The organism is Flavobacterium sp. LPB0248, assembly GCF_013388355.1.
Classification (GTDB): Bacteria; Bacteroidota; Bacteroidia; order Flavobacteriales; family Flavobacteriaceae; genus Flavobacterium.
Genome location: NZ_CP058246.1, coordinates 2191313 through 2248983, shown reverse-complemented (window position 1 = coordinate 2248983; position 57671 = coordinate 2191313). Strand labels below are relative to the sequence as shown.

The following is a 57671-nucleotide window of genomic DNA, read 5'->3' as shown; positions in this document are numbered from 1 at the left end:
GGTATGATTCGTAGAGATGGTTCTTCAATCTTTGGAGATAACAATCAATGGGGTTATTTCCCATCTGTTCAAGTAGCTTGGAATATTGCTAATGAGAATTTTATTAAAAATAATGTAAGCGCATTAAACTTATTGAAGTTTAGAGGGAGTTGGGGTATTTCAGGAAACAGTAATTTACCAGTAGACGCAAAAGATTTAGCGGTTAGACCTTCTATTCAAGGTGGTTTAGTAGCTTACGGATATAGCCATAATGCTAATCCAGATTTAAAATGGGATCAAAATACTGAAACAAACTTTGGTCTTGACTTCGGATTATTCAATAATAGATTATCTGGATCGGTTGAGTTTTACAGTAAAAAAATTACTGATATGTTGATCGCTAACACGAACGTACCAACTGAAACAAATTTCTCTAATACTACATTTATTAATGGTGGAGAAATGAAAAACTCTGGTATTGAAGCAACTTTAAGTGCTAAGGTAGTTGATAACGGAAAATTCAGTTATAATACTACAGTTGTATATACGCAAAATAAACAAGAAGTTATTGCTTTAGGAAATTCACGTTACAATTATTCATTTATTGATACTGGTTACATTTCTGGACCAGGTCTAGTTGGGGTTCCAACTCAAAGAATGCAAGCTGGTTACAAACTAGGAACTTTCTTCGGTTATGAATATGCTGGAGTATCTAATGGGAAATGGCTTATTAAAGGTAATGACAATCAATTACATTACTTAGAGGATGTAGCAAACTCTGATGAGCATAAAAAAGTTATTGGTAACGCTTTGCCAGATTTTGAAATGGGATGGAGTAACTACTTTAAGTATAAAAATTGGGATTTGAGCATGTCATTTAGAGCAGTAGTTGGAAATGATGTTTATAATGCAACAAACCAAGTATTTGGTAATCCTGATCAAGTAGGAACAAGAAGTGTAAATAATGAAGCTTTAATTTTAAATGATGCTGGAATCCAAGGGGCTTACAGCGCATTGTCATATTATATTGAAGATGCAAGTTTTATAAAATTGGACAACATTAACTTAGGTTATACGTTTGTAAATCCTTCATTTGCATCGGCAATTTCAAAACTTCGTTTTTTTGCTTCTATGAATAATGTATTTACCTTGACTAATTACGGAGGGGCAGATCCTGAAGTTAATTTTTCTGGAGGGAAAGACAATAAAGAAATCTTTTTTGGAATAGATAATTATAACAATTATCCAAAAACTAGAACCTTAACATTTGGTTTAAATCTTTCATTTTAATACATAAATCATGAAACTAAAAAATAAAATAACAGTATTAGGATTGAGCTTACTGGCTTTTTCTTGTACTGATCTAGATACAACAAATAGTGAGTATTTGACTGGAGAACAATATCCAGAAACGACAGAACAAGCTTTAAATTTGGCTACTCCAGTTTTTGCTAAAACTCAAGCGATGCTTGATGGCGGAGGATGGTGGTTTGCGCAAGAATTAACTACAGATGAGGCAGTTTGTCCTACTAGAGGAGCAGATTGGGATGATAGTGGTAAATGGAGAGCTTTATCAAGACATACTTGGGGACCGAAAACTGAAGCAATAGTAAATCTATATAATATGATTTATTCTGCAGTGCCGCAAGCTAACTACGCAATTGAAACATTAACTCCAGCTTCTCAAACAAATGTAAGGGTTGCTAAGGTTTTGGCACAAGTAAAGGTATCAAGAGCTTTCTATTATTATTTGGCTATTGACAACTTTGGAGATGTCGCTTTTCCAACTACTTTCACAGGTGCAGATGAATTTCCATCAAAAACTCCTAGAGCAGAAGTTTTTGCAGCTATTGTAAAAGATATTGAAGACAATGTTGCTTTATTGCCAAAACAAGGGGATGAAGGAGTTGTTAGAAGTGATATTACACAAGGTATGGGGTATACTCTTTTAGCAAAATTATATTTGAATGCTAAAGTATATACAGGAACTGCAATGTGGGAAAAGGCAATCGCAGCTTGCGATAAAGTTTTGGCATTAGGATATTCTTTAGAATCTAATCCATTAACCCCATTTGCAACCCAAAACGAAAATTGTAAAGAGAATATTTATACAATTCCTTTTGATCAGGATACATATAAAGGATTTAACCTTCACATGCGTACTTTGATCGATTTGTCTCAGCAAACTTTTAATATGAGTACTGCTCCATGGAATGGTTTTGCAACTTTAGAAGCGCATTATAATACGTTTCCTGCCGGAGATAAAAGATTGTCAGGTATACTTATTGGCCAACAAAGAACTAAAGCAGGGGATATTATTCAGGATCCTAAATCTGGAAATGCTAATTTAGTTTTTACAGCTAATATTCCAAATCTTCAAATGTCTCTTGGACAAAATACTCAGGAGCAAATTAGAATGGCTGGAGCTAGACCTGTTAAATGGGAAATTGCTCCAGGAGCTAAGGACAATTTAAGCAATGATTTTCCTATTTTCAGATTGGCAGATGTTAAACTTATGAAAGCAGAAGCTTTAGTTTGGTTAAATGGTGCTGGTGCTGGTGATGCTTTGGTTAATGAAATAAAAGGCAGAGCCGGAATTACTCAAACAAGCGGTTATAACTTGAACGATATTTTAGCTGAAAGAGGTAGAGAAATGATGTGGGAAGGACACCGTCGTCAGGATTTAATTCGTAACGGTAAATTTGAAAATGTATGGTGGGAGAAATCAGATACAGATCCTAATCATAGATTGTTTCCTCTTCCTCAAACTGCAATCAATGCAAACCAAAATTTATTGCCACAAAATCCAGGATATTAATAATATAAAAATATAAATCAAAATGAAAAAATTAACTTTTTTATTACTAGGACTACTTGCATTTGCTATAACATCATGTAGTGATGATGATCCAGATATTATCGTAAATGAAAACGAAAAGATTGTAACCGTACCAGTTTTGGAAGCTCTTCCAGCACCTGCTGAATACGCTGTTCAACAAGATGTAAATGAAGATACGGCAGCAGGTACTTTTAAATGGTCTGCAGCAGAATTGCAATATAACGGGCCAGTAAGCTATTACATTCAAATTGCTCCAGCAGGAAGTGATTTTTCTAGCGCTGTAGATGTGTTTCCAACTAGTGTTTCAACTTTATCACAAGCTTTTACTTTTGGAGATTTAAATGCTGCTGTGAATAGACTAAGTACTACATTGGTTTCTAATGGAAAAGCAAAAGTTAAATTTGGTACTTTGGCTGAATTTGATGTTCGTGTTAAAGCTATTGCTGAAAAATCTTTAGTAGTTGGTTACTCTACAACACAATTAATGAAAATTAATGCTTACGAAAAAATTGTATTTACTACTCCAGAATTATTTTTAGTTGGTGCTCCACAGGCTTATTATGGAAAATCTGCTTGGGATGAGAAAAATGGTATTTCGATGAAGTATATTGGGGATTCAAAAACAGGTACTAAAATTTTTGAAGCTTTTGTGAAAGTAAGTGTTGGTGATGGATTTAAATTTACAGGAGACGGAAAAACTTGGGATAACGGTAATTATGGTACAGACGGAGCAGTTGCTGCAATTTCTGGTGGACAAGAATTTAGTTTAAAAAATGATGGAGGAAGTTCAGATCTTAAAGTTGCTGAAGCAGACGGAGTAGGTTTATACTATGTACGTGTAGATATGGATGCAATGAAAGTTAAAGTTGTTAAAATGCAATGGGGTGTAATTGGAGCCGCTACAAATGGTGGATGGGATTCAGAAAGCGCCATGGGATATGATTTTGCTACAAATACGTGGGCTTATGCAGGAACAGATATCACTGCTGGACCAATGAAATTCAGATCTAAAAATACTGGTATTTATATTAATGGAGCTGGTAAAGATTGGACATTCAATGTAGGAGATTTACTTTTTGTTGGAGATGGTGGAACAGGAGAAAACTTTAATGTTACTGCTGGAGCTAAACCAAAATTAACTGTAAATTTTGATGGAACAGCTGTTGTTTCAGGATTATAATAATTAGAATAAATTTTAAAAAAGGCTGTCGAAAGATAGCCTTTTTTTATGCCTTTTTGTGAAATTTAAGTTTATATCAAAAAAAACTTTCCATTTGATTATTTCTCATTTCGAAAAGAATAAAATTAAAATAACTTCAAAAAATTAACCCTTTTTTTATTGTTGTTTCTTTTTATTAACACTATAACGTTATAGTTTGATTTGGGAATACCTTACCGTTAATCGGTAAGGTATTTTTTATATTTTTAAAAAATCAATAGCATTTTACTGCTAGAAAATCCCATTTTATTTGATTTATTAGTCTGATTAGTTTGTAGTTGCAAATGCAAATCAAAAGACTCTTAAATACAGGTTGCGCAACCTAAGACCGAGCCTGAAATTGATGTCACTAAAAGATGATTTTGTAATAACCAAAAAGCGGAAGTCGAAAAGCTAATGAGTAGACATGTAAAATATCAAAATTTATTAAAATGAAAAAAGATGTTTTGAATAGAGTCAAAGGTGCCATTTTATCCAAAGATGAAGCAAAAACTATTTCTGGTGGTTATACTGGAGGTTCGTTTATTGATGGTAGTCCATGCTCTTTTATTATTTGTGGAGCTGTAGAAAACAGAGGCTCAGCAATCGCAACTCCAGCGGGATGCACTCCAAGAAACCTATACATTTATAAACCAAACCCATCTTTATATTGTGTGGTTCTTTAATTAATAAAAAGATTTAAGGGGTTTGAAAAAACCTCTTATTTTTTCGATACTCTAAAATTATGATTGTACAAAGCTTTTGGTCAAAACCATTTTTAAGTGATTCCATTGATCCTAACAGCAGATTTAAAGGTGGATGGCTAAATGAGAAATATTTTTATTTCAGTATGACTTTAAGCTGTTTAAAGTTTAAGGAATTTTATGGAGAAGTAAATTTATATACCGATACAAATGGAGAAACAATATTAAAAGACAAACTTGGAATTCCATATACCAATTACATAAATTGCTTTGATTCTTTAGACAATATAAACGAGAAACTGTGGGCATATCCTAAAATCCATACTTACAGTGTACAGCAAAAACCGTTTATACATGCAGATACCGATGTTTTTATTTGGGAGAAACTGCCAGAAGATCTAGTTTCGTCATCTTTATTTTGTCAGAATATTGAAGAAAATTTCCCTATTTATGGTGAGGCATTAAATGAGATTTTGACCCTTTTTGAATGGGTTCCAACAGAATTAATCAACTCCTTATATAAACATAAAACGGTATTGGCTTACAATGCAGGAATTATTGGCGGAACTGATTTAGACTTTTTTAAAAAGCTATATTCTCGCTCTGATGAATTTATTAACAAAAACAAACTGCTGTTTGATAAAATAGATGTCGGAATTTTTAATATGATTTATGAGCAACAACTCGGATTTGCAATAGCAGAAAAAAAAGGAGTGCAGCCAAAATCAATGTTCCAGAATGTCGATTCTAATTTTACAACATTGGTCAACTTTCACCTTGCTTCTTTTCATTCAAAATATATTCACGCAATTGGATTTGCCAAAAAATCGATTTATGCCTGCGAGCAGATTGAGGCGTTATTGATGTATGAATTTCCCGAGGAATATGAACGAATTAAAAATAACGGAATAAAACATAATTTATGGGAGTCGTTTTATGAAATATCACCCAAAAGAAAAGATTTTTTGTTTTCAGTTTTTAACTATGTAAGAACGAATTCTTTGGATCAGATTGCTTCAATAAAATTTAAATTAAATAAAACAGCTAAAATAATTGAAAATGATACTTTAAATAAAGTCGAATATATTTCGCCCCAAACTTTAGGTCCCGAAATTTTAGAACTTGAAGATTGGGATAATATTCTGCTGTATTTTGAGGAGGCCATTTCAGTAAAAGAATTATGTGCCGAATTACTATTGGATTCAGATATTCAAGTTAAATATTCTAAAGACGCATTGACAGATGTCTTGCTATCTTTTGTATTTGACAAATGCTTGCTACACGAAATTATTTTACCAGAATTCATTTCTAATTGATTATATGATGATTGTAAAAGTGGGGTATTTAATTTCGTATGATTATAACTATTTAAAGTATTCTCTTCCAAAAATTTATGACAATAATAAGGTGCAGGAGATTATTCTGGTTGTCGATAAAGACAGATTAACCTGGTCAGGAAATAAGTTTGAAATCCCGAATGATTTTTTTGAATGGATAAAAGCATTTGATACACAACGCAAAATCAAAATTCTCGAAGATTCTTTTTGCAACACGACGCTTTCACCCATGATAAATGAAACGGTAGAACGCAATTATTTATATTCAAAAATGGGTAAATGCGATTGGTATATTCAACTAGATTGTGATGAATACTTTATCGATTTTAGCTCCTTTATAAATGAATTAGAGAAAATATATCTGGAAAGAAACAGATTACTCAACCAAATTTCAGTTACAGTCAGATTTGCAAATTTGTTTAAAAAAATCGAAAAAGGATTTCTTGTGATTTCTCCTGTAAAAGAAAACTGTTGGGTGGCGACTTCAAATCCAATTTGCTATTATGGAAGAGTCAACGAAGACAATGAAAAAATTGAATCTGAGTCAGTTTTAGTGCATCAATCTTGGGCAAGAGAAGAGACTGAAATTTACCAGAAAATTACCAATTGGGGACATAAAAATGATTTCAATTCAGAGAGTTATTTTAAGTTATGGAAATCATTGGATGATCATAATTACAAATACATTCAAAATTTCCATCCATTAAAAAACAATAACGGAATCTGGAATGAATTAAAGCTTTTAAGTGTTGAAAATATTGATGATTTATTACGATTTAACGAAAATCAAATTAGAAGAGTATTCGATAAACGAAAAATGCTTTAAGCTTTAAAAAGCTTAGTAATTATAAAAACAAATATTAGATGTGATTTATGATCCGATTAATTACAGTTGCAAATGTAAATAAGAGGATTCTAAATAGGAGGTTGCGCAACCTTAAACCAAGTTTGAAATTTAAATCGTAAAGAGGAGATTTCAAAATAACCAAAAGCGGATACCGAAAAGCTAATGAGTAGGTAATTTTTAATTAACAAAAAATGAAAAATAATTTATTAAACAAAATAAAAGGAGCTATTTTATCTTTAGAAGAAGCAAAAACTATTTCAGGAGGTTATGATGTTAGTCCATGTTTCCGCCCATGCTGCCCAGCTGGAACTTCATATACAAATCCTGTTTATAATGCAAATGGTTGCACAGATCCTCGCCCAATATACACGGGTAATGTATATGGTTATTACTGTGTAAAATGCTAGTAAATGAAAATCATTCAAAGTTTTTGGTCAAAACCTTTTTTTAAAGAAAATGACGATTTGAATGCAAGATTTAAAGGAGGTTGGCTCAGTGCCAACTTCTTTTTTTACTCTTGTCTGTTGAGTTGCTTAAAATTTAAGCAAAACTATGGTGAAGTTTTACTTTACACAGATGATTTAGGAAAGGAATTATTAATTGATAAACTTGAGATTCCGTATTCTAAAGCGCTATTAGATTTGAATTCTTTGCAAAATTATCCGTCAGAGTTGTGGGCATTAGGAAAAATATTGGCTTATTCTCTTCAGGAAGCTCCGTTTATTCATGCGGATACAGATGTTTTTGTTTGGGATAAACTTCCGCAACCGCTTTTGGATGCAGATCTGTTAGCTCAGAATTTTGAATTTAATTTTCCAAAGTATAAAGAAGTTTTAGAGACGACTTTTAAAGAATTTCAAAATTTCCCTAAGAGTTTATTCCCAATTTATGAGCAAACTAATGACGTGTTTGCATTTAATGCCGGAATAATAGGAGGAAATAATGTCTCCTTTTTTAAAGAGTTTAAATCAACAGTTTTTCAGATTATAGATGACAATTTAGAGCAGCTAGATAAAATTAATCTTGGCGTTTTTAATATGGTTTATGAGCAAATGTTGGGTTTTGAAATGGCACAAAAAAAACAAATTGAGATTAGTTTTCTTAAACCAAAAATGAATGAAGCATTTACAAACGTAATGAAATTTCATTTGGTCCCAATCAAAGAAAGCTATATTCATACTGTTGGTTATGCCAAGAAATCTATCGAAATGTGCGAACAGTTAAAATACAGATTGAAATATGAATTTCCTTTAGAATATGAAAAACTAAATCGAAATCTGATAAAGAATAACTTAAGTTCAGAATTGGAAATTCTTGATGATGAAAAACGTTTTGAATTTCTGTCTAAAATTTATGCATGGTTAGAAAACACAGATTGGGATGCTATTTTAGAAACACCATTTCAGCTTTCAAAAACGACGCGATTAAATGAAATTTCTGAAGATGAAATAGAACTTTACTATTATTCGCCTCAGCATAAAACAGAAGAAAAATTAGAAATGGAAGATTGGGATTTTTTATTGCTTTTCTTTCGTGAACAAAATACAATTAATCAAATAATACTCGAAATATCAAAAGATGAATTCTTTATGCAAAGTATTTCATTAGAAGATTTAAAAGAAAAAGTCTTCTCTTTTGTAATGGACAGATGCGTTTATCATGAAATTTTATTGCCACTAAATATAGTTTAAACATGAATAATTTTAACTATTTAAAAAGATACTTACGTAAGAATCATTATTATGATTTTGAAGATGAGATATTGACACAATTAGAATCGCATCCTAATTTCCCGAGTTTGTATGCTATTATAGATACTTTTAATTTTCTTGAAATTGAAAATTTAGCGATAAAAGTTGAGAAGGGAGAATTTGAAAACCTTCCGGAATGTTTTATATCTGTAGTAGAATCTGATACTGGAAAAGAAACCGTTTTAACCGAAAAATTGCATCATAAAATAAGAATTGAATTTTCAAACGGCTATAAAAAAATAATTTCGGAGGCAGAGTTTTTTATCATCTGGACAGGAATTGTAGTTGCTATAGAGAAAAATGAAACACAAAGAAAATTCAGTTTATCGGTAAAAAATAATTGGGTTGCCGGCTCCATGTTTATTTTTTCACTGCTTTTGATTTTTATAAATAATGGTGCAAATTTAATTTTTGCAACCTTTTATTATTTGTCTGCAATAATAGGACTTATTACAAGTGTATTTCTTATTAGAGAGGAAATAGGAATTCACAACGAATCTGTTTCTAAAATCTGTAATGTAAACGAGAAAACCAGTTGTAAAGCAGTATTGTCTTCAAAAGGAGCGAAAATTTTTGGTGCTATAAGTTTAAGTGATATTTCTATAATTTATTTTTTGTCAATCTCTTTTTCAACTCTGTATTTAGCTTTTGAAAATAGTTTTGCTATTTATGCAAGTTTAGCACTATTGAGTATTCCAGTTTTAATTTATTCTGTTTATTATCAGTATTTTGTTCTGAAAAAATGGTGTGTTTTATGTCTTGGAATTGTTGGTGTTTTATTGTTTCAGATTATTTTGATTTTAAGTTTTTTGACAAGATATAAGGGTGCTTTTAACGCCATCAATACGATTTCTTATATCCTTATTTTAGGTTTGGTGCTGTTATGTTGGCTTAAATTTAAAACACTTTTTAAAAAGAATATTGAATTAAAAAAAATCGAAATAAAACACAATCAGTTCAAAAGAAAAAATCTGGTTTTTAATGCTTTGTTAAAAGATTCTCAGCAAATAGATACTGAAAGTATTAATAGGCTGAAAGCTGTTTCTATGGGTAAATACGATGCGCCCGTTACAATTTATGCATTACTAAGCGCCTCATGTGGACATTGCCATTCAGCGTTTGAAAACATTATAAAATTGATTGAAAAAAATCCAGATGAAATAAAAGTAAGATTGCTTTTTAATGTCAATATTAAAAATGAAAATAATCCAAATAACCAGATCTATCATCAGGTTGCACATTTTTATTTTAATGACGAAAAAGAGAAAGTTCAAGATGCATTAAAGGATTGGCATATTGAGAAAATGACTTTAGAAAAATGGACATCTAAATGGGGGACTACTAAGGACTTTGTATCTGAAGAGATTATTCAGGAGCAGTATAATTGGTGTTATGAGAATTATCTTTTGTTTGCTCCAGCGATTATCGTAAACGGATATGTTTTGCCTAAAGAATATGAAATTAACGAACTCAGTTATTTTCTTGAAAGTTTAATTAAAACTAAAAAAGCAGTACTTTGAAAATAAGAAATTTCCCTTTCTACAAACAGCCGGATTCTAAAGATTGCGGGCCAACATGCCTTCGTATAATTGCAAAATATTACGGAAAAGCTATCGAATTGCAACAAATTCGTAATCTCGCCGAAACCACCCGTGAAGGCAGCAGTTTACTGGGATTAAGTGATGCGGCAGAAGCCTTAGGCTTTAGAAGTCTTGGAATGAAAATTAGCTTTGAAACACTTCAGACAGAATCGCCATTACCTTGTATTGTTCATTGGAATAATCAGCATTTTGTTGTGGTATATAAAGTGTCTAAAGATAAAGTTTATGTATCAGATCCCAGCCACGGTTTGCTTTCTTATTCACACGATGATTTTATCAAGTTTTGGATTGGAAAAAATGCCCACGAAAAAACCGAAGAGGGAATTGTATTGTTTTTAGATCCAACGCCAGAGTTCCATGAAAACGAATGGGAAACAGAAGATTCCAAACGAGGGTTTAGTTATCTTACAAAATATTTGTTTAAATATAAAGGATTAGTAGTTCAATTAATAATTGGGTTGCTTACAGCAAGTTTATTCTCCTTATTATTTCCTTTTTTAACCCAGAGTATAGTAGATATAGGAATTCAAACTCAGGATTTGAACTTTATTTATTTAATGCTTCTAGCGCAATTAATGTTATTTGCAGGGCAAACATCTATAGAAGTTCTACGTTCCTGGATTATGCTGCATTTAAGTACGCGAATCCAAATTTCGCTCATTTCAGATTTTTTTATTAAACTAATGAGATTGCCCATAAGTTACTTTGATAGCCGAATGACAGGAGATATTATGCAACGTATTGGCGATAATCACAGAATACAGCAATTATTGACAGGAACTTCTCTAAATGTGGTGTTTTCGTTAATGAATTTAGTCGTTTTTAGTTTTGTTCTCGCCTTTTATAGTATGCAGCTTTTTATGGTATTTTTTATCGGAGGAGCATTATATCTTTTTTGGATTTTGTTCTTTTTAAAAAAAAGAAAAGAACTGGACTATAAAAGATTTTCTCAGGTTGCTACAGAACAATCCAAAGTAATGGAGCTTATAAATGGAATGCAGGAAATAAAGATGCATAATGCCGAAAAGCAAAAACGCTGGGGTTGGGAGTTTGTTCAAATTAGACTTTTTAAAGTGAGCATGCAGGCATTAACCTTAGAACAATGGCAATCTGTAGGTTCAAATTTTATCAATCATCTTAAAGATTTACTTATTACTTTTTTTGCTGCAACTTTGGTAGTAAAAGGAGAACTTACACTAGGTATGATGCTTTCTGTTCAGTATATTATTGGACAGTTAAATAGTCCGTTAATGCAAATGGTAGATTTTGTACGCTCATTGCAAGATGCTAAAATAAGTTTAGAAAGATTAGGAGAAATTCATGATAAAGAAAATGAAGAAGATGTTTTAAATCCTAAAATTCAGGACATCGAACACTCTGATATTCATTTGAAAAATCTTTCATTTAGATATAACGGAAATCCAGCTCTTGTTTTGGAAAAACTAGATTTGATCATTCCAAAACAAAAAACAACGGCAATTGTTGGAACAAGCGGAAGTGGAAAAACAACTTTGCTTAAACTTATAATGAAGTTTTATGAGCCAAATGAAGGTGAAATAAGTTTAGGTAAAATGAAGTTTGATACCATTTCTCCTCGTGCCTGGAGATTAAATTGTGGAGTTGTAATGCAAGATGGGTTTATTTTTAATGATACTATAGCAAATAATATTGCCGTTGGTGAAGACTATGTAGACAAAAAAAGACTTCTGCATGCTGTAGAGATTGCTAATATTAAAGACTTTATAGAGAGTCTGCCGCTATCTTATAATACAAAAATTGGAAACGAAGGCACGGGAATTTCTGGCGGACAAAAACAAAGGCTTTTAATTGCCAGAGCAGTATATAAAAACCCTAATTATCTGTTTTTTGATGAAGCAACTTCTTCTCTTGATGCCAATAATGAAAAGGTAATAATGGAGAATCTCAATGAATATTTAGTAGGTAAAACAGCTGTAATTATAGCGCATAGATTGTCTACAGTAAAAAGTGCAGATCAGATTGTAGTTCTTGAGAAAGGAAAAATTGTCGAAATAGGAACACATAAAGAACTGGTTCAAGCTCAAAAAAACTATTACAAGTTAGTTAAAAATCAATTAGAATTAGGGAATTAAAGTTCGGTAAATTAAAAGAAGATGGTACAAAAAAATGTTTTAGAAGATATAGAATTGCGCTCTGAGTCGGTGCAGGAAGTATTGTCCAATCCGCCAGTGTGGATTGTTCGTTATGGGATTTCAATTGTTTTTGTATTAATACTATTGTTCGTTATAGGTTGTTGGTTTATCAAATATCCAGATGTTATTGTGGCCAAAGCAGTGGTGACTTCACATCATCCTCCAGAAAAGCTCGAATCTAAAGTCAATTCTAGAATTGTAAAACTTTGTGTTGCTAATTCTTCAATAGTAAAAAAGGGGACTTTGCTTGCGATTTTAGAGAGTTCTGCCAATTATGAAGCTGTTTTAAAACTGGATAAAATAGTGTCATCAATTCCTTCTGATTATCAGACATTTTATTTCCCTTTTAAAGAAATAAGTAATGTGCAACTTGGCGATATTCAATCTTCATTTAGTCAATTTCATAAGGCATATATTGAGAATGAACTCAATCAGAAGCTTCATCCTTATTCTGAAGAAATAAACGCAGGTAAAAGTTCTCAAACAGAAAACAATAACAGGTTGGCCGCGCTATACGAACAGCAAAAGCTTGAAAAAGTTAAGCTTTCATTAAGTGATATACAATACAAAAGATCTTTGCAGTTGTTTGAAAAAGGCGTTATTTCAAAATACGATCTAGACACTCAAAAAGCAAATAACTTGCAAGCCAAACAAGCTTATGACCAGATAAGTTCTTCGATTTCGCAACAAAAAGAAGCTATAAATCAAGCTAAAAAACAAGTTGTAGCCAGTGAGATTTCTCAAGAAAAAACAAATGTCACTAATTTAACGTCTTTGTTTCAAGCTTTGGATGAGTTGAAAAAAAGTATTCATATTTGGAAGCAAAGTTATTTATTTGAAGCAACATATGATGGCGTTTTTAAATTTCAAAACTCATGGCAGGAAAACCAACTCATAAAAGCAGGAGATTTATTTGCGACTATTTTGCCAGAAGATCAAGGGAAATATGTAAGTAGTCTAAAAGTTCCGTCGCAAAATACAGGCAAAATAAGGCAAAATCAAAAGGTTCTAATCAAATTGGATAATTATCCCTTTCAAGAGTACGGAATGCTGGAAGGGCGCGTGCAGTCTATGTCTACAATAGCAGACAAAGAAGGAAATTATTTTATTGAAGTAGCCATGCCTAAAGGACTTCAAACTAGTTATGGCAGAAATATAAAATTTGATAAAGAGTTGACAGGATCGGCAGATATCATCACTGATGAAATGCGCCTAATTGAACGTGTTTTTTATCAATTTAGAAAATTAGTTCAAAGATAAATAGCTTTTTTCTAAAACTACTTTCTCCATATTTAAGACTTTATTTTCTGTCTGAAAAATTTACGGTTTTTAAATGTTTTCAGGCATTTAGGATAAAGTTTTAAACACTACAACGTTTGCGTTATGCTGTTTCGAAAACGCTGTAGTAAAATGTATTTCTAATAAGATATCTTTAGTCAATTATCTCAATTTCGTTTTAAATTATAATGATCAAATTATGAAAAAAACTTTACTTTTATTTTTCTTTTGGTTGTCATTTGTTGCTAATTCTCAGCAGATTTCAGTATCTCCTGCTGTGTTTCAAGTTAATGAGTCTATTACAATTACGGCCTCATTTACCTCTAGCATTTGTAACACAATGGGAACCAATCCTACAAAAGTATATATGCATGCAGGAATAGGTACAGATGCAAGTCCATGGCAAACCACTAAAGGAAACTGGGGTGCTGATGATGGAGTTGGATTAATGACTAAAAATGCAAACGGAACCTGGAGTATAACGATTACTCCGAGTGTTTATTTCGCCTTAACAACAGCTCAGCAAACCGCAGCAACCAAAATGGGAATTGTGTTTAGAAGCGCCAACGGTTCTCAAACTTTAAAATTGGCTCCGTCGTGTACCGACTTTTTTCTTAATGTTGGGGCTTTTCAGATGACCCTAACTTCGCCTGTCGAAAACAGTAGTACTATTATTGCTTCTGGTTCAAGTTTTAGTATTGCGGCAACAAATACAGGAGGTGCAGGGAGTTATACTTTGAAAGCCAACGGAACAACAATAAATACAAATGCTAGTACTTCGAGCTATTCGTATACACATACTAATATTACTAGCAATCAAAGCTATGAATTGATTGCTACTCAGGGAACTACGACGGTTTCTAAGAAATTTGCGGTGGTCGTAAACCCAAATACAGTTTCTGAAGCTTTGCCAGCAGGTCTTGAGGACGGAATTAATTACAATGCTGCAGATCCTACAAAAGCAACTTTGGTTCTGGATGCTCCATTAAAAGACTTTGTTTATGTTGCAGGAAGCTTCAATAATTGGCAGCCAACATCGGCATATGCAATGAAAAAGGATCCTACTTCGGGTAAGTTTTGGCTGGAATTAACTGGATTAGTTTCTGGTGTCAACAATACCTATCAATATTGGGTTGTAGACACTACGCCAATTGCCAATTCGCCATCAATGGTAAAAATTGCAGATCCATATTCTACATTAGTATTGTCTCCTTATGATGATCCTTCAATTCCTGCTTCAAAATATCCAAATATGCCCGTTTATCCAGCGGGACAAAATTTTGAAGTAACTGTTTTAAAAACAGGACAGACTCCATATAATTGGCAAGTAACCAATTTTGAAAAACCTGAAAAAGAAAAGCTGGTTGTTTACGAAGTTTTGGTTCGTGATTTTGATGCGTCTAGAAGCTATCAAAGTTTAATTGATCGAATAGATTATTTTAAGAATCTAAAAATAAACGCAATCGAGTTAATGCCAGTAATGGAATTTGAAGGCAATGAAAGTTGGGGGTATAATACGTCATTCCATATGGCTTTGGATAAGTTCTACGGAACTTCGGATAAATTAAAAGAGTTTATTGATTTATGTCACCAAAATGGAATTGCAGTAATTCTTGACGTTGCATTAAATCATGCTTTTGGAAGAAATCCGATGGTGAGAATGTGGATGAATGATCCTGATGGAGACGGTTTTGGATCGCCAACTGCCGAGAATCCTTATTTTAATACAGTAGCAAAACATAGTTATAGTGTAGGGGAAGATTTTAATCATCAATCACCAAAAACGCAGTATTATGTAAGTCGAGTGATCAAACAATGGATTCAAGAGTATAAAATTGATGGTTTCCGTTGGGATTTGACAAAAGGTTTTACACAGGCTTGTACAGCTTCAGATCAAACATGTACAAATGCATATCAGCAAGATCGTGTTGATGTTTTGAAAAAATATGCTGACTTTTCTTGGGCAATAGATCCAACACATTATACCATTTTTGAGCATCTAGGAAATGATGATGTTGAAGAACAGCAATGGGCAAATTATAGAGTTGCCGAAACGCCTAGCAAAGGAGTTATGATGTGGGGAAAAATGACAGATCCTTACAACCAATTGTCTATGGGGTATGCTTCTAATAGCAACATTTCAAGGATGTCAAGCGTAAATCATGGTTTTATTGCCAATCGCTTAATGGGTTATGCTGAAAGTCATGATGAAGAACGTCTAATGTATAAAAATGTGCAGTATGGAGCTGTAAATGGTTCTTATAATGTAAAAACGTTAAATACAGCTTTGTCTAGAATGTCGGCAATTGGTGCAGTTTCTCTGTTAGTTCCTGGGCCAAAAATGATCTGGCATTTTGGAGAATTGGGTATGGACGATTCTATATTTAGCTGTAATAACGGAACCGTAAATGATGAAACACCAACTGTTCCTGGCGATTGTAAATTAGATACAAAACCACAACCGCAATGGACAGAAAATTGGTTAGGCGATTCTAATCGTAATAAAATTTATAACGATTGGGCTAAGATGATTACACTTAAAAAAACAGAGCCTGTTTTCTCTGGAATATCAACTATTCCAAATACGAACTCGTTAACAATAAACATTAAAATTACAAACAGCAGTTTGACTTCTGCACAGTTAAAAGATGTTTTGATCTTAGCCAATTTTGATACTACAGCTCAAAACGTAGCAACTGGTTTTCCGTATGCGGGAACTTGGTATAATTTAATGGATAATACTACTATTACAGTAACAGATGTTAATGCTCCTGTAAATCTTCCAGCAGGAGAGTATAGAATTTACGGGAATAAAGTTGCAAATTTAGCGATAGAAGATTTTGAAAAAGGAAATTCTGTTAATCTGTATCCAAATCCAGTATCAGATTATTTTACTTTAAATGCTGGTTTTGTAAAAGTTCAAATTTATTCTGCTTCTGGCCAATTGGTGAAAAGTTTTAATTCAAAAGGAACTCCCGATTCTCAATTTGGCGTTAGCGAATTGCAATCAGGATTGTACATTGTAAAAGCTTCTGACGAAAATAACAAAACTCAGGTGATGAAGTTTATTAAGAGATAAACTTAAAAATAAATCTTAACAGATTAAAAATTTGGTTAGGTTAGTAATGAAAAAGGGCAGTTCTGTGTATTGCAGACAGCCCTTTTCTAATTTTTTAAGATTGGGTTTATTTATTTTTTCTTTTCGTATCGTTGTATTCTCCAATTAAAGAATAATATCCAAATGTTCCTAAACCCATAACAATAAGAGGTGTAAGTATAAATAGAATAATGGCGCCAAACACCAAATCATCTTGCTGGTCCGAAAGCAGTTTAGGCAAACCAAATTCAAAGACACAGAAATAAGCCGCTGCAGCCGCTAAAGCAATCCATAAAGCCCCTAAAACTTGTTTAATCGCATTCATTTTTTAAATTTTAAAGGTGAGTAGTTTTGTTTTTGTTGTCAATATAAATCATTCCAATTACAAAGCAGATTCCTGCAATAATAATAGGATACCATAATCCGTCGAGATAAAAATCGGTTTTGCCAGCTGTTTTGGCGTGAGATACAAAATAAGTAGAAATAGCTGGAAGTAAACCTCCGAAAATTCCGTTTCCAACATGATAAGGCAATGACATAGAAGTGTATCTAATTTTGGTTGGAAACATTTCGACTAAGAAAGCTGCAATAGGGCCATAAACCATTGTTACAAATAGTACTTGAATAAAAATTAAGAAGGTTAATGTCCATTTATCGCTTGAATTAATTGTTACTGAAATGCTAGTTTGAGCATCTTTTTTGTGCATGTACGTTTTTTTCTCTACCACGGATGTTCCGTCTGTATATTTTTTTTCTGTAATTGTGATCGAACTTCCGTCAGCATTGTTTTCAGTTTTTATTCTTGGATTTTCAAGAATCTCTGTTTTCTTGCTTACATCGGTCGTATCGTACATCATCTTGTAAATAGGTCTGTATGATAGTATAGCAATCAACATTCCGAACATCATTATGTATTTACGGCCAATCTTATCGCTAAGCCATCCAAAAACAATAAAAAATGGAGTTCCAATTAAAAGAGCAATTCCTAATAGTTGATCAACTTGCGAAGAATCGACATTCATTACTGTTTTCATAAAGCTCATCGCATAAAATTGTCCAGTATACCAGACAACACCTTGTCCCATTGTAGCTCCAAACAATGCCAAAAGCACAAATTTTAAATTGTATCGGTTTCCAAAACTTTCCTTCAACGGATTTGCACTTGTCGTTCCCTCTTTTTTAGCCTTTGCAAAAACAGGAGATTCATCCATATTTTTTCTAATCAGATATGAGACTCCAACCATAGCAATAGAAACCCAAAAAGGAACACGCCATCCCCAAAGATTAAAAGCTTCAGGAGAAAGTATATTTTTGGTGGCTAGAATAACCATTAGAGAAATAAATAAACCAACCGTAGCAGTAGTCTGAATCCATGAAGTCCAATATCCTTTTTCTCCCGGTGGAGCATGCTCGGCAACATACGTAGCAGCGCCGCCATATTCTCCTCCAAGAGCAAGACCTTGAAGTAAGCGTAAAATCAAAACCAATAAAGGAGCTAGAAAACCAATTGTTTCATAGCTTGGAATACAGCCTATCAAAAAGGTTGAACCACCCATTAATAATAAGGTAGCCATAAAAGTATATTTTCGACCAATAATATCTCCAAGCCTTCCAAAAAATAAAGCTCCAAATGGCCGAACTACAAATCCAGCGGCAAATGTGGCTAAAGTAGATAAAAATGCTGCGGTTGGATTGTCGCTAGGAAAAAATTTTGTTGAAATTACGACAGCCAAACTGCCGAAAATATAGAAATCGTACCATTCAATCATGGTGCCCATTGAAGAGGCCGAAATTACTTTCCAAATGCCTTTAGTAGAAGTTTTGCTCATAAAACTGCTTTTGAGATCTTGTTAATGAATGAAAAATAAAAATACAGTTTTACGAATATAGAAGATATTTTTTTATTCAGTCAATACTTTTTTAACAAAAACCATTAATTTGTTGACTTTTGAATTTAACCGCAAAGGCGCAAAGAAAAAGCGCAAAGGTTCGCAAAGTTTTATTTGAATTGGCTCACAAAAAAAATGAAAAGGGTTTAATCGCAAAGAGCACAAAGAAAAAGCGCAAAGGTTCGCAATGTTTAATTTTTAAAACCTTGCGAACCTATGCGTAAATCCTAGCGCTCTTTGCGGTTTAAAAAAAAACAGAAAAGTATAAAAAACAAAAAACCCGAATATTTCTATCCGGGTTTTGTGGTACCTCCAGGGATCGAACCAGGGACACATGGATTTTCAGTCCATTGCTCTACCATCTGAGCTAAGGTACCGTGCTTGTTGCGGGTGCAAATATATAATCATTTTTGGTTTGTGCAAAACATTTTTTAGAAAAAATCAATTCGTATCTTCGCAAAAGCAAAAAAGGAAATATGATTTTAACGGTTGATGTCGGAAATACTAGAATTAAAGCATCTGTCTTTGAGGGAAATACTACTCTGGAGAATTTTGTTTTTGAAAAAAAAGAACTTGAAAAAAAAATTGAAAAAATTTTAGAAAAATATCCAAAATGCTCCGATTTGGTTGTTGCTTCGGTAGGAAGTATCGAAAAACAATCATTTTTGTCTTTCGAAAATAGACTCAAAGTTCATTTTTTTACCCACGAAGATATTTTTCCTTTCCATAATAAGTATGCAACTCCAAAAACTTTAGGAATAGACCGAATGATTTTGGCTGCAGGAGCAACGCTTCAATTTCCAAAACAAAACCGTTTGGTTATAGATGCTGGAACTTGCATTACCTACGATTTTATCGACGAACAAGACAATTATTTAGGAGGAGCCATTTCTCCAGGTCTTCGTTTACGATACGAATCATTGCATAATTTTACGGCTAGACTACCGTTATTAACCTTAGAAGAGCCCGATTCTTATGTAGGAAACTCTACGGCACAAGCCATACATTCTGGTGTTGTCAACGGTTTCGTCTATGAGATTGACGGTTTTATCGATGAATATCGCAAAGAGTTTTCAAATTTTATCATAATTTTAACGGGAGGCGATGCAGATTTTTTGGCTAAACGATTAAAAAATACCATATTTGCCAATTCAAATTTCCTTTTAGAAAGTTTGAGCCAAACATATCAATATAAAATCGACAATGATTAAAAAAGTAATACTAAGCGCTTGTTTGCTTATATCGTTCGTTTCATTCGCTCAACAAGGTACTGCTTCGCCTTATTCTTTTTTCGGAATAGGAGATGTGAGATTCAAAGGAACTCTTGAGAACAGATCTATGGCAGGAGTTGCAGTAGAGCAGGATACGATTCACTTAAATTTAGAAAATCCGGCAAGTTATGCCAGCTTAATTCAGACAACTTTTACAGTTGGAGGAACATTTGCTACTTCAAATTTAAAAACGGATTCTGCATCAGAAAAAGCACAACGTTCTACTTTTGATTATTTAGCATTAGGAATCCCGATGGGGAAATTTGGTGCTTCATTCGGTTTGATACCGGTAACTTCGGTAGGGTATAAAATTCGTAACGACAATTCTGCAACAGAAGGAGCAACAAGTTCACAGCTTGATGGAAAAGGTGGTGTAAATAAGGTGTATTTTGGTTTGTCATACAAAATAATGAAAGACTGGAATATTGGAGTAGATGCGCAGTATAACTTTGGAAAAATTACTACAACAAGTGTCGAAGCTGTTACAGGAGTTCAAAATGGAACAGCTGAAGTAAATACTTCTGAACTTTCAGGTATGGCATTTAGTTTCGGGACTATGTACCAGAAAAAGATCTATAAAAAGATGAGCATATTCTCTAGTTTGAGTTATTCTTTTGCAAGTAATTTAAATTCAGATAATACACGAGTTATTTCAGTTCAAGGAGATCCAGATCCTTATGTAGTTCCTACAGAATCAACAAAGCTAAAACTTCCAAACAAATTAAGTATTGGAGTAGGAGTTGGTGAAGCTAGAAAATGGCTTGTGGGAGCAAATATGACTTTTCAAGGAGATGGGCAGCTAGGGAATTATTACAATGCCGCAAACAATGTAAGATACGAAAGCTACTCTAAATATGCTGTTGGAGGATATTACCTTCCAAATTATGCTTCTTTTACTAGCTATATGAGCAGAATTACCTATAGAGCTGGTTTGAAATACGAAAAAATTGGTTTGATTGTAAATAACGAGTCAATTAAAGATATCGGAATGTCATTGGGAGCAGGAGTTCCAATTCCAGGATCTTTCTCAAATGTAAATTTCGGAATCGAGTTTGGTAAGCGTGGTACAACAGCTGCAGATTTAGTGCAGGAAAATTATGTGAATTTTAGCGTAAGTTTCTCTTTCAACGATAAATGGTTTGTGAAGAGCAAATTCCAATAATCAAAACATATTATCTTTTCGAAGCTCATTACAATTTACTACATTTGGCAAATGAATTTACCAAAAAGATATAGTCTCATAGCTGTCACAGTTTTTGCTGTGACACTATTTTTTGGATGCGAAAGTAATTTTAAAGAAGTTCAGAAAATTAACTTCTCAGAATTTGTTCCTGCCAGTGATGCTGATACTGTAAATATTAAATATACAGATTCTGGACGCATTACGGGGGTTTTGATAAGTCCAAAAATGTTAGACTATTCAAATCTCGATTTTCCTTTTACAGAATTTCCTAAAGGAATCGATGTTACATTATATGATAAAAAGCAAAAACGTACTTTTATAAGAGGTAATTACGCAGTTTCTTATAAGAATACTGGGATTATTGATTTAATAGGAAAGGTCAAAATCACTTCAGAAGCGGGACAAGTTTTGGAAACAGAACAGTTGTATTTCGATCAGAAAAACGAATGGTTTTATACAGAAAGAAAATTTAAATTGACCGATACAAAAGGAGTTTCCCACGGTCAGGGAATAGATTTTAGCAAAGATTTTAAAGTGATCAATTCGCAGCGAATAAGCGGTGAAATTGAATCGAACGAAGAATTATAATATTATGGGTTATTTAAAATATACACAATACGTTTACATCCTTTTTGCAGTTTTCTTTACTTATGATGGTATTGTAAAACTAAATGAGGGTGATGAAAGCTATCCTTTCTATTTTGTAATTGCAGGGATGGCTATTTTTATGTTTTTCTTCAGAAGAAGATTTCTTAACAGGCACAACGACCGAAACAAAAAACAATAAAAAATGGAAATTAGTATTATAATAATATGTTTAATACTAGCTGCCTTTTTTTCTGGGATGGAAATTGCTTTTACATCCGCCAACAAAATTTATCTTGAAATCGAAAAGAAACAAGATGATTTCCTGTCTCGAATCTTAACCAAGCTAACCGAAAACCCATCCAAATTTATTGCTGCCATGCTTATTGGCAACAATGTAGCTTTGGTGATTTACGGCTTTTTTATGGGCGATCTTATTTTAAGCTGGATGGCTTATTTTGGATTGATTTTTTCTGATTGGTGGAATATACTTATTCAGACACTTCTTGCCACATTTGTGGTTTTGCTTACTTCGGAGTTTTTTCCAAAGGTGTTTTTTCAAATTTATGCCAATTCTTTAATTAAAATCCTGGCGCTTCCAGCTTATCTGTTCTATCGATTATTTTATTACATCTCTACTTTCTTTATTTGGATAGCCGATTTTGTGTTAAGTAAATTCTTTAAAACAGAAGGAAATCAAATTCATTTGTTTAGCCGTATAGAGTTAGGAAATTATATAACAGAACAAATGAGTACTGTTGAAGAAGACGAAGAGGTAGATTCTGAAATTCAGATTTTTCAAAATGCATTAGAATTCTCTGGTGTGAAGGCACGTGATATTATGACGCCTCGAACAGAAATTGTAGATATCGATCTTTTTGATACTGTTGATGATCTTAGAGCTTTGTTTATTGAAACGGGATATTCTAAGATTATCATAAGCCAGAATTCATTAGACGATATTGTTGGATATGTTCATTCGTTTGATTTGTTTAAAAAGCCAGCAACTATAAAATCGGTTTTAATGACAGTCGAATTTGTGCCAGAAACAATTCTGATTAAAGACGTCCTGAATTTATTGATCAAAAAACGAAAAAATATTGCAGTTGTTTTAGATGAATATGGAGGAACTTCTGGAATTATTACAATTGAAGATATTGTGGAAGAGCTTTTTGGAGAGATTGAAGATGAGCACGATTTGGATGAAGAATTAATCGAAGAAGAATTAGGAGAAGGGAAGTATTTGTTTTCTACTAGATTAGATGTTGAGTATTTGAACGAGACCTATAAATTAATGATTCCAGAAGAAGATTCTTATGGCACATTAGGAGGTTTTATTGTAAATCATACTAAAGAAATCCCACAAAAAGGAGACAAAATTGTAATAGATAAGTTTCATTTTTCTATTGAAGAGGCTTCAAATAAGAAAATAGAACTAGTCAAAATGACAATTAAAGAGTGATTTTTTAAATTAATGAAAAAAAATGTTGAAAATAAAACGCTAGTTGTATTGTTATTAACTAGATAATTGTATTTTCGCAAACTGAATATAAAATTAACGATAATAAAATGGCAGTTTTAGCAAAAATTAGACAGCGTTCCGCTTTATTGATAGGAGTTATTGCACTTGCATTATTTGCATTTATAATACAAGATCTATTTACAAGAGGAACATTCGGTCAAAGTTCAAAAGATGTAGGAAGCATCGATGGAAAAGATATTTCATTTGAAGACTTTAGAGTTAAAGTTAGTAATGTTGAAAAAAGTGGACAAGGAATAACTTCCACTGAAGCTGCAAACAGAGTTTGGGATCAAGAAGTTTCAATCGCTTTATTATCATCACAGTTTGATAAATTAGGATTGAGAGTTGGTGAAAAACACATTTTAGAGGTTTTAAAATCAGATCCAAATATTGGTAAAAACCCAATGTTCTTAAACGCAGCAGGAATGTTTGATGTTGTTAAGTTCAAAGATTATTTTAAATCAAACCCAGAAGCGGCGCAATACATTTCTCAAAAAGAGAAAGATGCTGAATTGAATGCAAAATTTCAAATCTATAATACTTTAATTAAATCGGGTCTTTACACAACTGCTAGTGAAGGAAAATTAAAGTATGAAATGGAAGCTAATAAAGTAAGTTTTGCTTTTGCAGCAGCTCCTTATTCTTCTATTAAAGATAGTGAAGTAAAAATCTCTGATGATGAGATCGTAGCTTACATGAAGAAAAACGAGAAAAAATTCAAAGCAGATGCAACTCGCGAAATTCAATACGTTTTAGTTGAAGATAAAGCATCTAAAGAAGATGAGGCTGAAATTAAAGCTAAATTAACTGCGCTATTATCAGGAAGTGTTGTTTACAATGCAAAAACTGGTAAAAACGATACATTGCCAGGGTTTAAAAATGCTACAAACATTGCTGAATTTGTAAACGCAAATTCTGATGTTCCTTACGATTCTACTTATGTTCCTAAAAATGCATTGCCAGCAGTTGATGCTGACAAATTATTCAGCTTACCTGCTGGAGCAATCTACGGACCATACGTTTACGGAAGATACTATGCAATTTCTAAATCTCAAGGATTTAAAGCTGGAGTTAATGCAAAAGCTAGTCATATCTTAATTGGTTACGAAGGATCTCAAACTCCAAACCAAAAAGAAAAAAGAACTAAAGAAGAAGCTAAAGCTAAAGCTGAAGAAATTTTAGCACAAGTTCAAGCTAATCCAGATAGTTTTATGATGTTAGCTTTTACAAGTTCTGATGATTCATCTGCACAGCAAGGTGGTGACTTAGGATATTTTGGGCCAAACCAAATGGTAAAACCTTTCAATGATTTTGTATTCAGCAACGGAATTGGTAAAGTTGGTTTAGTAGAAACTCCTTTTGGATTTCACGTAATCAAAATTACAGACAAACAAGACGGAATTCGTTTAGCTACAATTGCTCAAAAAATTGAACCATCTGAAGCTACTTCTGATAAAGTATTTACATTAGCAACTAAATTTGAAATGGATGCTGCTGATAAAGACTTCAATGCTGCAGCAAAAGAATTAGGATTAAAAGTTGCTCCAGCTGTTAATGCAAAAGCTATGGATGAAGCGTTTGGACCATTAGGAAACCAACGTAACATTGTAAGATGGGCTTTTGATAAAGAAACAAGTAAAGGTGACGTAAAACGTTTCGAAATTGCAAACATCGGACACGTTATCGCACAATATAAAGGTGAAAACAAATCAGGTTTAGTTTCTGTTGATATGGCTAGACCTTATGTAGAGCCAATCTTGAAAAACAAGAAAAAAGCAGAATTGTTAAAAGCTAAAATGCAAGGTTCAAGCCTTGAAGCTATTGCTAAAGCTGCAGGAGTTGCTGTTCAACAAGCTGCAGATGTAACTCTTGATAATCCAGTTTTACCTGGTGGAGTTGGACAAGAGCCAAGAGTAGTAGGTAATGCATTTGCATTAGCAGCAAACAAAATCTCTACTCCAATTGAAGGAAATACTGGTGTTTATGTAGTTAAAAACATTAAGACAGTAAAAGCTCCAGCAATTGCTAATCATGCAGCTTACGTAGAGAAAGTAAAAGCTCAAAGCGCATCTGATGTAAACAGAGTATTGCCAGCGTTAAAAAACAATGCTAAAATTGAAGATAACAGATTACAATTTAATTACTAATTAAAAGTAATTTATCATAACAAGAAACCCGAAACATTAATATGTTTCGGGTTTCTTGTTTTTTATAAAATTAAGAAAATCTACTTTGTGTTAATTTTCTTAAAGTATATAGGGATTATCGAAATTTAATTTAAAAAACTTGTGATTTTCAAATTATTACAGTTAATTTGCTCGATTTTCACTTTAACATATTTTTAGCTTTTGCGAGGAAATAGGGTAAAGAAGAATAATGAGCTAATAAACAAATCGCCTATTTAATGTTTTTTACTTTTAAAATTTTTAAAAAGAAGCCGAGAGTATATACCAAAATAGAGAGCCACATCTATGGTATTATTACAGAGCTTTTAAAAGTGAGCAGCACCGACATCAATGTTGATGAATTGGGTGGAAAATATTATTTGAGTAACGAGGAACAACATTTTAAAGTGACCATTTTAAGTAACGACTATGTGATCAGATTGACGAATACACATGATTCTGTTGCTGAAAAATATGATAAAGTTTTTGTCGAAGATGTTTTGAAAGCAGTAAAAGAAGAGAAACACCGACGGATGGAGGTTGTTTATGATTCTATTACAAATAGCATAGAAAAAATGGCAGAACGCTTGCATAATAGACTTATAGAGTCAAATGAACAAGATAAATCGGTTCGTCGTTTGGAGACAAAAGAAGTTAAAAGCAGTAAAAAAGCAAACTAATAGCTTCTTGAAATGAATTATAAAATCATTTCATCATAAGTCAAAATTGTCTCATATCCTTTATTGAAGAAATATTCTTTCGGATTTTCTTTAGAGACTACCAGAATAAAGTCGCCTCCCCAAGCTCCCAAACTTTTGATAACACCATTAAAATCAGGAAAAACAGCCTCTTTTATCGTCTGCATTTCTAAAACTTTACTTAAATGAATTTCGTGTTTCTGAATCGCCGACGCAAATTCTTTTAATGTTTTGGCGTGAAGAATTTCATTCGTGATTTTATTGTTTTCTGCAACATTAGCGGCTAAATGATTGCCTTTGTGGTTGTTGTAGGAGAATATGGCAGATTTGCTGTTTTGTTTTTTATTCAAATACACAAAATAAAGGTGTTGTGTAAAATCTGGATTAAATTCGACTTGCTTTACGAAATTATCTTTTATGCGGTATAAAATTGGCGTATTATTTTGTGCGCACGCAATATCGTAACCACTTCCACCGAAACTGTTTTTTAGTAGGGTGAAAGCATTGATTTCAGTCCACTGTGCAATATTATTGATAAGAGTCGAAGAAGTTCCTAGTCCCCAATTTTTTGGAAAACTCAAATGTGTGCTTACTTTATATCCGTTAGCATTATCGATAAATTTTGGATTTAAAATATAAGCTTCATGTAAAATGTTGACTAAAGTCGATTTTACAGTGTCAATGTGAGAGTCTGTGCCTTTTACAACTTCGTCAAATGAAATGGTTTCTTCAAACCACAAGTGTTTATCGTAATCGTAACTTTTCCATTCAATTTGTTTGTTTTCTGAGTCTTCAATTACTAAATCCTGACCAAATTTTGTTGGTAGCGCAAATGCATCTGCTCCATCCAAAACTAGATATTCTCCAGCAATAAAAAGTTTTCCGTTACTGTAAAAGGTATTCTTCATGCTTTATTTTTTAGCCCCGATAGCAGTGGAAATCCTTTTGCTTTTTTTCTTTAAAAAAGCAAAAGATTGAAACGGATAGCGGGATTAGCTTCTAATTATTTTCTTAAATTCTCAATAAATTCAACCACAGCGCTATGAGAAACAGCTGTTTTTTTGAAGTGCGCTTTAATTAAATGACGTTCTTCATCGGTAGCTTCAAATTGATTGATAATATTATTAAGGTGCATTTTCATGTGTCCTTCCTGAATTCCTGTTGTGGTTAAGGAACGCAATGCGGCGAAATTTTGCGCTAAACCAGCAACAGCAACAATTTCCATTAACTCTGGAGCAGATGGTTTTTCTAAAATTTCCAAACACAGTTTTACTAAAGGGTGCAAAGAAGTTAAACCGCCAACGGTACCCACTGCAAGCGGAATTTCAAGCCAAAAAGTGAAAATTCCATCTTCTATTTTCGCATGCGATAAACTTGCGTACTGGCCATTTTTAGCTGCATAAGCATGTACACCAGCTTCTACAGCTCTAAAATCATTTCCGGTTGCTAGAATGACAGCATCAACACCATTCATGATGCCTTTGTTGTGTGTAACCGCTCTAAAAGGTTCTATTTCTGCAATTTGAACAGCTTGAACAAAACGCTCTGCAAATTCTTGCGGATTGGTTATGTGTTTTTCTGCTAAATCTTCAATTGGGCAAGAAACTTCAGCTCTAACAAGACAATGTGGAACATAATTCGAGAGAATGCTCATTATAACTTCAAGCTTTTCGTTATTTTGACATAAGTCAGAATTTTGAGCTTCTTCTTTTAAAGTTGTAGCAAATTGCTCTAAACAAGAATTGATGAAATTAGCACCCATGCTATCTTTAGTTTCAAAAGTAGCATGAAGCTGGTAGTAATTTTCTAGTAAACTTCTTTTGTCTTTTAGTTTGATGTCTAAAATTCCTCCGCCACGTTGTTGCATATTTTTGGTAATGCTTTGCGTTTCTGAGAAGAATTTTGGTTTTATCTGGTCAAAAAAGGTATTTAATTTTTCTGCATCTCCATTGTAAGTAAAATGAACCTGTCCGATTTTTTCAGTATCTATAATTGTAGCTTTAAAACCGCCTCTTGTTGACCAGTATTTTGCTGCTTTTGAAGCTGCTGCCACTACAGAACTTTCTTCAATTGCCATCGGAATGGTTTTGTATTTTCCGTTGATCAAAAAGTTAGGTGCAACTCCAAGTGGGATATAAAGGTTTGTAATGGTGTTTTCTATAAATTCATCATGAAGCTGCTGAAGCTTTTCGTCTGAATTCCAGTAATTTCTTATAATATTTTGCGCCTCTTCTGAATTTGAAAAATATTCATTTGCAATCCAATTAATTTTTTCTTTTTTGGATAATTTAGAAAATCCGGCAACAGCGTTGTTCATTCTCAATGTATTAAATAATAATGTTGCGGCAAAGATACTATTTTAAGAGTTTTGATTGCAATCTATTTCAGACATGAAAGTACGCAATCGTTATTTTTTTTAACATTTAACACTTAAAATGTGTATTATGTTTATTTTTTTTACTAAAATTGGGCTCTTTTTATATTTAAAATAATTCTAATGAATACAAGCAAATTTACTGCAGTACTTTTATTCTTAACTGCGGTTGTTTTTGGACAGCAGAAAATAACTGTCGAAAATGTTTTTAGCGGTACTTTCCGGGCAAAAGGAATGGATGAACTACAATCGCTGAAAAATACAAATCAATATACTGTTTTAAATGTTGATCAGGCGAGCAGAAGTATGCAGATTGATTTATACGACTTTGCTACCCTGAAAAAAGTATCAAATCTTATCGATACTAAAAACTTCAAAGAACTTGCAGACGGAATTGACAGCTACACTTTTGATGCTTCTGAAAAAAAGATCTTAATTGCTTGTCATTCTTCTAAAATCTTCCGTCACTCTTTTACTGCTGATTATTTCCTTTATGATATTGCAGCAAAATCCTTGATAAAACTTGTTGATTTTCAGATTCAAGAACCAACATTTTCACCTGACGGAACAAAAATCGCTTACGCAAAAGAAAATAATTTATATGTATACGATGTAGCATCAAAAAAATCTACGGCGATTACAACAGACGGCAAGAAAAATGTTGTTATAAATGGTATTACTGACTGGGTTTACGAAGAAGAGTTTGCATTTGTTCGTGCTTTCGACTGGAGTAAAGACAGTAAAAAAGTAGCTTATATTCGTTTTGACGAAAGCCAGGTTCCTGAGTTTTCAATGTCAATCTTCCATAAAGATCTATATCCTAAAATTGAGACTTTTAAATATCCTAAAGCTGGAGAAAAAAATTCTGAAGTTTCGTTACATATTTACGATGTAGCTGCAGGTGCAACGAAAAAAGTAGATTTAGGAAAATATAATGATTTCTATATTGCAAGAATGCAATGGACAAATGATGCAAATGTACTTTCGGCACAGGTTTTAAACCGTCACCAAGATAATTTAGATCTATTGTTTGTTGATGGAAATACAGCAACTGCAAAAGTAGTTTTAAATGAAAAAGATAAAGCGTATGTAGATATCAATGATAATTTGACGTTCTTAAAAGACAACAGTTTTATCTGGACAAGCGAAAAAGACGGGTTTAATCATATTTATGTATATGATAAAAACGGAAAACTTAAAAATCAAGTTACAAAAGGAAACTGGGAAGTGGTTTCATACTACGGTTTCGACGAAAAAACAAAAACTATTTTCTATCAGTCTACAGAAAATGGTTCTATCAATAGAGATCTTTACAGAATTGGTTTAGACGGAAAAAATAAAGTGCGTTTGTCTTCAAAAACAGGAACAAGTGCAGCGACTTTTAGTCCAAACTTCCAATACTTTATTACAACTTTCTCAAGTAATACACAGCCTACAACGTATACTTTAAACGAAGCTAAAACAGGAAAAGAAATTCAGGTTATCGAAAACAATCAGGCTCTTGCGGATAAATTGAAAGCGTATAACCTTCCTTCAAAAGAATACTTTGTTTTAAAAACAGCAAAAGGAAATGAATTGAATGCATGGATTTTAAAACCAAAAGATTTTGATCCTTCAAAAAAATATCCTGTTTTCATGTTCCAATATTCAGGACCAGGATCTCAGCAGGTGGCAAATCAGTGGAATAATTCTAATGATTACTGGTTCCTTTCTTTAACACAACAAGGTTATATCGTAGCTTGTGTTGACGGAAGAGGTACAGGTTACAAGGGAGCTGATTTCAAAAAAGTAACACAAAAAGAATTAGGGAAATACGAGGTTGAAGACCAAATCGATGCAGCAAAAGTAATTGGTGCTTATCCTTACGTTGATGCTTCAAGAATTGGAATCTTCGGATGGAGCTATGGTGGATTTATGGCTTCTAACTGTATTTTCCAAGGAAATGATGTGTTTAAAATGGCAATTGCTGTTGCACCAGTTACAAACTGGAGATTTTATGACAGTGTTTATACAGAAAGATATATGCAGACTCCGCAAGAAAATGCAAGCGGATATGATCAAAACTCCCCAATCAATCATGTCGATAAATTAAAAGGGAAGTTTTTATTGATTCACGGTTCTGGAGATGACAATGTTCATGTTCAAAACACAATGCAGATGATGGAGGCTTTAATTCAGGCTAATAAACAATTTGATTCTCAAATTTATCCAGATAAAGATCATGGTATTTATGGCGGAAAAACAAGAGTTCAGCTTTATACTAAAATGACCAACTTTATTAAAGAAAATTTATAATCTAAAAATAATTTAACCTAATTAAATAAACGAATAATATGGGAGAAAATCAAGTGAAAACTGCGCATCCAAAAGGACTTTGGGTATTGTTTGGAACTGAGATGTGGGAGCGGTTCAATTTTTATGGAATGCGAGCTTTATTGACTTTATTTCTTGTGAATTCATTATTGATGAAAGAAGAGGAAGCGTCATTAATTTATGGAGGTTTTCTTGGACTTTGTTATTTGACACCAATGTTAGGTGGTTTTGTTGCTGACCGATATTTAGGAAACAGAAATTGTATCTTATTAGGAGGATTATTGATGGCAATAGGACAATTGCTTTTGTTTACGAGCGGAAGCGTTTTTGGATCTAATTTAGGTTTAGCAAAAATCATCATGTACTCTGCGTTAGGAGTAATTGTTTTTGGTAATGGATTCTTTAAGCCAAACATTTCTAGTATGGTTGGAAGTTTATATCCAAAACAAGAAAAAACCAAATTAGATAGTGCTTTTACTATTTTTTATATGGGAATTAACATCGGAGCATTTTTAGGTCAGTCTATCTGTCCTTTATTAGGAGATGTTAAAGACGCAGGAGGAATTAGAGATATTCATGCTTTTAGATGGGGGTTCTTGGCAGCTTCTGTTGCAATGTTGTTAGGGACAGTTCTTTTCTATTTCTTGAAAAATAAATATGTAGTTTCTCCAGAAGGAAAACCATTAGGAGGACTTCCTTCTAAAAATGATGCTTCGGATTTTGAAGAAGGAGAAGCGCAAAAAGCAAACTTTTCTAATAAGGCTTTAGCAGTTGCAGGAGTTGCGTTTATCGCTTTAGGATTCTTTTTTCATTATGTTGTAGGTCAGAACTTAATTTATACTTTGATTTATTCAAGTGGTTTAGCTTTAGCAGGATTAATTATATCTGATACTTCTTTGACTAAAGTTGAAAGAGATAGAATTATTGTAATTTACATCGTGTCGTTCTTTATTATCTTCTTCTGGGCGGCGTTTGAGCAAGCAGGTTCGTCTTTAACTTTTATTGCAGATAACCAAACAGACAGACATTTCTTTGGTTGGGCAATGCCGCCATCGATGGTTCAGATTTTTAACGGAATGTTTGTTGTGGTTTTAGCAGTTCCTTTTAGTATTCTTTGGGATACTTTAAGAGCTAAAGGAAAAGAGCCGATCTCTCCTGTAAAATTAGCAGCTGGTTTAGTGATCATTTCGGTGAGTTTCTTTATGATCGCAACTCAAGTTTCTTATATCGGAACTTCTGGTTTATTGCTAGTTAAATGGTTAATCTTATTATATTTCTTAAATACATGTGCTGAATTGTGTTTATCTCCAATTGGTTTGTCTTTGGTTGGTAAATTATCTCCAAAACGTTTTGCATCATTATTATACGGAGTATTCTTTTTATCTAATGCATCAGGATATGCTTTAGGAGGGACTTTAGGTTCTATTTTGCCAGCAACGGGTGATAAATTTGCAAAAGCAAAAGAATTAGGGATCGACCTTCAGGCGGTTTTAGATAAAAAAGTAACATTATCGGCAGAGCAAATATCTTTATTGGATCACCATCAAATTAGTGCGCAAAATCCAATTTTTGCAGGATTTGAAATCCATAATTTATATGAATTCTTTATGGTATTTGTTGTACTTACAGGTATTGCTGCAATCTTATTATTTGCTTTAACACCACTATTGAAAAAATTAATGCACGGTGTTAGATAAAAAAATGGAAAACAATATTACTTTAGAAGAAATTCAAAATTTTAAAGGCAAGTACCCAAAACAATTGTGGTACTTGTTTTTGGTTGAAATGTGGGAACGTTTTTGTTTCTACGGAATGCGTGGGGTTTTAGCTTTCTTTATGGTGGACCAATTAGGTCTAGTGGAAGGAAAAGCAAATTTGCAATATGGAGCAATTCAGGCTTTTGTATATGCATTTACTTTTATCGGTGGAATTTTTGCTGATAAAATTTTAGGATTCAAGAAATCGCTTCTTTTCGGAGGAATTGTTATGATTCTAGGGAACTTGCTTATTGCAGCTTCTCCGCATGATTTCTTTTATTACGGAATAACACTTTCTATTATTGGGACAGGTTTTTTTAAACCAAACGTTTCTTCGATGGTAGGTGAGTTGTATCATGAAAAGGACGGTCGTCGTGATGCTGGTTACGGATTGTTTTATGCAGGAATTAATATAGGCGGAATGCTTGGTGGAGCTATTCCTATTTATTTAGGAAAGAACTATTCTTGGAGCCTTTGTTTTCTTTCTGCGGCAATTGTTATGATTGTAGGCGTTATAACTTTTCTTTTGACTAAAAAGCATTTAGCGCCAATTGGAAATTCTCCGTTAGAAAATCATGCGCCTAAAAAACGTAATCTTTACGAAATTGCGGTATATGTTGGTTCTTTTGTTGTAATACCATTAGTTTATATAATGGTTATCAATTCTGATTTTACAGAATACTTTATGTACACTATGGGGATAGTAGCATTAGGGTATTTCGCATATGAATTGATAATGTTAAAAGATGGAAAACAGCAGCGAAAACTTTTGGCCGCGTTTGTGTTTATTTTCGGATACTTTATGTTTATGGCAATTTCGGAGCAATCTGGAGGTTCATTGTCATTGTTTGCAAAAGATAATTTATCTAACAAATTGCTATTTTTTAATATTGATCCAAATGTTGTAAATAATAGTATCAACTCATTGTATGTTGTTATTTTTAGCCCGTTGGTAGGATTGTTATGGATATTTATGGCTAAACGAAAAATTGAACCTAATACTGTTATTAAGTTCGGTTTATCATTTGTTTTGCTTGCGGCAGGTTTCTTCATTTTTTATTCTGCTAGATTTTTTATTGATGCAGACGGATTAAGTTCTCTAGATGTTTTTGCTTTAGGATATCTTGTATATACACTTGGAGAGTTGTGTATTGGTCCAATCGGAATGTCGGTAATTACAAAATTATCGCCTAAAAGATTGTTTGGAATGATGATGGGATTGTGGTTCCTGTCAAGTGCATTTGGTCAATTTGCTGCTGGGAAATTGGGAGCTGAAATATCTGATGCCAATACTGGAACTACGTTAATGTCTAAACTTATTGCTTATACAGACGGATATTATCAATTAGCATTGTATTCTTTAATTGCTGGAGTCGTTTTAATTGTTTTTACCCCGTTAATTAGAAAATTAATGCAAGAAGTTAAATAATTATATCGTAATTAGTTTTTGCATAAATTTGTGAAAAATTTCCCATTATGAAAAAAATAGTACTTATTGCTTTGTTCTTAATTGGTGCCGCTAATCTACAGGCACAAGAATTAAAATGGTATACAGATGTTAGAGAAGCAATTACTGTAAGTAATAAAGAGCAGAAGCCTATGCTGATGTTTTTTACAGGCAGTGATTGGTGCGGATGGTGTATTCGTTTACAAAATGAAGTTTTAAAGACTGCTGAGTTTAAAAAATGGGCGACAGATAATGTGGTTTTAGTTGAGTTGGATTATCCTAGATCTGTTCCTCAAACACCAGAACTTAAAAGTCAGAATAACGAATTGCAGCAAGCTTTTGGAATTCAAGGTTTTCCGACGGTTTTCTTTACTAGTGCAGAAACAAAAGATGGTAGGGTAAACTTTAAAGGTCTTGGTAAAACAGGATATGTAGCGGGTGGACCATCAGCATGGTTGACTGTTGCGGAAGAAATTGTGCATCCGAAGAAATTGTAGTTTTTAATTAAAAAAGATAAATGAAAAGCCTCTTACTAAGTAAGAGGCTTTTTTTGTTTAGTAAGAAAAACTCTTTAAAAAAATCCTGATAATTGAGTATTTGGTATTTTATTTTAGGTAAAAAAACACATAATGTATTTTTTGTATTAATTAAATTTGGATAATTAAAATATAGTGTTAATTTCGTCTTGCTAATCTAACCAAAACCAATTTATATGACTAAAAAACTACTTGCCCTAGTGTTTTTTTTAGGTTCATTTATGATGCAAGCACAAAATTTAGCATGGAGAACAAATATGACCGATGCTATTGCGATAAGTAATGACCAGAAAAAACCAATGTTGATTTTATTCACTGCCTCAGGTGTACCAGAAAATCTTCAAAATGAAATCTTTAAAACTCCTGATTTTGCTGTATGGTCGCGTGACAACGTGGTCTTAGTAAAATTAGATTTATCTGATATGAATGCTTCAGATAGTGATCGGGAGCAAAACGTAAAATTGAAAAATGCATTTGGAGTTCAAGATCTTCCAGAAGTATGTTTTGCAATGGCATCAGTACGAAAAAACAAAACTACATTTAGTGCTTTAGGAAAAATAGCCTACAAACCTGGAGGAGCAAAAGCGTGGATTGCAGAATCAAATGCAATTTTGCACCCAGCAGAATAGTAAACGATTTCATTCGACTTTTATTTTAATTTTTTTTAGTCCCTTTCTGTTTCATGCAGAGAGGGATTTTTTTTGATCTAAAAATAAGATATAAATAATTTGATTATTTCTAGGAGTGTTTATTTTACATTTGTTAAAAAACAACCTATTTATTATCAATTTCATTTTAATGCTTAAAGGTTGATTTTTAATAGCTTAAATTTTTTATTGGATTGTGTTTTTGTATTAATTTAGTTGTATTAACTTACCAAAAACCCCAATTATATGCCTAAAAAATTACTTATCCTATTGCTGTTTTTAAGTCCGTTTTGCATGAATTCTCAAAATGTAATATGGAAAACAGACATTAATGATGCTGTGGCTGTGAGCGCTGAGAAAAGAAAGCCTCTATTGATTTTTTTTACTGCTCAAGGTGTTAATCCTCAGTTGCAGAATGAAATATTCTCTACTCGAGATTTTGAAGAATGGGCGCGTAAAAATGTTATTTTGTTAAAACTTGACCTTTCTGATCCTACCGCATCTGAAACGGTTAAAGAGCAAAATTTAAGATTAAAGAATGCTTTTGGTATAGAAGATATTCCGCAAGTATGTTTTTCTGAAGTCGCGGTCAGGAAAGGAAAAACCAGTTTTAATAAGCTAGGGCTTATTGCTTACAAAGCTTCTGGAGTTAAGAATTGGATTTCTGAATCTAATTCGATTTTAAATCCAGAATAAAAAATTATAGTTGATAATATCCCTTTTCTTTTGTTGAATGAAAAGGGATGTTTTTTTTAAGACAGCTTTTTTTCCAGTATTTCTGAATCGAATTAGAATTTGAACCATCTGCAATAACAACTTTTGGATGAATATTTTCAAGTACTCGATCTAGATTTATTTTTGAAGTTTGAGTAAGGATTAAAATGTCTGGGTGAATTTTTTCTGGAACAACTTTAGCGCTGTCAATTATTAGAATTTTGTTGTTTTTAAAGTAAAGCATGTTTTTAGTCTCTTTGATTTTAGAAAGAGCAATTGAATTTCCAACTAGATAAGAATTTATAGTTCTTGTATTGATGTTCTTCTGAATTGTATCTCGGGTATAAAGTGTCAAGTTTTTTCCTGAACGTTCAGAAATAATTGTATTGCTTTTTTCATTGTAAATAATTAATTCTTCTTTGTTTTCGGTTTCGATTTTAGTTAGAATAAAAGAAATTTGGATCGTAATGATTGAGATAAATACCAATATCAATTTGTTGTAGTTTGGTTTTTTAATCCAGATTATTGAGCCAATTGTAAAGAGTGAGAATGCGCATAAATGATAGAAGTTGAAACGGATATCTCTAATGACAAATGAATCGACAGATGCTACAGCATGAATCATTAAGTTTAAAAGATAAATGCTTTTTTCAAAAATCAATGTTATGAATAGCGGTGGACTTGTAAAAATGGCGATAATCATAACTATTATTCCTGCAATCATAATAAAAGATAAAACGGGAAGGATAATGATGTTTGTGACAAAAAACAGACCTGGAAATTGGTGAAAATAGTAAAGGCATAAAGGCAAAGTACCAATTTGTGCAGCAAAAGAAACGGTCAAAGCTTCCCAAATATAAACGGTCAATTTGTTCTTTGGTTTATAAAGGTTTTTTAAAATAGGATGTAACCAAAGAATAAAGAATAAGGCGATATAACTTAATTGAAAACCAACATCAAATAAAAAATACGGCTCGAAAAGTAATATCAATAAAATAGAAACTAATAAAGTGTGATAGATATTGCCATTTCTGCGTAAATGACTTCCGATTGCAACAAATGAGAACATAACTACAGATCTTAAAACCGAAGGAGATAAGCCAGAAATTATAGCAAAACCAGCCAATGATATTAAGATTGACGCTAATTTAAAGAATGAGCCTTTTCTTGTGTTGGGAATAGGTTTAAGGATAAAAGTTATAAAAAGCATTATAAAGCCTACATGCAGCCCTGAAACAGATAATATATGCGTTGCTCCAGAATATTGATAATCCTGAATAATATCTTGTGAAATCTCCTGTTGCTGTCCTAAAATTAGAGCCAAAGCAACATTCATTTCAGCTTTATTGAATTTTGATTTTTCGAGATTGGAAATTATTCTGGGATGCAATTTTGCACAGTAATACCAAATGTCTTTTTGAATCGTTTTGCTAACCAGAATTTCTTTCTTCTGGCAATAAATCTGCGCGTAGATTTGTTTGTCTGCCAAATACCTACTATAATCAAACTGGTTTGGATTTTTGTTTGGTTTATTTTGCTGAAGTACGGTTTCAAGTTTAATGCTATTTCCTATCAATAAAGTATTTTGACAGCTATCTTTTTGAACATTTACAATTACTTTTCCTGAATATGCTTTGCCTGAGATTGTTTTTATGAGGCCAATGTATCGATCGCTAAAATCGTTGCTTTTTAATTTTTCTCTTAAGATTAATGTTATGGCTTGAGAATTTTTGAAAGCGGTCTGACAATTTGTATAATTTTTTTTCTGAAGACTTTGTGTATGGCATAAAAGTGTTAATGCTCCAATGCAGAAAGATAAAATGTAACTCAAAATACCGAATAATGTCGATTTCTTATTGCGTTTTAAATTCCAAAAGAAAACTCCAGAAAATGCTATAAAAATAATCGAGACGAAAATGTAAACTACCGAGATGGGAAAATGAAGATAATACGAAGCAATTATGCCAATTATAAAGGCAGACGTAATTTTTACTAACGGAAAATCTAATACTTTCATGGCGTAAAAGTATTAAATATTTGTAAGAAAAATAATAAAAAAATATTCTTTTTAAGGAATTACTCTGTTAACCTGTTCAAAAGAGTTTTTGTAATAAGGTTCTTTAGTGGAGGAAATAATAACTCCTTTTGAAGTCGAGGAATGAACAAATTTTATTTCATCAGAATTGACTTCTGTAATCAATCCAACATGATTAATTTGTCTGCTTTTATTGGTTTTAAAGAAAATTAGATCACCTTTTTTGGCATCATTTAACGGAATCACTTTTCCGATTTTTGCCTGCTCATAAGAACTTCTTGGAAGATTGATGCTTTCGCTTTCAAAAGTAGTGTAAACCAATCCAGAACAATCAAATCCGCTTTTTGTGGTTCCTCCTGCTTTATATCGAACACCAATATTGTCAGTAGCTTTTTCAACTAGATTATTTACTAAAGTTCTGTTTTCCCTTTTAGATTCGTTTTTGTTTGTAACCGAAGAAGTCGATTTACAAGAAGTAAAAGCAATTGCCAAAAGCAGAAAAAGGAGTATTCTTTTCAAAATAGATTAATTAGTTTGTTTTAAATCGGCAACAATGAGTCTCGCTGTGTTTTTACTCGCTCCAACTCCGCCAAGTTTTTGTTCTAATATATCGTAATTTTGTAGCACTTTATTGCGATAGCTAGGCTCTAATAATTTTTGAAGCTCTTCTTTAATTCGTTTTTTGTTGCAATCTCCTTGAATCAATTCTGTTACCACTTCTTGATCCATAATTAAATTGACAAGAGAAATATATTTTAAAGTGATAATACGTTTTGCAATCTGATAAGAAACTTCACTTCCTTTATAGCAAACCACCTCAGGCACTTTAAAAAGGGCTGTTTCAAGAGTTGCAGTTCCAGAAGTCACTAAAGCTGCGGTTGAAGAGCGAAGCAAATCGTACGTTTTATTTGAAACAAATGCGATGTTTTTGTTCTTTAAGAATTGCTGATAGAATTCATATTCTTGACTTGGAGCACCCGCAATAACAAATTCGTAATCCTGAAAATCATCTACAACGCTCAGCATCACACTTAGCATTTTGGTGATTTCCTGTTTACGGCTTCCTGGCAGAACAGCAATGATTGGTTTTTCACCTAGGTTATTTTCTTTTCTAAACAAAGCCTCATCAAAAGCAGGCTGATTCTGAATAGCATCAATAAGCGGATGCCCAACAAAATCTACAGGAAAATGATGTTTGTCTTCGTAGAAGCTTTTCTCAAAAGGCAAAATCACAAACATCTTATCGACATCTTGTTTGATGGCTTTAATTCTGTTTTCTTTCCAAGCCCAAATTTGAGGAGAAATATAATAGTGTGTTTTATAGCCTAATTCTTTTGCCCATTTTGCAATTCGCATATTAAAACCAGGATAATCAATAAAAATAATCACGTCTGGTTTGAATTCTGCGATGTCTTTTTTACAGATTTTGATATTGTTCAAAATAGTTTTCAAATTGAAAACAACTTCAATAAAACCCATAAATGCCAGGTCGCGATAGTGTTTTACCAGAGTTCCGCCTGCTTTCTGCATTAAGTCTCCGCCCCAAAATCTAATTTCTGCTTCTGGATCTTCAACATATAATGCTTTCATTAAATTAGAACCGTGTAAATCTCCAGAGGCTTCTCCTGCAATTATGTAATATTTCATGTTGGTTTTTTTGTAAATGTGCTAAAGTTGTAACCGTTAAAGGGAACTTAGCAAAGATAAGATTTAAATAACTAATGTAGAAATTGCCAATACAATCACAGCTAAAATTACGCCTCGAGCCATATATTCTTTGTTTCTCTTTAAAAGAATGGCAAATACGCCAAGATCTAAAAGTGTTCCTATGGTAATTATTTTTCCAAGATATCCGTATTCTCGTATCATTTGAAATCCTTGTGAAATGTCAAATGTGGTAAAAAAAGTGATGAAGAGATAACTTCCTAAAAGAGCCGTAAAAATTCCGATTATAAAACCGATCAGTATTTCTTTAGTCATTTAATTTCCAAGTGTTAAGTTGCTGAATAGAGTGGTGGGCAGTTAAGTCAAATTGTACCGGAACTACCGAAATGTATCCGTTTGCCAAGGCCCATTCATCGGTATCTTCACCTTTATCTTCGTTTACAAATTTGCCCGCAAGCCAGTAATAATCTTTTCCAAAAGGAGTTTGTCTTTTGTCAAACTTTTGTGCATAGTACGCTTTCGCTTGACGACAAACTTTTATCCCTTTAATTTCAGATTCTTTTAGTTTTGGGAAATTGACATTTAAAACTACTCCGGGCGGCAATTTATTGGCCAAAGTTTCTAAAGCAATTTTTTTCACAAAAGACTTTATAGGTTCAAAATCGGCATTCCAATCAAAATCTAAAAGAGAAAAACCTATTGCCTGGATGCCTTCAATTCCAGCTTCAACAGCCGCGCTCATAGTCCCAGAATAAATAACATTTATTGAGGAATTCGATCCGTGGTTGATTCCTGAAACGCATAAATCGGGTTTACGTTTCAAGATTTCATTTACTGCCAATTTTACACAATCTACAGGAGTTCCAGAGCAGCTGTACTCTGCAATTGTGTCATCGTCTTTTGAAATTTTATCGATAAACAAAGTATTGTTGACTGTGATTGCGTGTCCCATGGCGCTTTGAGGTTTGTCTGGTGCAACAACAATGACATCGCCTATTGTTTCCATAACGCTAATAAGGGCTCTAATTCCAGGAGCCAAAATACCATCATCGTTAGTTACTAATATAAGTGGTTTCTCAGCTTTCATTTAATAAATATTATGTGTAGTTTTAACAATTGTAAGATTTTAAGAACAAAATTAATCACAATTATTTGCGATAAGTCACAAATACTGTAAAATTTGTCAACTAAGGTAAAGAACTTTTTTACGAATTAAACATTTTTATATCTTTAACAAAAAATTATCGAAGCGTTAGCTCTCGTGGCATAGTTTTTAACGTAACTTAGATAAAAAAATTGATGAATGCTATTATAAAGTTTATGAAAAGAAATTATAAGATACTCATAGCCGTATTGTGCTTATCGCTTACATTATTTGCATTTAAGATGAATGCTGATAGGACAATCGACCCAGATCCGAACAGAGACAAGACACTTTTAGAATTATTAGCATTTGTTATTGAAAAAGGACATTATAGTCCAGCAGAAATAAATGATGAGTTTTCAAAAGGTATTTTTAAGGATTATATTGATGCTTTAGACCCTTCAAAAAGGTTCTTTCTTCAGTCTGATATTGATGAGTTCAAACAGTATGAATTAATGTTGGATGATCAGTTTTTGAATAAAGATATTACGTTTTTTAACCTTACTTATACAAGGTTAATGAAGCGTATGGAAGAAAGTAAAAAACGTTACAAAACGATTTTAAGTCAGCCATTTAACTATAATGTAGATGAGACTTTTGATGCGGATTATGAGAAAATCCCGTATGCAAAGAACTTAAATGAGATCAATGAAAGATGGAGAAAACAGATTAAATTATCTACTCTTTCTTCTTTAGTTACAAAACAAAAAATTGAAGAAGAAAAGAAGAAAAAAGATCCAGCTTACAAAGAAAAATCTTTTGAAACTTTAGAAAAAGAAACTCGTGAAAGCTCTTTAAAATCTCTAGATGATAATTTTAGCGTAATTAAAGATTTGAATAGAGACTACTGGTTTTCTGTGTATTTAAACTCTATTATGGCTCGTTTTGACCCACACACAAGTTATTTTGCACCAGAAGAAAAAGATCGTTTTGATGTAAATATCAGTGGAAAACTTGAAGGTATCGGAGCTCGTTTGACTAAGAAAAACGATTTTACTCAAATTGATGAATTAATTTCGGGAGGTCCAGCTTGGAAAGGAAAACAGCTTGAAGCTGGAGATTTAATCTTAAAAGTAGCTCAAGGAAACGAAGAGCCAGTAGATGTTGTGGGAATGCGTTTGGATGATGTTGTGAAAAAAATTAAAGGTCACAAAGGAACCGAAGTAAAACTGACAGTTAAGAAAGTTGACGGTTCTATCAAAGTGATTTCTATTATTAGAGATGTTGTTGAAATTGAAGAAACATATGCTAAGTCTAGTGTTGTTGAGAAAAATGGTTTGAAATACGGAGTAATTTATCTTCCTAAGTTCTATATCGATTTTGAAAATAAAGACGGACGTGATGCAGGAAAAGATATTGCGCGTGAAGTAGAAAGATTGAAACAAGCAAACGTTAACGGTATTGTTTTGGACGTTCGCGATGATGGTGGAGGATCTCTTTCTACAGTGGTTGATATTGCAGGTTTATTTATCGAAGACGGACCAATCGTTCAGGTAAAATCTGCTGGTAAAAAGAAAGAAGTTTTATACGATAAAGACAAAAAAATCGAATGGGATGGTCCATTGGTTATTATGGTAAACAGTTTTTCTGCTTCGGCATCTGAGATTTTAGCAGCGGCAATTCAGGATTACAAACGTGGTGTAATTATCGGAAGTAAACAGACTTACGGAAAAGGAACGGTTCAAAATGTATTAGATTTAAATCAATTTGTGCGTAATGCAAATTATGGAGATCTTGGTGCATTGAAAATTACAGGACAGAAGTTTTACAGAATAAACGGTGGTTCTACTCAGCTTGAAGGAGTTCATAGCGATGTTGTAATGCCAGATCGTTATGCTTACCTTAAAATGGGTGAGAGAGATATTGATAATGCAATGCCTTGGGATAAAATTGATCCAGCTGATTATAGCACTTGGACTTCTAATGAGAATTTTTCTAAAGCAATCAACAACAGTAGAAACAGAATTGCACAAAATCCTCAGTTTAAATTAATTGATGATAATGCAAAATGGATCGATGTTAAAAATAAAGAAAACGTTTATAGCTTGAATATTAAGAGTTTTAAAGAGACTCAGGAACAAGTTGAAAACGAAGGAAAAAAATATAAGCCAATTTCTGATTACAAAAACGATCTGATTTTTACATCACTTCCTTATGAAGAAGAAGAAATGAAAGCTGATGCTTCTTTAAAAGAAAAAAGAGACGCATGGCACCAAGCATTATCTAAAGATGTTTATGTAGAAGAGGCTTTAAATGTATTAGATGATTTGCAAACAAAAAGTTTGGTAAAAACTACAGTTAATCCTAAAATGAAAAAGGACAAACTAGTGAAGTCTTAAGTTCGAGAAGAATTTAATTTGTTTAAAAACGCTCTATAAATTTTGAATTTATGGAGCGTTTTTTTGTAAGTTCGCTTTTAAAAATAGAAATATGAAAGGTTGTGTAGGTTTAATTTTGCTGAGTTTTGCATTATTATCATGTAAAAATGAAAATGCAAAAATTAAGGAAGAGATAAATAATAATGAAGTGTTTTCTTTTAAAGGGAATTCTACTCACAAAGATTCTTTATACACAGTTGCTTATCTCCCGACTTCGACCACCAAACAGATTGTAAAGCACCAATATTACACGCTTTCTTATAATGAAAAATTTGAACAGGCAGAATGGGTGGCTTACGAATTGAAAAAGGAGTATTTAAAAAACAATGATTACAAAAGACCTTATTTTGTAGAAGATCCAAAAGTAACAACAGGTTCTGCTGATTGGAGAAATTATAAAAAATCAGGCTACGATAAAGGCCATCTTTGTCCTGCTGGTGATATGGAGTTTAGTAAATATGCATATAATGATACTTTTTATACATCGAACATTTCTCCACAGAAAAAAGAATTTAATGCAGGAATTTGGAATAGAATCGAGCAGAAGACTCGCTATTGGGCAGGAAAATACAATGATATTTATGTCGTAACTGGTGGAATTGCGAAAGATTCGGATAAAAAAATTGGAACAGAGAAAGTTGCGGTTCCTAAATATTTTTATAAAATTGTTTTAGCTAAATCAGGAAAAGAACATAAGGCAATTGCTTTCTTAGTGCCAAATGAAAAAAGTGATAAATCCATTTATGATTTTGTTGTTCCAATCGAAACTTTAGAAAAAATGACTGGAATTGATTTCTTTCCAAATCTTAAAAACTTAAAAAGCAGTAAGGATTTTTAATTAAATACTGTTTACCTATAAATTAATCTAGAATAGAAATAAGAATGCCTTTTTTTAAAATGAACAAGCAATTGATTTTTGCTGGTTTAATGATTGCTTTTATCATAAACCACGGCTATAGCCAAACAATACTGAATAAACAAAATATAGAAAATACGCTTAACGACGCCTTTAATAAATTTAAAGATTTAAAAGAAGGAAAAAATGCTGATTATATTAAAGAATTAGCCAATGTTGATCCTAATATTTTTGGTATTGCAATTGTTACTGCAGAAGGAGCCGTATATACAAAAGGAGATATAACGTCAATGGTTTCAATTCAAAGTATATCGAAAGTATTTACGATGGCAAAAGTAATTGAGCAAGAAGGCCCACAGTTTTTGCAAGACAAAGTAGGCGTAAATGCCACTGGATTACCATTTAATTCGATTGTTGCAGTAGAAATGCATAAAGGTGATAAAATAAATCCTCTGGTAAACCCTGGGGCTATTGCAACAACAAGTCTTATTCGAGGTAATGATTCTGTAGCAAAATGGAAAGAAATCCAGAAAGTTCAGAGCGACTTTGCCGGAAGGCAGCTTTCTATGAATCGTCCTGTTTATATAAGTGAAGCTGGTGATAATTTGAGAAATCAAGCTATTGCACATTTGTTATTGGCTTATAATAGAATGTATTTTGATCCCGTACAAGCAACAGATATTTATACTAAACAATGTGCATTGAATGTAAATGTAAAGGATCTTGCTACGATGGCGGCCACATTGGCAAATGGAGGCGTTAATCCTATTACAAAAAATAAGGTAGTTAGTCAGGCAACTGTAATGTATACTTTACCTGTAATGGCAACTGCAGGTCTTTATGATAATTCTGGAATATGGCTGTTTAACTCGGGACTTCCAGCAAAGAGTGGAGTTGGAGGAGGAATGTTGGCTATATGTCCTGGTAAATTTGGAATTGCTGTCATTTCGCCGCCATTAGATGGATCTGGAAATAGTTTGAAAGCTCAGAAAGTGATTCAATATGTTGTGGAAAAACTTAAAGTGAATCCTTATTGGATTGAACCTAAGTAGGTTTTATATAACAAAAAAAAGTCCAAAAATTATTTTGGACTTTTTTTTGTTTTTGAGAATTTAAAAAGTAGTAAGGCTTTTTAAATCTGCTATGGTTTCTGTCGGATTTTCAGCTTTAAAAACAAAACTTCCAGCTACTAAAACATCTGCTCCAGCTTCTACCAATTGTTTTGCATTTTTGCTGGTTACGCCGCCGTCAATTTCGATTAACGTTGAAGCGTTTTTACGAGTAATAAGTGCTTTTAGTTTCTTTACCTTGTCGTAAGTGTTTTCGATGAACGATTGTCCTCCAAATCCTGGATTTACGCTCATTATGCAAACCACATCGATGTCGTTGATGATATCTTCTAATAAATCAACATTTGTATGCGGATTCATAGCTACACCTGCTTTCATTCCTTCAGCTTTAATTGCTTGTAGTGTTCTGTGTAAGTGCGTGCATGCTTCATAATGTACAGTCAATCCATTTGCTCCTAAATCGGCAAAAGTTTTAATGTATCGGTCTGGATCGACAATCATTAAATGTACATCAATATATTTTTTGGCATGTTTTGAAATTGCTTCTAAAACTGGCATTCCAAATGAGATGTTTGGAACGAAAACTCCATCCATAATATCGATATGAAACCAATCTGCCTGACTGTTGTTAAGCATTTCTGAATCGCGCTGTAAATTACCAAAATCGGCAGCAAGAACTGAAGGAGCAATAAGTGTATTTTTCATTGTAGTGTGTTGTTTTTTTTACAAAGATAATTTTTTTTAACCGCAAAGAGCGCAAAGAATTACGCAAGGTGCGCTAAGTTTTTTTCACGCAGATTTAGCAGATTGTGCAGATCTGATTAAATTATTGCGCAATAAATTCAGCAAAATGAATCTGCTAAATCTGCAAGATCTGCGAGAAGATTTTTAATTATTTTAATCCTTTAATCTGTGGCAAAAAAAACTTCAAATAAAGATTATACTGTGCGAAAAAGCCTTGACGAATTTTGCGATGAAAAAGATAAAATAAAAAACTCCGGTAATCAGCCGGAGTTTCAATCATCAATCAAAAAACGAACAGTCAATCAAACTGTTGTTTGCGGTACAAAGGTTTCAAGTTTTATGTTTCAAGTTACAAAAGCAACCTGAAACTTTAAACCTGAAACAAATATTGTCTTATCCTAAATAAGTTTTAAGGATTTTACTTCTAGAAGTGTGTTTCAATCTACGGATTGCTTTTTCTTTAATCTGACGAACACGCTCACGAGTAAGGTCGAAAGTTTCTCCAATTTCTTCAAGAGTCATTGGGTGCTGATCGCCAAGACCAAAATACAAACGAACAACATCTGCCTCTCTTGGAGTTAATGTTTCTAAAGAACGTTCGATTTCAGTACGAAGAGATTCGTGAATTAATTCTCTATCTGGATTTGGAGATTCACCAGAACGCAATACGTCATAAAGGTTAGAATCTTCACCTTCAACAAGAGGTGCATCCATTGATAGGTGACGTCCAGAGTTTTTCATAGACTCTTTTACGTCGTTTACAGTCATGTCTAGTTCTTTAGCAATTTCTTCAGCAGAAGGTGGACGCTCGTTAGATTGCTCTAATAACGCATACATTTTGTTGATTTTATTGATAGAACCAATTTTATTTAATGGTAAACGTACAATACGAGATTGTTCAGCTAAAGCTTGAAGAATCGATTGACGAATCCACCATACAGCGTAAGAAATGAATTTAAAACCACGAGTTTCATCAAAACGTTGAGCCGCTTTAATTAAACCTAAGTTTCCTTCATTAATTAAGTCAGGAAGAGTTAATCCTTGATTTTGATATTGTTTAGCCACAGATACTACGAAACGTAGGTTGGCTTTTGTTAGTTTTTCTAAAGCTCTTTGATCACCAGCCTTTATTCTTTGTGCTAATTCTACCTCTTCATCAGCGGTAATTAGGTCAACTTTTCCAATTTCTTGTAGATATTTATCTAACGATGCAGTTTCACGATTAGTTACCTGCTTGGTGATTTTAAGTTGTCTCATGTTGTTGTCTCCCTATTTTTAAAGTGTACAAATGGTTATACGTAAGGAGTATCAAAAAAGTTACAATAATTATTTATTTTTTTTTAAAATTTATATGTAACCCCAGATTGAATAGATAAACTATAAGGTTTTGGCGCACTGTAATCTTTAAAAGTGCTTAAATAATATTTAAAAATTGGATTGCAATCGATTTGAAATTTATCATTTAGTTTATAATAAAAACCCATTCCTAAATTAAACGATAGATTCATTTTATTTAAATTTTTAGTAGAACCAATACTTTCATTTTTCAAATTATTGGAAGAAAGATAAAGTTGATTTGCATCAGAAAACAATACGCTGAATCCGCTAAAAGCTTCCATTCCGTATGGCGTTTCATCTTTTTTAATAGCATAATTAAATTCTAAGGGAATTTCATAATAGGATATTTTTTGCACTAGCCGAATATCTTCATCATTACCCATAACGTTATAAATGGCATCATTGCTCAAAACCATATTCTCATAATTAATTGACGATTGATTGTTTAAATGATTGGATATTTTTAAATTTATTTTAGAAAAACCAGCTTTAAAACCATATTTTCCATACATAGTTTTGAAGTAAACTCCATAGTGAGAAGTTATCGGATGGCTTTTTGAGACATCATCAAAAGATTCATTGATTGTTGATTTTCCTGATAATGAACCAAAAATTGCTGGCCCGTAAAAAACAGAAACTGAAAATTCAGGTTCGTTTTCACTTTTTTGTTCAGGATATTCTCTTTCAATATATTCTCTTTTAGGAGTTGTTTTTTTCTCCTGTTTAGGAATAATGCTGTCTTGTTTAATAATTTTCGGATTGTCTGAATCTTTTAAACTTTCTTTGTTGGTTTTTGTATTGTTTTTTTCTGAATCTTCAGTTTTAATTGGCCAATTTTGTTTGGGAACAATAGAATCGTCCTCTCTTTTTTGAATTGCCGATTTCTTGTTTTTGCTTTTTGAGATTTTATTTTGCGAAAATTTATTTTTTGGATTCTTTAAAACAGTTTTAGAATTTGATTTTTTAGAAATTACAGGTGTTTTTTTAGAAAAACTATTTGATTTCGTTGACTTATTTTCTCGTTTTTCTGAAGTAGAATTAGGCTTTTCAGAAGTTGTAACAGTTTTATTTTTTCTAATGATTACTTTATATTTTTTTACTACTTCATATTCTTCATATTCGTCTGTAGTGGCAACCAATTTTGAAGATTGTTTAATTAGTTTTTCTGTTCTGCTTTTTTTAATTGTTGTTTTGGTTTCACTGGAGTTTTGAATTGTTTTTTTTGCAATTGGCTGATTTGTAGAAAGAGTTTTGTTTACAGAATCTTGAGATGTATTGTTTTTAATTGCTAAAGATTGCTTTTGGTCATTTGTTGTTTTTAACTGATTGATAACGGTTTTATCTTTTTCAAGACCTAAAGGTTTATTTTGATTTTGTTTTAATTCTAAAACAAAAACTGAACTTGCAAGTCCCATTAATAATAGACTTGGAATAAGCCAGAATAGAAGGCGTTTTTTTCTTTTTTTGTTTAAATCACGTTCAATTGAAGCCCACAAATTATTACTCGGACTTTTGTCCAAAAGCTCTAATTTGTTTTTAAATATTTTACCTATTTCTTTTTTATTTTCCATGGTTTACTTGATAATTATGGAATGACTTTTTTGAAGTAATCTTTTCTTTAAGAATTAATTTTGCTCTATGTAAATTAGATTTTGATGTGCTTTCGCTTATAGAAAGCATTTCGGCAATTTCTTTGTGGCTGTATTCGTCAAGTTCATAAAGGTTAAAAATTAACCGATATTGATGTGGCAGCTCTTGTATTAATGACAACAAATAATCGATGGGATAATCCATTTCAGCATCAGTGATCGTTATCTCAGGAATATTATCATCTTTAATTGATGTGAGAAAAAAAGTTTTTTTGTACCTGCTAATTGCTTTATTTATTAAAATCCGTTTCATCCATCCTTCAAAACTTCCTGTTGCCCTAAAGTTTTTTATGTTGGCGAATATCTCTATAAAAGCATCGTGGAGATTGTCTTCGGCTTCAGAATCATTTTGACAATACTTTAGACTTAGCACAAAAAGACTTTTATAATAGAGATTATAAAGTTCTTCTTGTGATTTCCGATTTTGCTTAATGCAACCTTTTATGATTTGCTCTAAATCCAAAAATGAAACGATTTATTTTGTTTTAAATATAAGAATCAAAAAACTTTTTGGTAAATTAAAAATATCTTACAAATCGAGCTTTAACACTGCTTTTTTCTGGAATTTTTGATGTAGAAGTTTTTTCTCCTGTTTTAAAATTAATTGTCGAAACTGTATTTTGATTCATTTCTGTTGAACTCCAATAAATAGACTCTTTAAAATCACCCAAATTGCTTAAATGTAGGTTTTTATATATAAGTTCTAATTCATTGTATGATGGCAAAAACCAATCGTTATAAATACCTTGATTAAATAATAGAGCATCTTTGGCCAAAAGACTTCCGTTGTTTAAATTGCTGCAAACTGCTGGATTTGCGTAGTAATTGGTTAGATTATCATGATAAATCACAATTTGTGCTGTATTGTAATAACCACTTCCGATTTCATTATTTCTTGCTTTTAATATAGATGAAGCCACACATCCCCATTCTAAATCTTTTAAATCTGTTGTTGCTACTTCTATGTAACGCCACCCAAAACTATATTGGCCTTTGTCATAAAAAACAATTCCATTTGCTGGTCCTTTATTGCCAATTTTGTATGGATATTTAGTCTCGTATAGGAGTTCTAGTTTTATATTTTTATTCAACATTTTTATGGTCATGTTTGTGCCGCCCATTTCAACTTCGCTATCAATGCTCCAATATTTTGCTAATTCAGATTCCCCATCAAGCTTTATATTTAGATGTAATTTATCATCAACAAATAAGAAGAACCATGTTCCGTTATATTCTTGATTATTGAAATAAAAAACTAAAGTTCCATCTGAGTTTATCAAAAATCGACCACTTAAATAAGTGTTTTCATTAGTTTGAGAATAAGTTACTCTCCAATAATAATCTAACGGTTTATCCAAAGGAGGAGAAATTATTCCGTTACAATATATTATGATATCTTCTCTAGTGCAGTTTTTAAGAGCAATATCGAGCTCCGAATTACTATTTACTGTATAGACCGTATTATCTGCTAAAGTTGTTGAAATAGGATAGCTTATACTTAAAGATTGATCTGAAGAAAGATTCTCTAAAATTTTACTGAATTGGATGTCACTCATTATATATTGTACTCCAATAGGATTCTTATTGCTGTCGTAAACCTTTAAAGTTAAAGGATAAATAAATTCTACACATGGAGGTGTTTCTCCTTCTTCAAGCGTTTTTTGAGAAGTTGTATTTTCTAAAGTATTATATAATTCGGAATCTTTTTTAATTAGTTTTCCAAATTCTCCAGTTTCTAAATTAACAACTTCATGAAGATTATCTTGAAACTCGCATCCGTAAACAATAAAAATGGATAATAGAAGTATGATTATTTTTGATAAGTTTTTCATTGTATCTGACTTTTAAGTTCGGTTCTAAATAATAGTCTAGAGAAATTAAAAAGGTTGCGTACAAATTGAATAAAAAAATTAAGCCTTGACCAAAATGCTTTGGTCAAGGCTTTCAATATCCTATAAATGAAGAATAATTATTTTACTGTAATATTTTTTGAAACGTAAACTGGGTGTCCATTTTCAGTAAAACCTTCTAGAACGACCTCAAAATTTCCTTTAATATCAGAAGTGTAAAATGATAAGTTTTCTTCTTTTGTATCTAGTTTAATATCTGGTTTCCATAATAGTTGGTATCTGTAATCAGGAATTCTCTGTAATTTATTGCCTGATGAATAATCCGGATTATTATAGACTTTTTCAGGATTAGGACGCTGAAGCTCCATTGTTTTCAGATACTTCTTCGCATAATTTTCTGAAAATTCATTGTTTTTGGTTTCGAAACTAATTAATCCGCCATATAAATTTGGACCATATACATAAGGTTCTGTAATTAAACTAACTTTACTAACATTTGCCATGTTGTACTCAAAAAGATCACTTGGATCTTGAATTAAAAGCCCGTCAACAAGTACCAATGGTGGTCCAAAAATTTGTAAATCTTTTTGATTGTTTCTTACAAAGAGCTGATATTTTCCATTATTTTTTCTATAATAAAGTTCTACAATAATCTCTACTATGTTTTCTTTTAAAGTTGGAAATCTGGTATAATCATCTAAAAGATATGATTTTTCTATTGTAGTAAAAAAAGGATTCATAACAGCCTCTGTAACCAAACTGTCTTTCTTGATTTGATAATAGGCATTTTGAATTTGACTTGCTGTTGATCTTTCTTCAATATCATTTTTTAATTCTGGCGATAAATTTAGTTTTGATGTAAACTGTAATGAAGAAGCGTCAAATTTTGGAAACGGATCTAGATTGATCGTATAATCATTTCGGTTTTCATCAAGTACCTGTAAAATTGCATTTGGAAAATTAGGAAATTGATCCAGTAAAAATGCAAATTTTCCCTGAGCATTTGTTTTTACAATTTTTAAAACATACTCCTTACCTGGTAGCGATAACGCAATCGATTTGTTGGCTACGTTTTGATTAGTATTTGAAGTTAGATTTCCAGTAATTAATTCTGATCTAATTTCTGGAATATAATCAAAACTGTTTGGAGTATTAACATAGTTTTCAGCAGTTTTTTTTGCAAACTCTGATGGACTTAATTGTTTTAATGTCGGAATTTGATCTGTTTTTCGTATCGAAACAGAATAATTCCCTTTTTCAATTGTTTCGGTTAGGTGCTTTAATTTTAAGCCAACCTTTTCTCTTGTATAATAGCTTTCTTTGTCAAATAATAAATCGATTCTTTTATCATTTTCAGAGTTCGAATTTGTGATTTGAATTGCTGTATTCGATTTGCCTGGCTTGGTTATGTCAAATGTAATATTGTCATTTGGTTCTTGAGTCTGAAATGGGTTAATAATAAAAATATCAATTTCATATTTTTGAGAATTAACATTATTGAGCATCCATTTTGTATACGCTACAATTTTGTAATTTCCTGTTTTTAAGGTTGTAGGTATAAAATAATCTCCAGTTCCAATTCCTTTATCAAGGTAAATTTTGTTTTTTTGGAGTGGTTTTTTTTCACTGTCAATCAATTCAACATAAGCAATTTTGCTTATTAGGCTAGTTTTGTTATTTAATGGATTTAGACAGTATAATTTGAAATATAATGTCTCGCCAGTCAAAAAAGTTGTTGTATTTGAATGGATAAAGATAGTTTCCTGATCGTTAATATTAGGCAATGAATTTTTGTTTTGCGAGCTCTGGGCGCAAGCAAATTCGATTTGAATAAACAAAAACATCAAAAACAGCAATTGTTTGATTCTAATTGAAATATTATTCTGGTTATGTATGGAAAGGTGTTTCATGAGATTTAAAAATTGTATTAATCTACCCAAAAAGGAGGAATGATATTAGAAGAAAATGAAGTACAGTCTCCACATGGAGTATTTACCATATAATAAAGATTTTCAGCTTCGCTTGAAGAAAAGTGCGCTAGTGTGTAATTATCAATTCGTGCACGTAAAATAGGACCATTGCATTCAGGGTTCTCTGCATTATCACAATTTTTAAATTTCTGTATTAGACAATTGCTTTCATAATATGGCGGTAACGGTTCTTTAGGAAATAAATCGGCATAATTAAAATAAATTCTTTCAGATGAAACAGCAGAAACTTCAAAAAAACCTATAATTTTCTCATCCGAATTTTCATCTGATTTTATATTTCCATAAAAGAAGCCCGGTTGTTTTGGTGAAAGGATATTTCCTGAAGATGAAGATATATCCCTCATTGTTTTGTAAAAACTATAAGCAGCTAAAGTTTGGATATATTGTTTTACAAAAATTGTATAACGATGGGATATAATATAATTTTGATCACTAATAAAACGAACAGGGAAATGAACTCTATCTTCACTGAGATTATTTGTACTATTTAAGATAATTTCTTCAGATTTTTTACTGGAATAGCATGTTCTTGTTTCTTTTGTTCTCGGGCTTATGAAAATAGAAGTTCCCTCTGTTGTTGCTTTCCGAAAATCCCACATCGGAGCTATAATTTTATAAGTTTCTGTGTATTCATACCTGTAATATTTTGAGGTATTAGTAGGGTCATAACTATTTACGTTTATTTGAACACCTCTTTGTCCGTTAACCGTTTCTACAGTTGCGGTTACATTATCAATTTTTGTTTCTGTTGTTAAAGTTTGTTGATCCGAAGAATAATTTTTGGCTTCTTTTGTTCTAATTTTTAATTGATATTTTCTTCCTGGTTCGGCTTTGAATGGAGTGATAGATGCATAAACAGTGTCTTTTTCTTCAAATTGATATTCGGTTCCCTGGTCATCTAAGACATATACGTTTGCGCCAGTTTCAAATTTCGGTCCCGTTTCTTCCAGTTGATAAACTTTGGAAACCTTAATGGTTTGATTTTTGAGCTCATTTGTAATTGTGCCTTCAACGACTAGTGCACTTTCAAAATCACCATTCTTAAAAGCATATTGTTCTGTACAGCTATTAAAAATAAGTGACAGAAAAAATATTGCTGATATTTTATATTTGATGTAATGTTGCATTTCTTTTTATTAATGAATTTATTCTACCCAAAAAGGAGGAACGATATTGGACGAAAATGAAGTGCAATCTCCGCAAGCAGGTTTTACTAATGCGTATGAAGATGAACTAGATGAAAAATGTACTAGTTCACGACTTTTTAATATAGAACGTAGCTGTATGGCTGCGCAAGGAGGATCTCCTATACAGTCAAGAAAATCACGTATATTACAATCGGTTTCATAATATGGAGGAAGAGGTTCATTCGGGAATAAATCGGCATAGTTAAAAAATATTCTTTCAGATGAAACTGCAGATACTTCAAAAAAGCCAATAACTTTTTCGGTGGGATTTTCTACCGACCTCATGTTCCCATTGAAAAAACCTGGTTGTTTAGGAGAAAGGATACTTCCGGAAGAAGATAATTCCTTTAGTGTTCTATAATAAGTATATGCTGCTAAATTTTGAACATATTGTTTTACAAAAATAGTATAGCGATTTGTGATTATGTAATTCTGATTACTTATAAAACGTACAGGAAAATGTACTCTGTCTTCGCTTAGACTATTGGTGTTGTTCAAGATTATTTCATTTGATTTTTTAGTAGAAAAGCATGTTTTAGTTTCTTTATTTCTTGGTCTTACAACAATAACTTCTGAAGCGGGTGATGGAGGAGTCCCTTCAATTGGATTTCCTGGATCTGCGGGAATATCGACTATAATTGCTTCCCTATTGTCCCACATTGGTGCTATGATTTTATAAGTTTCTGTATATTCATATCTGTAATATTTTGAAGAATTGGCTGGGTCAAAACTATTTACATTTATTTGCACCCCCCTTTGTCCGTTAACATTCTCAACGGTTGCAGTGACATTGTCAATTTTGGTTTCGGTTGTTAGAACCTGTTCGTCAGAGGTATAGTTTTTACCCACACTTGTTCTGATTTTTAATTGGTATTTTCTTCCAGGTTCTGCTTTAAAAGGAGTTATAGAAGAATAGATTGTATCTTTTTCTTCAAATTGATATTCGTTTCCTTGATCATCAGAAATGAAAACATGTGCTCCTTTTTCAAGTTTGGGACCTGTTTCTTCTAGTTGATAGACTTGTGAGAGTCTTATTGTTTGATTTTTAAGTTCATTTGTAATGGTTCCTTCTACTACAAGAGCACTTTCAAAATCATTGTTCTGAAAAACATACTGTTCTGTACAACTGCTAGCCACAAGTACAAGAAGGAATAAAAGACTAATTTTATATATGAAACTTTTCATGATTTTAGAACTTGAAATTGTAAGTAATACTAGGAATTGGAATAGAAAAAATAGATGTTTTGTAAGCTTTAATCTGTCCTTTATCAGTAACAAAAAATACCGAGTAAGGATTGTTTCTTCCTAAAACATTATACACTGAAATATTCCAAAAACTATGAGCTAACTTTTTAATTTTATGATTTCCTTCGATATTTAGACCAATGTCAAGTCTGAAATAATCTGGAATTCTAAATTTATTACGATCACTATATAAGGTGTATTGCTCATTACCATAATCGTATTTTCCAATCGGGTATGTAATTGGTCTTCCGGTTTGATATGTAAAGTTGCTTGAAAAACTATAACGCTTAGTAATTTTATAGTTTAAAACAGCACTGAAATCGTGCGGTTTATCAAAGTTTGAAGGGAAGTATTTTCCGTTGTTTACCTTTTCCTGCTCGAACTGACTGTCAAGTTTTATCAATGATCTTGAATACGTATAGCCAAGCCATCCATTTAACTTTCCAACTTGTTTCTTTAACAAAACTTCAACACCATAAGCTTTGCCTTCACCTTGTAAAAGTTCAGTTTCTATATTTTCATTCAATAATAATTCAGCTGCAACTTTGTAATCCAAGATGTTTTTAGATCTTTTATAATATCCTTCTAAACTAAGTTCAACATCACCATCTTTTAAATTTTTGTAGAAACCTAAAGAAACTTGCTGTGCACTTTCTGGTTTAACGTTTAAATCTGAAAGCTTCCAAATGTCAGTTGGCGATTGTGTGGTGTTGTTAGATAGTAGATGGATATACTGATATGTTTTGTCGTAACTTGCTCTTACAGAAAAATCATCTGTAATAAAATATCTCGCAGCGACTCTCGGTTCAAGCCCGCCATATCTTTTAATCACTTCATTGTTGCCATAAGTTTTAGTGTCAATTACAGTAGCATCACTTATAGGCTTATTCTCCTCGTAAATTCTCTGAGTAGATTTTCCTAAAGCAGCAAAAGTGGAATAGCGCAAACCGAAATCAAGAAGAAATTTATCGCTTATTTTGAAATTATCACCAATATATGCGGCAGATTCTAAGCCTTTTTCTGTTTCTACATCAACAGGAACCAAAATAGTTTCAGGATTTTTTGGATTTAAATATCCAGGATCAACAGAATATAATTTTGTCGAAATACCATAACTAAATTTGTGTTTTTCGTTGTACAAATAATTCATTTTGATCATTGCCTGAGTTTCGTTGATTTTATAGCCAAAATCAAAATTGTTTACTCCTTCAGATTCATAATCAATATTGAATTTATATTCACTATTAGTAACAATCAGAGAGCCTTTATTTTTTTCATTAAAAGTATGATTCCATTTTAAAGTCGCTAATCTATTGCTGTATTTGTATAAAGAATCTGAAGAAACACTAAATTTATCGTGACTGTAATATAAGGTAGATTCAATATCGTTACTGGCATTTATTTTATGGTTGTATTTTAGAATTAGATCATAAAATGAAGCTTGGCTGTTTTTTAAATTTTCATCGTCAAGACTTTTTAAAATATAATCTGAATAAGTTGCTCTTCCTCCCGCAACTAGGCTTGATTTCCCTTTTACAATTGGAGTTGAAACCATTAAATTGCTGGTCACAGGTCCAATACCGCCTTCACCTTGAAATTCGTTGACATTGCCGCTTTTTGATGAAATATCAAAAACAGATGATAATCTTCCTCCAAATTCCGCAGGAATACTTCCTTTATAAATGTCTACTTTTTTAGTTGTATAAGGGTTTAGCGCTGTAAAAAAGCCAAAGAAATGTGACGGATTGTATAAAGTAGCATGGTCTAATAAGAATAGATTTTGATCTTCTTTACCACCTCTAACATTGAATCCTGCTGAACCTTCGCCAGCAGTTTTTATTCCAGGCATAGTTAAAGCAACTTTAAGGATATCACGCTCTCCAAGCACCAAAGGGACGTTTTTAATTCCTTCAGAATCAATTGTTGTTACTCCTGTTATAGCAGATTTTGCGCTTTTACTTTTATTGGTTTTAATAAGTACTTCATCCAGTTGGTTTATATTGTCCGTTAAAGAAAAATTTAGCGCACCATCATTATAAACCATTATATTTTTAGTGACCTTATTATAGGAGAAACTTTCGGTTTCTACTGCATTTAATCCTCCTGGAACTTGCAAGCTGTAGAACCCTTTTTTGTCTGTTACAGCTGAAAATTCGGAATTTGGTATTTTTACTACAATATTGGCAAGGCCAGAATTGTTTTTTCCGCCCTTTATAAATCCAGATAGTGTATAAGTAGATTTCTTTTTTTGATTTTTGACTTCTTTACCAATAAGAACAAGATCTCGAATGTTTTTATTAGGATTTCGAGAGTTTGTCTTTTTTATTGAGTCGTATTGCTGATAAAATATCGGAGTTATTTGTCCGTTTTCATCTCTTTCTAGCGGAATCCCAAAATAATCATCTGGCAATTGACTGTAGATAATACTGTTATTAGTTACTATAACCTTGTTTTCAGAAATATAAAAATTAAAGCTTGTATTTTGAAAAACGTCTTCAAGGACTTCACCAATTTTTATTTCTTTATATTGTTTGGTTATAGATGTGCTGTCATTTTCAAACCATTTTTCATCAAAATAAAATTTATAATAAGACACTTTTTCAATGTCTTGAATAG

The 57671-nt window shown here is 32.4% G+C and carries 47 protein-coding genes and 1 tRNA gene (2 of these 48 running past the window's edge); 29 read left to right on the top strand and 19 right to left on the bottom strand.

Going from position 1 to position 57671, the window contains the following annotated elements:
- The 12 genes from LPB248_RS09250 to LPB248_RS09195 form a co-directional block, all read left to right on the top strand.
- Positions 1-1269 carry the end of a SusC/RagA family TonB-linked outer membrane protein gene (locus tag LPB248_RS09250; protein ID WP_177211178.1) on the top strand. Its footprint begins 1701 nt before the window's first position, so only the last 1269 of its 2970 coding nucleotides appear in the window; its start codon lies beyond the left edge, outside the window; it ends in the stop codon at positions 1267-1269.
- Positions 1270-1279: 10 nt separating this feature from the next.
- Positions 1280-2797, top strand: coding sequence for a RagB/SusD family nutrient uptake outer membrane protein (locus tag LPB248_RS09245; protein WP_177211177.1), 1518 nt, complete (start codon positions 1280-1282; stop codon positions 2795-2797).
- 22 nt (positions 2798-2819) lie between these two features.
- Positions 2820-3998 (top strand): SusE domain-containing protein, encoded by a 1179-nt coding sequence (locus tag LPB248_RS09240; protein ID WP_177211176.1) that lies wholly within the window; start codon positions 2820-2822, stop codon positions 3996-3998.
- A 470-nt stretch (positions 3999-4468) separates the two neighbouring features.
- Positions 4469-4702, top strand: a complete 234-nt coding sequence (locus LPB248_RS09235; RefSeq protein ID WP_177211175.1) for a hypothetical protein — start codon at positions 4469-4471, stop codon at positions 4700-4702.
- A gap of 59 nt (positions 4703-4761) precedes the next feature.
- Positions 4762-6036 carry a DUF6734 family protein gene (locus tag LPB248_RS09230; RefSeq protein WP_177211174.1) on the top strand — a complete coding sequence of 425 codons (1275 nt, stop codon included), beginning with the start codon at positions 4762-4764 and terminating at the stop codon, positions 6034-6036.
- 4 nt (positions 6037-6040) lie between these two features.
- Positions 6041-6883 carry a hypothetical protein gene (locus LPB248_RS09225; protein ID WP_177211173.1) on the top strand — a complete coding sequence of 281 codons (843 nt, stop codon included), beginning with the start codon at positions 6041-6043 and terminating at the stop codon, positions 6881-6883.
- A gap of 212 nt (positions 6884-7095) precedes the next feature.
- Positions 7096-7311: a hypothetical protein gene (locus LPB248_RS09220; protein ID WP_177211172.1), complete on the top strand. Its 216-nt coding sequence runs from the start codon at positions 7096-7098 to the stop codon at positions 7309-7311.
- A gap of 3 nt (positions 7312-7314) precedes the next feature.
- Positions 7315-8595, top strand: coding sequence for a DUF6734 family protein (locus LPB248_RS09215; protein WP_177211171.1), 1281 nt, complete (start codon positions 7315-7317; stop codon positions 8593-8595).
- 2 nt (positions 8596-8597) lie between these two features.
- On the top strand, positions 8598-10175 hold the full coding sequence (locus LPB248_RS09210; RefSeq protein WP_177211170.1) for a vitamin K epoxide reductase family protein: 1578 nt from the start codon (positions 8598-8600) through the stop codon (positions 10173-10175).
- A 2-nt stretch (positions 10176-10177) separates the two neighbouring features.
- Positions 10178-12367 (top strand): peptidase domain-containing ABC transporter, encoded by a 2190-nt coding sequence (locus LPB248_RS09205; RefSeq protein ID WP_177212531.1) that lies wholly within the window; start codon positions 10178-10180, stop codon positions 12365-12367.
- Between the two features lie 21 nt (positions 12368-12388).
- Positions 12389-13687, top strand: a complete 1299-nt coding sequence (locus LPB248_RS09200) for an HlyD family secretion protein (RefSeq protein WP_177211169.1) — start codon at positions 12389-12391, stop codon at positions 13685-13687.
- 217 nt (positions 13688-13904) lie between these two features.
- The gene (locus tag LPB248_RS09195) at positions 13905-16784 is read left to right on the top strand and encodes an alpha-amylase family glycosyl hydrolase (RefSeq protein WP_177211168.1); all 2880 of its coding nucleotides are present in this window, start codon (positions 13905-13907) and stop codon (positions 16782-16784) included.
- Between the two features lie 106 nt (positions 16785-16890).
- Here the strand turns inward: LPB248_RS09195 and LPB248_RS09190 are convergent, their stop codons facing one another.
- The 3 genes from LPB248_RS09190 to LPB248_RS09180 form a co-directional block, all read right to left on the bottom strand.
- Entirely contained in the window at positions 16891-17127 is a 237-nt protein-coding gene (locus tag LPB248_RS09190) for a DUF6814 family protein (protein WP_177211167.1), read from the bottom strand.
- 10 nt (positions 17128-17137) lie between these two features.
- Positions 17138-18631, bottom strand: coding sequence for an MFS transporter (locus LPB248_RS09185; protein WP_177211166.1), 1494 nt, complete (start codon positions 18629-18631; stop codon positions 17138-17140).
- A 364-nt stretch (positions 18632-18995) separates the two neighbouring features.
- A tRNA-Phe gene (locus LPB248_RS09180) sits at positions 18996-19068 on the bottom strand.
- A gap of 99 nt (positions 19069-19167) precedes the next feature.
- On the opposite strand from LPB248_RS09180, the gene LPB248_RS09175 reads away from it, so the two are divergent.
- The 7 genes from LPB248_RS09175 (at position 19168) to LPB248_RS09145 (ending at position 26097) form a co-directional block, all read left to right on the top strand.
- A complete protein-coding gene (locus LPB248_RS09175; RefSeq protein WP_177211165.1) occupies positions 19168-19902 on the top strand; it encodes a type III pantothenate kinase in 735 nt (244 codons plus the stop codon).
- A complete protein-coding gene (locus LPB248_RS09170) occupies positions 19895-21124 on the top strand; it encodes a hypothetical protein (protein WP_177211164.1) in 1230 nt (409 codons plus the stop codon). Before LPB248_RS09175 ends, LPB248_RS09170 begins: the two co-directional genes overlap by 8 nt.
- Positions 21125-21175: 51 nt before the next feature.
- Positions 21176-21733, top strand: a complete 558-nt coding sequence (lptC, locus tag LPB248_RS09165; protein WP_091128408.1) for an LPS export ABC transporter periplasmic protein LptC — start codon at positions 21176-21178, stop codon at positions 21731-21733.
- Positions 21734-21737: 4 nt separating this feature from the next.
- The gene (locus LPB248_RS09160; RefSeq protein WP_177211163.1) at positions 21738-21932 is read left to right on the top strand and encodes a hypothetical protein; all 195 of its coding nucleotides are present in this window, start codon (positions 21738-21740) and stop codon (positions 21930-21932) included.
- Between the two features lie 3 nt (positions 21933-21935).
- Positions 21936-23192 carry a hemolysin family protein gene (locus tag LPB248_RS09155; protein WP_177211162.1) on the top strand — a complete coding sequence of 419 codons (1257 nt, stop codon included), beginning with the start codon at positions 21936-21938 and terminating at the stop codon, positions 23190-23192.
- Between the two features lie 107 nt (positions 23193-23299).
- On the top strand, positions 23300-25399 hold the full coding sequence (locus LPB248_RS09150) for a peptidylprolyl isomerase (RefSeq protein WP_177211161.1): 2100 nt from the start codon (positions 23300-23302) through the stop codon (positions 25397-25399).
- 257 nt (positions 25400-25656) lie between these two features.
- A complete protein-coding gene (locus tag LPB248_RS09145; RefSeq protein ID WP_177211160.1) occupies positions 25657-26097 on the top strand; it encodes a hypothetical protein in 441 nt (146 codons plus the stop codon).
- Between the two features lie 17 nt (positions 26098-26114).
- On the opposite strand, the gene LPB248_RS09140 is transcribed toward LPB248_RS09145, so the two are convergent.
- Together LPB248_RS09140 and LPB248_RS09135 are read right to left on the bottom strand one after the other, a co-directional pair.
- Positions 26115-27023 carry a GYDIA family GHMP kinase gene (locus LPB248_RS09140; RefSeq protein ID WP_177211159.1) on the bottom strand — a complete coding sequence of 303 codons (909 nt, stop codon included), beginning with the start codon at positions 27021-27023 and terminating at the stop codon, positions 26115-26117.
- Between the two features lie 95 nt (positions 27024-27118).
- Positions 27119-28432: a hydroxymethylglutaryl-CoA reductase, degradative gene (locus LPB248_RS09135; protein ID WP_177211158.1), complete on the bottom strand. Its 1314-nt coding sequence runs from the start codon at positions 28430-28432 to the stop codon at positions 27119-27121.
- A 180-nt stretch (positions 28433-28612) separates the two neighbouring features.
- On the opposite strand from LPB248_RS09135, the gene LPB248_RS09130 reads away from it, so the two are divergent.
- From LPB248_RS09130 to LPB248_RS09105, 6 genes are all read left to right on the top strand, one after another.
- Positions 28613-30784 carry a S9 family peptidase gene (locus tag LPB248_RS09130; RefSeq protein WP_177211157.1) on the top strand — a complete coding sequence of 724 codons (2172 nt, stop codon included), beginning with the start codon at positions 28613-28615 and terminating at the stop codon, positions 30782-30784.
- Positions 30785-30822: 38 nt separating this feature from the next.
- Positions 30823-32499, top strand: coding sequence for a peptide MFS transporter (locus tag LPB248_RS09125; RefSeq protein ID WP_177211156.1), 1677 nt, complete (start codon positions 30823-30825; stop codon positions 32497-32499).
- A 4-nt stretch (positions 32500-32503) separates the two neighbouring features.
- Positions 32504-33988, top strand: coding sequence for a peptide MFS transporter (locus LPB248_RS09120; protein ID WP_177211155.1), 1485 nt, complete (start codon positions 32504-32506; stop codon positions 33986-33988).
- Positions 33989-34035: 47 nt separating this feature from the next.
- The gene (locus LPB248_RS09115; RefSeq protein ID WP_177211154.1) at positions 34036-34503 is read left to right on the top strand and encodes a thioredoxin family protein; all 468 of its coding nucleotides are present in this window, start codon (positions 34036-34038) and stop codon (positions 34501-34503) included.
- A gap of 215 nt (positions 34504-34718) precedes the next feature.
- Positions 34719-35171 (top strand): thioredoxin family protein, encoded by a 453-nt coding sequence (locus tag LPB248_RS09110; protein ID WP_177211153.1) that lies wholly within the window; start codon positions 34719-34721, stop codon positions 35169-35171.
- A gap of 264 nt (positions 35172-35435) precedes the next feature.
- Positions 35436-35885 (top strand): thioredoxin family protein, encoded by a 450-nt coding sequence (locus LPB248_RS09105; protein ID WP_177211152.1) that lies wholly within the window; start codon positions 35436-35438, stop codon positions 35883-35885.
- Positions 35886-35889: 4 nt separating this feature from the next.
- Here the strand turns inward: LPB248_RS09105 and LPB248_RS09100 are convergent, their stop codons facing one another.
- From LPB248_RS09100 to surE, 5 genes are all read right to left on the bottom strand, one after another.
- On the bottom strand, positions 35890-37920 hold the full coding sequence (locus tag LPB248_RS09100; RefSeq protein WP_177211151.1) for a ComEC/Rec2 family competence protein: 2031 nt from the start codon (positions 37918-37920) through the stop codon (positions 35890-35892).
- Positions 37921-37971: 51 nt separating this feature from the next.
- Complete coding sequence (locus LPB248_RS09095) at positions 37972-38457, bottom strand: C40 family peptidase (RefSeq protein ID WP_177211150.1); 486 nt, start codon at positions 38455-38457, stop codon at positions 37972-37974.
- A 6-nt stretch (positions 38458-38463) separates the two neighbouring features.
- A complete protein-coding gene (lpxB, locus tag LPB248_RS09090; protein WP_177211149.1) occupies positions 38464-39585 on the bottom strand; it encodes a lipid-A-disaccharide synthase in 1122 nt (373 codons plus the stop codon).
- A gap of 63 nt (positions 39586-39648) precedes the next feature.
- Positions 39649-39918: a hypothetical protein gene (locus tag LPB248_RS09085; protein ID WP_177211148.1), complete on the bottom strand. Its 270-nt coding sequence runs from the start codon at positions 39916-39918 to the stop codon at positions 39649-39651.
- Positions 39911-40690: a 5'/3'-nucleotidase SurE gene (gene surE, locus LPB248_RS09080; RefSeq protein ID WP_008466485.1), complete on the bottom strand. Its 780-nt coding sequence runs from the start codon at positions 40688-40690 to the stop codon at positions 39911-39913. The genes LPB248_RS09085 and surE overlap by 8 nt, the downstream gene beginning before the upstream one ends.
- A gap of 212 nt (positions 40691-40902) precedes the next feature.
- On the opposite strand from surE, the gene LPB248_RS09075 reads away from it, so the two are divergent.
- The 3 genes from LPB248_RS09075 (at position 40903) to glsA (ending at position 45033) form a co-directional block, all read left to right on the top strand.
- Positions 40903-43086: a carboxy terminal-processing peptidase gene (locus LPB248_RS09075; RefSeq protein ID WP_177211147.1), complete on the top strand. Its 2184-nt coding sequence runs from the start codon at positions 40903-40905 to the stop codon at positions 43084-43086.
- A gap of 91 nt (positions 43087-43177) precedes the next feature.
- Entirely contained in the window at positions 43178-43963 is a 786-nt protein-coding gene (locus LPB248_RS09070) for a DNA/RNA non-specific endonuclease (protein ID WP_177211146.1), read from the top strand.
- Positions 43964-44007: 44 nt separating this feature from the next.
- Positions 44008-45033 (top strand): glutaminase A, encoded by a 1026-nt coding sequence (gene glsA, locus LPB248_RS09065; protein ID WP_177211145.1) that lies wholly within the window; start codon positions 44008-44010, stop codon positions 45031-45033.
- A gap of 60 nt (positions 45034-45093) precedes the next feature.
- Here the strand turns inward: glsA and rpe are convergent, their stop codons facing one another.
- Positions 45094-45756 (bottom strand): ribulose-phosphate 3-epimerase, encoded by a 663-nt coding sequence (gene rpe, locus LPB248_RS09060; RefSeq protein WP_177211144.1) that lies wholly within the window; start codon positions 45754-45756, stop codon positions 45094-45096.
- Positions 45757-45963: 207 nt separating this feature from the next.
- Between rpe and LPB248_RS09055 the strand changes: the two genes are divergently transcribed.
- Complete coding sequence (locus LPB248_RS09055) at positions 45964-46161, top strand: hypothetical protein (protein WP_177211143.1); 198 nt, start codon at positions 45964-45966, stop codon at positions 46159-46161.
- Positions 46162-46188: 27 nt separating this feature from the next.
- On the opposite strand, the gene LPB248_RS09050 is transcribed toward LPB248_RS09055, so the two are convergent.
- The 8 genes from LPB248_RS09050 to LPB248_RS09015 all read right to left on the bottom strand — a co-directional run.
- Complete coding sequence (locus tag LPB248_RS09050) at positions 46189-47052, bottom strand: RNA polymerase sigma factor RpoD/SigA (RefSeq protein WP_007804760.1); 864 nt, start codon at positions 47050-47052, stop codon at positions 46189-46191.
- Between the two features lie 83 nt (positions 47053-47135).
- The gene (locus tag LPB248_RS09045; protein WP_177211142.1) at positions 47136-48704 is read right to left on the bottom strand and encodes an outer membrane beta-barrel protein; all 1569 of its coding nucleotides are present in this window, start codon (positions 48702-48704) and stop codon (positions 47136-47138) included.
- Positions 48694-49245 carry an RNA polymerase sigma factor gene (locus LPB248_RS09040; RefSeq protein ID WP_177211141.1) on the bottom strand — a complete coding sequence of 184 codons (552 nt, stop codon included), beginning with the start codon at positions 49243-49245 and terminating at the stop codon, positions 48694-48696. The genes LPB248_RS09045 and LPB248_RS09040 overlap by 11 nt, the downstream gene beginning before the upstream one ends.
- A gap of 55 nt (positions 49246-49300) precedes the next feature.
- Positions 49301-50614: a hypothetical protein gene (locus LPB248_RS09035; protein WP_177211140.1), complete on the bottom strand. Its 1314-nt coding sequence runs from the start codon at positions 50612-50614 to the stop codon at positions 49301-49303.
- 137 nt (positions 50615-50751) lie between these two features.
- Positions 50752-52542, bottom strand: coding sequence for a hypothetical protein (locus LPB248_RS09030; RefSeq protein WP_177211139.1), 1791 nt, complete (start codon positions 52540-52542; stop codon positions 50752-50754).
- 17 nt (positions 52543-52559) lie between these two features.
- The gene (locus tag LPB248_RS09025) at positions 52560-53750 is read right to left on the bottom strand and encodes a DUF4249 domain-containing protein (protein WP_177211138.1); all 1191 of its coding nucleotides are present in this window, start codon (positions 53748-53750) and stop codon (positions 52560-52562) included.
- 18 nt (positions 53751-53768) lie between these two features.
- Complete coding sequence (locus tag LPB248_RS09020) at positions 53769-54995, bottom strand: DUF4249 domain-containing protein (RefSeq protein ID WP_177211137.1); 1227 nt, start codon at positions 54993-54995, stop codon at positions 53769-53771.
- Between the two features lie 4 nt (positions 54996-54999).
- A protein-coding gene (locus LPB248_RS09015; protein WP_177211136.1) for a TonB-dependent receptor domain-containing protein crosses the window boundary here: on the bottom strand, positions 55000-57671 show its 3' portion. It continues 112 nt past the right edge of the window; 2672 of the gene's 2784 nt are visible here — the last part of the coding sequence; its start codon lies off the right edge, out of view; the stop codon is at positions 55000-55002.

What these genes read in the sequence shown, in the direction of transcription:
- LPB248_RS09245 (WP_177211177.1), top strand. Translation starts at nt 1,280, where the DNA reads ATGAAACTAAAAAATAAAATAACAGTATTAGGATTGAGCTTACTGGCT.
- LPB248_RS09240 (WP_177211176.1), top strand. Translation starts at nt 2,820, where the DNA reads ATGAAAAAATTAACTTTTTTATTACTAGGACTACTTGCATTTGCTATA.
- LPB248_RS09235 (WP_177211175.1), top strand. Translation starts at nt 4,469, where the DNA reads ATGAAAAAAGATGTTTTGAATAGAGTCAAAGGTGCCATTTTATCCAAA.
- LPB248_RS09230 (WP_177211174.1), top strand. Translation starts at nt 4,762, where the DNA reads ATGATTGTACAAAGCTTTTGGTCAAAACCATTTTTAAGTGATTCCATT.
- LPB248_RS09225 (WP_177211173.1), top strand. Translation starts at nt 6,041, where the DNA reads ATGATGATTGTAAAAGTGGGGTATTTAATTTCGTATGATTATAACTAT.
- LPB248_RS09220 (WP_177211172.1), top strand. Translation starts at nt 7,096, where the DNA reads ATGAAAAATAATTTATTAAACAAAATAAAAGGAGCTATTTTATCTTTA.
- LPB248_RS09215 (WP_177211171.1), top strand. Translation starts at nt 7,315, where the DNA reads ATGAAAATCATTCAAAGTTTTTGGTCAAAACCTTTTTTTAAAGAAAAT.
- LPB248_RS09210 (WP_177211170.1), top strand. Translation starts at nt 8,598, where the DNA reads ATGAATAATTTTAACTATTTAAAAAGATACTTACGTAAGAATCATTAT.
- LPB248_RS09200 (WP_177211169.1), top strand. Translation starts at nt 12,389, where the DNA reads ATGGTACAAAAAAATGTTTTAGAAGATATAGAATTGCGCTCTGAGTCG.
- LPB248_RS09195 (WP_177211168.1), top strand. Translation starts at nt 13,905, where the DNA reads ATGAAAAAAACTTTACTTTTATTTTTCTTTTGGTTGTCATTTGTTGCT.
- LPB248_RS09190 (WP_177211167.1), bottom strand. Translation starts at nt 17,127, where the DNA reads ATGAATGCGATTAAACAAGTTTTAGGGGCTTTATGGATTGCTTTAGCG.
- LPB248_RS09185 (WP_177211166.1), bottom strand. Translation starts at nt 18,631, where the DNA reads ATGAGCAAAACTTCTACTAAAGGCATTTGGAAAGTAATTTCGGCCTCT.
- LPB248_RS09175 (WP_177211165.1), top strand. Translation starts at nt 19,168, where the DNA reads ATGATTTTAACGGTTGATGTCGGAAATACTAGAATTAAAGCATCTGTC.
- LPB248_RS09170 (WP_177211164.1), top strand. Translation starts at nt 19,895, where the DNA reads ATGATTAAAAAAGTAATACTAAGCGCTTGTTTGCTTATATCGTTCGTT.
- lptC (WP_091128408.1), top strand. Translation starts at nt 21,176, where the DNA reads ATGAATTTACCAAAAAGATATAGTCTCATAGCTGTCACAGTTTTTGCT.
- LPB248_RS09160 (WP_177211163.1), top strand. Translation starts at nt 21,738, where the DNA reads ATGGGTTATTTAAAATATACACAATACGTTTACATCCTTTTTGCAGTT.
- LPB248_RS09155 (WP_177211162.1), top strand. Translation starts at nt 21,936, where the DNA reads ATGGAAATTAGTATTATAATAATATGTTTAATACTAGCTGCCTTTTTT.
- LPB248_RS09150 (WP_177211161.1), top strand. Translation starts at nt 23,300, where the DNA reads ATGGCAGTTTTAGCAAAAATTAGACAGCGTTCCGCTTTATTGATAGGA.
- LPB248_RS09145 (WP_177211160.1), top strand. Translation starts at nt 25,657, where the DNA reads ATGTTTTTTACTTTTAAAATTTTTAAAAAGAAGCCGAGAGTATATACC.
- LPB248_RS09140 (WP_177211159.1), bottom strand. Translation starts at nt 27,023, where the DNA reads ATGAAGAATACCTTTTACAGTAACGGAAAACTTTTTATTGCTGGAGAA.
- LPB248_RS09135 (WP_177211158.1), bottom strand. Translation starts at nt 28,432, where the DNA reads ATGAACAACGCTGTTGCCGGATTTTCTAAATTATCCAAAAAAGAAAAA.
- LPB248_RS09130 (WP_177211157.1), top strand. Translation starts at nt 28,613, where the DNA reads ATGAATACAAGCAAATTTACTGCAGTACTTTTATTCTTAACTGCGGTT.
- LPB248_RS09125 (WP_177211156.1), top strand. Translation starts at nt 30,823, where the DNA reads ATGGGAGAAAATCAAGTGAAAACTGCGCATCCAAAAGGACTTTGGGTA.
- LPB248_RS09120 (WP_177211155.1), top strand. Translation starts at nt 32,504, where the DNA reads ATGGAAAACAATATTACTTTAGAAGAAATTCAAAATTTTAAAGGCAAG.
- LPB248_RS09115 (WP_177211154.1), top strand. Translation starts at nt 34,036, where the DNA reads ATGAAAAAAATAGTACTTATTGCTTTGTTCTTAATTGGTGCCGCTAAT.
- LPB248_RS09110 (WP_177211153.1), top strand. Translation starts at nt 34,719, where the DNA reads ATGACTAAAAAACTACTTGCCCTAGTGTTTTTTTTAGGTTCATTTATG.
- LPB248_RS09105 (WP_177211152.1), top strand. Translation starts at nt 35,436, where the DNA reads ATGCCTAAAAAATTACTTATCCTATTGCTGTTTTTAAGTCCGTTTTGC.
- LPB248_RS09100 (WP_177211151.1), bottom strand. Translation starts at nt 37,920, where the DNA reads ATGAAAGTATTAGATTTTCCGTTAGTAAAAATTACGTCTGCCTTTATA.
- lpxB (WP_177211149.1), bottom strand. Translation starts at nt 39,585, where the DNA reads ATGAAATATTACATAATTGCAGGAGAAGCCTCTGGAGATTTACACGGT.
- LPB248_RS09085 (WP_177211148.1), bottom strand. Translation starts at nt 39,918, where the DNA reads ATGACTAAAGAAATACTGATCGGTTTTATAATCGGAATTTTTACGGCT.
- surE (WP_008466485.1), bottom strand. Translation starts at nt 40,690, where the DNA reads ATGAAAGCTGAGAAACCACTTATATTAGTAACTAACGATGATGGTATT.
- LPB248_RS09075 (WP_177211147.1), top strand. Translation starts at nt 40,903, where the DNA reads ATGAATGCTATTATAAAGTTTATGAAAAGAAATTATAAGATACTCATA.
- LPB248_RS09070 (WP_177211146.1), top strand. Translation starts at nt 43,178, where the DNA reads ATGAAAGGTTGTGTAGGTTTAATTTTGCTGAGTTTTGCATTATTATCA.
- glsA (WP_177211145.1), top strand. Translation starts at nt 44,008, where the DNA reads ATGCCTTTTTTTAAAATGAACAAGCAATTGATTTTTGCTGGTTTAATG.
- rpe (WP_177211144.1), bottom strand. Translation starts at nt 45,756, where the DNA reads ATGAAAAATACACTTATTGCTCCTTCAGTTCTTGCTGCCGATTTTGGT.
- LPB248_RS09050 (WP_007804760.1), bottom strand. Translation starts at nt 47,052, where the DNA reads ATGAGACAACTTAAAATCACCAAGCAGGTAACTAATCGTGAAACTGCA.
- LPB248_RS09045 (WP_177211142.1), bottom strand. Translation starts at nt 48,704, where the DNA reads ATGGAAAATAAAAAAGAAATAGGTAAAATATTTAAAAACAAATTAGAG.
- LPB248_RS09035 (WP_177211140.1), bottom strand. Translation starts at nt 50,614, where the DNA reads ATGAAAAACTTATCAAAAATAATCATACTTCTATTATCCATTTTTATT.
- LPB248_RS09030 (WP_177211139.1), bottom strand. Translation starts at nt 52,542, where the DNA reads ATGAAACACCTTTCCATACATAACCAGAATAATATTTCAATTAGAATC.
- LPB248_RS09025 (WP_177211138.1), bottom strand. Translation starts at nt 53,750, where the DNA reads ATGCAACATTACATCAAATATAAAATATCAGCAATATTTTTTCTGTCA.
- LPB248_RS09020 (WP_177211137.1), bottom strand. Translation starts at nt 54,995, where the DNA reads ATGAAAAGTTTCATATATAAAATTAGTCTTTTATTCCTTCTTGTACTT.